Origin of the sequence: Blautia sp. LMAG:89 (genome assembly GCF_008679485.1) — a bacterium.
Lineage (GTDB): Bacteria > Bacillota > Clostridia > Lachnospirales > Lachnospiraceae > Blautia_A > Blautia_A fusiformis.
On the sequence record NZ_NANC01000012.1, the window covers coordinates 57,672 to 115,342 of the forward strand.

Below are 57,671 nucleotides of genomic sequence, written 5' to 3' on the forward strand. Positions count from 1 at the left end.
TTGTACTGGAGACAGAACCATTTTATGTGGCTGCTGTGAGGGATGCTTATGGTCGTGACCTGGATGAGATCATTACCGATGTGCCGGAAATCAGAGAAATGATCCTGGGATATCTGGAAGAGATCAGCCCGGAGCTTAAAGAAAAGTTTCGTTTTTATCAGGACAAACTTCTTCCGCTTTATAAGCTGTATCGCGTGGAAACCGCACTGGATGCGATCCAGAAAGAAAAAGTATGGCTGAACAGCGGCGGATTTCTGGTGATCCAGCAGACGGAGGCCTTTGTATCCATTGATGTAAACAGTGGAAAATATACCGGAAAGAAGAAAATGGAAGAAACCTTCCGTAAGATCAATCTGGAAGCGGCTGCGGAGATCGGCCGGCAGTTACGGCTGCGTAATCTTTCAGGTATTATCCTGATCGATTTTATCAACATGGAAAATCCGGATCACAGAGATGAACTCTTTCATGTTTTACAGAAGCTCCTCAGAAAAGATCCGATAAAGAGCAGGGCCATTGATATCACACCATTGCATATCCTGGAAATGACCAGAAAGAAAGTAAGACGTCCGGTGATCGAGGACATTCGGGAGCTTACAAAAAAATAATAAAAATATCAAAAAAACTATTGACATAACAGTATGTCACTGTTATGATAATCGAGTATGCCGCACAAAGAGGTTAAAGAGCTTCAGTTTCAGAACAGGAGCCACCGAATTTGGCGAGTAAATAATTAGGAGGTGCCACAGATGTACGCAATTATTGCAACAGGTGGTAAACAGTACAAGGTTGCCGAGGGTGACGTAATTAAAGTTGAAAAGCTCGGTGTAGAAGCTGGTGAAACCGTAACATTTGACAACGTAATCGCAGTCAGCAATGACGGATTAAAGGTTGGCGAGGATGTAAAAGATGCCAGTGTTACCGCTTCTGTAGTTGAAAACGGTAAGAATCGCAAGGTCATCGTTTACAAATACAAACGCAAAACTGGATATCACAAGAAAAACGGACACAGACAGCAGTACACCAAGGTTAAGATCGAAAAGATTAACGGTTAATCTGGTGTCATCATGATTACAATTAAAGTCAGAAAGAAAAACGGATCTTACGAAGAATTTATTTCGAAGGGACATGCCGGTTATGCAGAAGCCGGACAGGATATTGTCTGTGCTGCGGTATCTGCACTGATCATTACCACGGTGAATTCTCTTGAGAAATTCACAGATGATAAATTTGATGTGCAGGAAAAGGATGGATTTGTTTCCATTCATTTCAGAAATGATCTTTCTGAACGGGGGATGCTCCTTATGGATTCCTTACTTCTCGGTCTGACGGAAATTGCTGGTAGTTATAACAATCGATATTTGACAGTAAAAGTCAAGGAGGTGTAACAACAATGATGAAGATGAACCTTCAGTTATTCGCACATAAAAAGGGAGTTGGTTCTACAAAGAACGGTCGTGATTCCGAGTCTAAGAGATTAGGTGCGAAAAGAGCAGACGGACAGTTTGTAAAAGCCGGAAACATTCTTTACAGACAGCGCGGAACCAAGATTCACCCAGGTGAAAACGTAGGCTGCGGTAAAGACTATACTTTATTTGCACTTACAGACGGAGTCGTAAGATTCACAAGAAAAGGTCGCGATAAGAAACAGGTTTCTATCGTTCCTGTAGACGCAGAGTAATGAAATAGGTAAAAGGCTTCAAATCGATCCGGTTTGGAGCCTTTTTTTGGAATAGAGGTGTAATATGTTTGCAGATAGAGCAAGGATCATTATCCGCTCCGGTAAAGGCGGCGACGGACATGTAAGCTTCCGACGTGAGCTGTATGTACCCAATGGCGGGCCGGATGGCGGCGATGGTGGCCGTGGTGGTGATGTGATTTTTGAGATTGACGAGGGCCAGAATACTCTCGGAGACTACAGACACAGAAGAAAATATAAAGCTGAGGATGGCCAGGAAGGCGGTAAAAAACGCTGCCATGGTGCAGACGGTAAGGATGTGGTCCTGAAGGTTCCGGAAGGTACGGTGATCATGGATGCGGAATCCGGCAAGGTCATCGCGGATATGTCCGGTGAGAATCGCAGACAGATCGTATTAAAAGGCGGTCGTGGTGGAAAAGGCAATCAGCACTATGCAACAGCTACCATGCAGGTACCGAAATATGCCCAGCCTGGACAGCCGGCTCAGGAACTTGAGGTTCTCCTTGAGCTTAAAGTGATCGCAGATGTTGGTCTGGTAGGCTTTCCGAATGTAGGTAAATCTACCTTCCTTTCCCGTGTGACAAATGCACAGCCGAAGATCGCCAACTATCATTTCACAACGTTGAGCCCTAATCTTGGAGTTGTAGATACTGATAACGGTGGTTTTGTTATCGCTGATATCCCGGGACTGATCGAGGGTGCATCAGAAGGTGTGGGACTTGGACATGAATTCCTCCGTCATATTGAGCGTACACGAGTTATCATCCACATTGTAGATGCCGCTTCCGTAGAAGGTCGTGATCCAGTGGAGGATATCCACAAGATCAATAAAGAACTGGAGGCCTACAATCCGGAAATTGCAGCAAGACCGCAGGTGATCGCAGCTAACAAGATTGACTGTATTTTTGATGATGGCGAAGAAAGCCCTATTGATCAACTGAAAGCAGAATTTGAGCCACAGGGTATTTCGGTTTATCCAATCTCAGCCGTTACCGGGCAGGGTGTTAGAGAACTCCTTTTCCATGTGAAAGAGCTTCTGGATAAGAGCCCGATGAAACCGGTAGTGTTTGAACAGGAATTCTTCCCGGAAGATGTTCTTGTAAATGAAAATCTTCCGTTTACTGTGGAGCGCAGCGAGGAAGATCCGGAAGTATTCCTTGTGGAAGGTCCTAAGATTGAAAAAATGCTTGGCTATACAAATCTGGATTCTGAAAAGGGATTTGCCTTCTTCCAGAAATTCCTGAAAGAGGGCGGTATCCTGGAGGAACTGGAAAAAGCCGGTATCCAGGAAGGCGACACGGTTCGTATGTATGGCTTTGATTTTGATTATTATAAATAAGAGGTATGACAATGACAAGTAAGCAGAGAGCATATTTAAAAGGCCTTGCCATGACAATGGATCCGATCCTTCAGCTTGGCAAGGGTGGTCTTACTCCTGAAAATACCGCTGCTGTTGAGGAAGCTCTTGCAGCAAGAGAGCTGATCAAGATCAGCGTTCTTCAGAACTGTCTGGAGGATCCACGTGAAATGGCACAGGTTCTTGCAGAGAGAACAAGATCTCAGGTAGTACAGGTGATCGGTAAAAAGATCGTTCTCTACAGAGAAGGTAAAAAGGACAAGAAAAAAATTATTCTTCCGTAATCTCGGGAGGTTATAAATGAGCAAAGCAACAAAAAAAATAGGAATCATGGGTGGTACTTTTGATCCCATTCATATGGGGCATTTGATCCTGGGAGAAAAAGCCTATGAACAGCTTGAGCTTAATAAAGTTTTGTTCATGCCCTGCGGAAATCCACCTCATAAACGGAACCGTAAGGGCAGAGCGACTGATGAACAGCGTGCGGAAATGGTCCGTCTTGCCATAGAGGATAATCCTCACTTTGAGCTGTCTCTGATCGAGATGCATGAGGAAGGCTATACGTATACTTACCGGACTCTGGAACAGCTGAATAAAGCGAATCCGGACACAGAGTATTATTTTATCATCGGTGCAGATTCGCTTTTTAATTTTGATACCTGGATGGAACCGGAACGCATTTGTCAGGAAGCAGTACTGGTAGTGGCAACCAGAGATCATACTCCATTGAAGGAACTTGATCAGCAGATGCAACTTCTGTCACAGAAGTATAACGGGAATTTTATTCGACTGGATACCATGAATATTGATGTTTCCAGTGAGCTGCTCCGTTCCTGGCATGAAAGCGGGCAGAGTCTCCGCTATTATGTTCCCCAGCCTGTGATTTCCTATATTGAGAAAAACGATATCTATAAAGGAAATGATTCAGATGGGGAAATATGATTTTATCAAGATAAAAAAGAAACTTTCCAAATATCTGGATGAGGCCAGATTTGAGCATACAATGGGGGTTATGTACACTTGTGCTGCGCTTGCCATGGTTTATGATTATGATCTGGAGGATGCACAGGCTGCAGGACTTCTTCATGACAGTGCAAAGTGTATTCCTAATAAAAAGAAACTGAAGCTGTGCAGCCAGCATGATATTCCGGTATCAGATTTTGAAAAGGATCATCCGTTTCTTCTTCATGCCAAACTGGGGGCTTATGTGGCCAGCAGTAAATATGATATTAAAGACGAAGAGATCCTGACAGCGATCACTTATCATACAACAGGAAGACCGGGAATGAGCCTTCTTGAGAAGATCGTATATATTTCAGACTATATTGAACCAATGCGTGACAAAGCTCCGAATCTTGCGAAGGTGCGAAAGATTGCTTTTGAAGATCTGGATGAGTGTATGTATGAGATTTTAAAGGATACACTGGAATATCTGGAGGAAAATCCCAAGGAAATCGACAGTACGACCAGGGATGCTTATGTTTATTATAAAGAACTCCATGACAGAAAAATGCAGGATGCAGCCAACAGACAGGAGGATTAAAATTCTATGAGTATCGAAAAAGAGATGGTCCGGATCGCCTGCAAGGCACTGGATGATAAAAAAGCAAAGGATATCAAGATCATTGATATCCATGAGGTTTCCGTGATCGCAGATTATTTTGTGATCGCAAGTGCTTCCAACCAGAATCAGGTACAGGCAATGGTTGACAATGCAGATGAAATGCTTGGCCGTGCCGGATATGAAGCAAAACAGATCGAGGGAACCAGAAACTCCAGCTGGGTCCTCATGGATTACGGTGACATGATCATCCATATCTTTGATGAGGAAAACAGACTTTTCTACGATCTTGAGAGGATCTGGAGAGACGGCAAGATTCTTGATGCGGAAGAATTTCTTGGTGAGAATGAGTAAAATTTGTTATATTAGTTTACTGTAAAAATATTATGTTAACTAAATAAGAGGGAATCAAAAAGCAGAAGTTTTCTGCTGAAAAAGAAAAGAGAGATATCTTTGTGGGGCTGTACAGCTACCTTAAAGATATCTCTCTTTTTAGATTACATTACATTGGGATCTGTTGTTTATATTTTCATGAAAAGAAACGAAATACACCAAATACTTTGCCGAGGATCTGCAGATTACCGGTGATGATGATCGGTTCCATATTGTCGTTCTCCGGCTGAAGTCGATAATAACCATTTTCTTTGTAGAAAGTCTTAACTGTTGCAGAATCATCGATCAGAGCAACTACCATGTCGCCGTTTTCTGCTGTTGCCTGCTGCTTTACAAGGACCTGATCTCCATCAAAAATACCTGCATTGATCATACTGTCGCCTTTGACAGTCAGCATGAAACTTTGTTCATTGGGCATATATTCAGCCGGGATCGGAAAGTAAGCATCGATATTTTCCACTGCCAGGATCGGCTGTCCGGCAGCAACAGTGCCTACAAGAGGAACATTGACAACCTCGCGGCGAACCAGATTGAAATTATCATCAATGATCTCGATCGCACGGGGTTTGGTGGCATCTCTGCGGATATATCCGTTTTTTTCCAGAGCTTCCAGATGGGAGTGAACGGAAGATGTGGATTTCAGGTTTACTGCTTCACAGATTTCACGGACGGAGGGCGGAAAACCTCTGTTAAGGATTTCATTTTTCATATAATCCAGTATTTCCTGCTGCTTTTTACTGATTCTGCCATATGTCATGTGTACTTACCTCCCTGGGTTGATTTTATCTGCTGTCGACCATAATATGACAGCATCACGAAATTATATTTTGAATAGTATAACATACTTTTGAAAAAATGGCAAACGGATATTCGGAAAGTATGTTCGCACGTTTTAAAGCTTGTATTCATTTAAATAAAATGTTACAATAAAACGAACTTTAAGAGATGAACGATGTAAAGGAGGCATTCATTTGCCGGATAATAAAGTACATTCCGGAAAAACTCCGGGATTCTTAGCAAAGCTTCGTAAAATTTTTGGTCTGAACATTGGAACTGTAATGTTCGGAGCAATTTTTATCTATATGATCTTTAGTGTGATTCTTTATCTTACAGCTTCTCATATGGAATCTTATCAGGTTCCCTCCGGTCCGTTATCCATGAATGAGACATACACAGGGCTGGCGATCATGACAGAGAACGTAGTGCAGGCAGATGCGGGCGGTTACGTTACATATTACGCAAGGGAAGGTACCAAGATTAATGCCAACGGTGCTGTCTACAGCCTGAACAGTTCAAGATCTGCAGACAATGTAACCTCTCTGAGCAGAGAGGAGCTGGCGGATATACGCAGTAATATGCAAAGCTTTTCCAAAGGATTTGATCCCAGCAAATTCAACAGTGCCTATAGTTTTAAATATCAGCTCAATGGAAGCATCCTTCAGTATGCTTCAGACAGTTCGGGAGCTTCTTCTGCAAGCACGACGTCTGAAGATGGAGAGGAAGCCACAGTTACAACTATAGTTTCCAGTGATCCGAATATCCGCCGTGCGCAGACAGATGGGATCATCCTGTATTCTACAGATGGCTACGAAACCAAAACCGTTGATAATGTCACAGCTGCTGATTTTGATCAGAATTCCTATCAGGAAACGGATCTGAAAACAGATGGACAGATAAAGGCCGGAGATGATATTTATACGATCATTACAGATGAACGCTGGAGTCTTTTGATCCCTTTAAGTGAGAAGCAGGCTGCTAATCTGAAGGAGCGTACATCGATCCGCGTCAAGTTCCTGAAAGATGATCTGACGCAGACAGGAGACTTTTCGATCATGGAAATCGATGGGGCTAAATACGGTAAGATTGATTTTAATAAGGGACTGATCCGATATGCGTCAGACCGGTTTCTGGAAATAGAACTTGTCACGAACAATGTGACAGGTTTAAAGATCCCGTTATCTTCTATTGTAACGAAGGAGTTTTATGCAATACCTTCCAAATATCTTACGACGGATGATGAAACACAGCAGTCCGGATTTATGCTTTCCGGCAGAAATAAAAAGGGCGACAGTACGACAACCTTTGTCAGTGCCGGTATCTATGGCCGTGATGAGATCACAGACAAAGAAACACAGGAAACAAGCTATATTTATTACGTAGACAAGAATAAATTTAAAGAAGGCGATGCTCTTGTTGATCCGGATAGTGGAGAGAAGTTTATCATCGGAGATACAGAAGTTCTGGAGGGAGTTTTCTGTGTCAATCAGGGATATGCGGTATTCCGCCGGATCGAGATCCTGGATGAAAATGAGGAATATGCGGTTGTATCAAAGGAAACCTATAATGGGCTTGTCCGATATGACCGTATTGTGAAAAATGCAGATAAAGTAAGTGAACAGGATATACTTTACTGATTAAAGGAGGATTTATATCATGGTAGCGGAAAATTTGGCACAGGTGCAGAAAAATATTAATGAATCCTGCAATAAAATTAACAGAGATCCGAATGAAGTCACACTGATCGCAGTAAGCAAAACCAAACCGGTGGAGATGCTGAAGGAGGCTTATGATGCCGGAGCACGTGTCTTTGGAGAGAACAAAGTGCAGGAGATCGTGGATAAATATGATCAGATGCCTTCAGATGTCAAATGGCATATGATCGGACATCTTCAGCGTAATAAAGTAAAATATATTGTGGATAAAGTTGCAATGATCCATTCTGTAGATTCGCTTCGCCTGGCCGAGACGATTGAAAAAGAAGCAGCGAAAAAAGCGGTTATTGTTCCGATCCTTATAGAAGTAAATGTAGCGCAGGAAGAAAGTAAATTTGGTCTGAAACCGGAAGAAGTTTTACCGCTTATAGAACAGATCGCAGATTTTTCACACATTCGGATAAAGGGGCTCATGACAATTGCTCCCTATGTTGATAATGCAGAGGAAAATCGCGAAATTTTCCGTGAACTTAAGAAATTAAGTGTTGACATTGCTGCTAAAAACATTAATAATGTTACTATGAGTGTTCTGAGTATGGGAATGACCGGAGATTACATGGTTGCCGTACAGGAGGGCGCTACGATGGTGCGTGTAGGCACTGGTATTTTTGGTGCAAGAAATTACGCATTATAAGACTAATAAGATTGGAGATTTAAAATGGGCGTTTTAGACAAGTTTTTAGATGCCATCAAACTGAACGACGATTATGACGATGACGAATTGTTAGATGATAGCCTTCTTGAGGATGAGGACGATTATGATGACGATTTCCTCGATGAAGATGATGATATGGAAGAGAAACCAAAGAAGAAATTTTTTGAGAAATTTTCCAAGAAAAAAAATGACGAGGAAGAGGATTTTCTGGATGATGAGCCGGAAGATGAAACGGTTAAGGCACCTGTTGCCAAGTCATCTGCAAAGACAGCTGCAGCCAAGGCCCCGACAAGGCAGGAACGTATTTCCAGACCGGCACCTTCTTCCAAGATTACCCCAATGCGTACAAGCAAGCGTTCTTCCCAGGCTGCAAATATGGAAGTTTGTGTGATCAAGCCTACAACCATGGAGGAAGCAAGAGAAATTGCGGATACACTGGTCGATAATTCTACCGTGATCCTGAATCTTGAAGGAATCGATGTGGAGCTTGCACAGAGGATCATCGATTTTACTTCCGGTGCATGTTATTCACTTGGAGGAAGCCTTCAGCAGGTATCCAGCTATATTTTTGTACTTGGACCATATAATGTAGATATTACAGGTGATCTTCAGAATATCCTTGGCGGTTCTGTGCCGTCTGTTAGAGTGGGTTATTAACCTCATGGATAAAGAAGAACTTTTTGTTAAGAGAATCCGTGAACTGGCAAATCTGGCCTATCAGAGAGATATTACCACATTTACGGATTTTCTTAATTTAAATGAACGAAATATTTTAAACAGTCAGAATTTTCATAAGCTGGGTGTTACAGCGGAAGGTTTTGGCGGATATGAGAATGCAGAGCGTCAGATGGTAGCCTTTCACCCTGATGCTCTTGCTTTTACATGGGATTATCCCATTGATTGTATCCGGCTTGAGCCAAAAGCAGTGAAATTTTCAGAAGATCTGACACATCGGGATTATTTGGGAGCGATCCTGAATCTTGGGGTTGACAGGAGTGTTGTTGGGGATATTCTTATAGAAGATCATACTGCGAGCTTTTTCTGTCTGCGTCAGATGACAGATTTTTTTCTGGAGAATCTGTGTCGTGTAAGACATACCACAGTTGTGGCGTCGAAGATAGAAGATCCGGGTGATCTTCCGAGGCCGGAACTGAAACCAGTTAGTGGAACCTGTGCGTCCGTACGCCTGGATTCTCTGATTGCACTGGCTTTTGGGACTTCCAGAAGCAGTATTGTGCATTGTATTGAAGAAGGGCTTGTTTTTGTAAATGGAAAACTGATCACATCCAATGGTTATGAGCCCAAAGAGGGAGACATCATATCCGTTCGGAAAAAGGGACGTTTTATTTATGATGGAGTATCCCGTCAGACAAAAAAAGGACGTCTTGGGGTACGGATTCTGCTTTATATCTGAACAGCTAGGAGGAAAACGCAATGACAGCATCAAAATTACTTGTAAAACGAGAAGGTGATTTCCATTATCCCATCTGTTTTGAAGAAGATTTTTCTAATCTGGCACAGGTTATGAAGGAAGAAGGACTTGTTGACAGAAAAATCTGCATTGTAACAGATTCTAATGTGGGACCACTGTATGAAGAATCTGTAAAGCAGGTTTTAAGTGAGGTAAGTTCCGATATTTCTGTGTTCACCTTTGAGGCAGGAGAAAAAAACAAAAACCTTAATACCGTTTCGGCATTGTATCAGGCCCTGATCCAAAATGGTCTTGACCGAAAAAGTCTGCTTGTTGCATTAGGCGGTGGTGTGGTAGGGGACCTTACCGGATTTGGCGCGGCAACTTATCTCAGGGGGATTGACTTCATTCAGGTACCGACAACACTGCTTGCACAGGTAGACAGCAGCGTTGGCGGAAAAACTGGCGTAGATTTTCAGCAGTACAAAAACATGGTAGGAGCTTTTCACCAGCCACGTCTTGTATATATGAATCTAAGCACTCTTTCTTCGCTTCCGGCAGAACAGTTTGCCTGCGGAATGGGTGAGATTTTAAAAACAGGATTGATCTGTGATGGAGATTTTTTCCGCTATGTATGCTGTGAGCAGAAAGGGATCAAAAAGCTGGATATGGAACAGATTGCCAGAATGGTACGCAGATGCTGTGAGATCAAAGCAGGCGTTGTGGAGCGTGATCCTAAGGAACAGGGAGAGCGTGCGCTTCTTAACCTGGGACATACTGTGGGGCATGCAGTAGAAAAACTTAAGAATTTCACCCTGCTCCACGGACAGTGTGTGGGAGTCGGACTGGTGGCAGCGGCATATCTTTCCATGAAACGAGGACTTCTGACCAAAGAGGAATATCAGGAAATCTGCCAGGGATGTTCGGATTACGATCTTCCGGTGCATGTAGATGGTCTTATCCCGGAAGAAGTTCTTTCCGCAACAAAGAAAGACAAAAAAATGGAACAGGGACATATCAGGTTTATCCTGATGGATGGTATCGGAAAAAGCTTTATCGACAAAACAGTTACCGATGAAGAAATGCTTTCCTGTATTCAGGAGATAACTCTATGATCAGTCGTGTTAACCATCATCAGAAAATGTCTTTTAGTAAGTGTATGTCGGGGGACATTTTTTTGCTGATCTTACTCGTGGCTGCGGATCAGGGAGCAAAATGGCTGTCATATCTGTATCTGAAAGGACAACCATCGGTTTCGCTGATTCCTGGCGTACTTGAACTTCATTATCTCTATCCGGAAAACAGGGGAATTGCGTTTGGAATGTTTCAGGGAAGTGTACTCTTTTTTGCCATTGTGAGTGTACTGTTTCTGGGAGTGATCCTCTATGCATGGATCCGTATTCCGAAAGAGCGGTTTTATCTGCCGTTGCTCACCATTGCTACAGTACTTGCAGCTGGTGCACTGGGAAATTTTATCGATCGTTTTTTCAGAGGGTATGTGATCGATTTTATCTATTTCTCCCTGATCGATTTTCCGGTATTTAATCTTGCGGATGTTTATGTGGTTGTAAGTGGAATTTTTCTGATCCTGTTTGTATGCACGAAATACAGAGATGATGATTTTGCGTTTCTGAATATCAAACAGTGATCCGGGCAGAGATATAATGCATTTATCTGTTCTTGTAGGAGATATAAATGGAAATATATGATTATACAGTAGAAAAAGAAGAATCAGGTATACGAATCGACCGCTATCTTGCTGAGAAAGACAGCGGTCTTTCCAGGTCTTTCCTTCAGAAACTTCTGAAAGAAGGACAGATTACCGTGGGAGAGAAGGCTGCCAAATCTAATTATAAGGTCCGTGAAAATGACAGGATCCATCTGGAGATCCCGGATTCCAGTGAGCCGGATATCGTTCCGGAGGATATTCCGTTGGATATTCTTTACGAGGATGAAGATGTACTGATCGTTAATAAGCCCAAAGGGATGGTTGTACATCCTGCAGCCGGGCATTATCAGGGAACACTGGTCAATGCTGTTATGGCACATTGTGGTGACAGCCTTTCCGGTATTAACGGAGTGATGCGGCCTGGAATTGTCCACAGAATTGATAAGGATACCACCGGGGCACTGTTGGTATGCAAAAATGATATTGCTCACCGGGATCTGGCAGAACAGCTGAAATGTCACAGTATCCGCAGACGCTACCGGGCAGTTGTGCAGGGAAATCTGAAAGAGGATGAGGGAACCATAGAGGGACCTATTGGACGGCATCCGACAGATCGTAAAAAAATGGCCATCAATCATAAAAATGGTAAAGATGCAATAACACATTACAAAGTGCTGGAACGTTTTGGCGAGGCCACGTATGTGGAATGTCGTCTTGAAACAGGTCGTACCCACCAGATCCGTGTGCACATGGCCAGTATCGGACATCCGCTTCTTGGGGACACGGTGTATGGTTCATCCAGAAATCCCTATCATCTGGAGGGACAGGCACTTCATGCAATGATCCTTGGATTTGTTCATCCACGTACCGGGGAATATATGGAATTTACAGCCCCACTTCCGGAATATTTTGTTAAATTGCTGACAAAATTGCGAAAATAGCTGGAAAACTTGTGGAATATAGTGTATAATAACTATATTAAAGAGGAAGCGGAGTTAATATTTGCAAATTCGCTGAATCTGAGCAGAAAGGATGTGGCTGTTATGAGTAACAATACAACAAGTTCTATTATTACTATCGGTCGTAAATATGGCAGCGCCGGAAGACAGATCGGCCAGGAAGTTGCTAAATATTTTGGAATCAAATGCTATGATAAAGAGCTGCTGGAGCACGCAGCCAATGACAGTGGGATCTGCAAGGAGCTGTTTGAGCATCATGATGAGAAGCCAACAAACAGTTTTCTTTATTCTCTTGTAATGGATACTTATTCATTTGGGTATTCCTCAGCCGGATTTACAGACATGCCTATGAACCATAAGATTTTTCTTGCACAGTTTGAGGCAATCAAGAAGCTGGCTTCAGAAGGTCCCTGTGTAATGGTCGGCAGATGTGCGGATTATGCACTTGCAGATAATCCGGATTGTTTCAGTGTATTTGTTCATGCAAACCTTGACTGGCGTATCAACCGTATTGCTCAGAAATACAATAAAAATGCCAAAGAGGCCAAGGACATGATCAACAAAACAGACAAAAGCCGTTCCAGCTACTATAATTATTATACCAACAAGAAATGGGGATCTGCGGACAGCTATAATCTTTGTCTGGATAGCAGCAAGCTTGGCATTGATGGAACTGCGAAGGCAATTATCGAAGCCATTCACATTTATGACAGCCTGAAAAAATAAACATCAGATTTTTAGGCACCCTGCCATTTTATGGCGGGGTGTTTTCTGTATCAGCGCGATACCCTGAAGTCGGAATTTATCTTTGCAGGTTATTGGAAAATAATGTTTATGTTTTTTTTAGACACAAACCAGAGATGCTATGTTATAATCACTTGGTGGAGGAAATTACTATGAAAATTCGTTGGAACCATCGCTATGTGCAGTTAGGTGTGACTGCATTTCTGGTTATTGCTGCCAGTATTTTATTTTATTACGGGATTTTCCATATGAAATCTCTGATCACCGGAATTAAAACATTTTTCGGTATTATGGCGCCGATCATTTACGGAGCTGCCATAGCATATCTGCTAACCCCCATTGTTAATTTTTTGGAGCGGAAGATCATTTTTCCGATTTTTGAAAAAAGGAATAAAACACTTCAGAAAAAGGGGAGGAAAGTAGTACGCTGGATCTGTGTGATCCTTTCTGTATTTCTTATGTTTCTGGTCATTTATGCCCTTGTCATGATGATCCTTCCTCAATTGATTCGAAGCATCATGAATATTATCTACAGTTTTCCTCATTATGTAAGTGTAGTGGAAAACTGGTTAAATTCCGTCGTGGAAAAGGGATGGAAATTGAATCCGGATATGATCAGCCAGATCAATCAGTATTCCAGCAGATTACAGGAGTATCTGACAAATACGATCCTTCCCCAGATGCAGTTTATGATGAAAAATATATCCGCAAGCTTTCTGGATCTTCTTGTTTTTTTGAAGAATTTCCTTATTGGAGCGATCGTATCTCTTTATATACTGGCGGATAAAGAGGGATTTGTTGCCAAGGCAAAAATGGCTGTTTATGCAGTTCTTCCAACCAAATGGGCAACCTTTCTTGTTCATTCCATGCGTTTTACGCATAAAACCTTTGGTGGATTTATCAGCGGAAAGATCCTGGATTCCGCAATTATCGGTGTATTGTGTTATGTTGGAACATCGATCATCGGAACCCCATATGCGATTCTGGTCAGTGTGATCGTTGGAGTTACAAATGTTATTCCGTTTTTCGGGCCATATTTGGGAGCAGTTCCGTGTTTTCTTCTTATTTTGCTGGTAGATCCCATTCAGAGCTTGTATTTCCTGATCTTTATTTTGATCCTTCAGCAGTTTGACGGAAATATTCTTGGACCAAAGATCCTGGGTGAGTCGACCGGACTGTCCAGCTTTATGGTTATTGTTGCAATCATGGTCGGTGGTGGTTTATTTGGAGTTCCGGGAATGATCGTTGGAGTTCCGGTATTTGCTGTGCTGAATGCTGCTGTATGGAAGCTGATCGGACGTAGTCTTGATGAAAAAGATATGTCTGCAGATGCTGAGTTTTATAGAGATATTGATTGTGTAGACCCCGTTTCCGGAAAGGTCCTGCCAATGCCGGTGAAAAAATCCGTATCAAAAGCACAGGAAGTTACAGTAAAAGCGGAAAAAAACAGAATCTGGTCCGGGGCTTGGGATGAAATTAAACGAATGTTTACATTTTTAGTTAAATTTATTCAGGCGAAATATATAGGCTTTCGATTGAAGCAGAAAAACAGACGGAGACGGAGGAAGAACAGGTTATGAAATTTGTAATTCAGCGTGTAAATCATGCAGAAGTCAAAGTAGACGGAGAAATTGTCGGAAAAATCGGAAAAGGGTTTCTTGTTCTGATCGGCGTTGGCCGTGAGGACACCAAAGAGGATGCAGACTGGTATCTGAAAAAGCTTCTGGGACTTCGTATTTTTGAGGATGAAAATGGAAAGACCAATTTGTCCCTGGCGGATGTAAACGGGGAATTGCTTTTGGTTTCACAGTTTACCTTATATGCAAACTGCCGTAAGGGAAACCGTCCAAGCTTTATAGAAGCCGGTGCACCGGATGAAGCAAATAAATTATATGAATATATTATTTCGGAAGCCAGTAAACAGGTTCCGGTTGTGGAACACGGAATTTTTGGTGCAGATATGAAAGTATCTTTGGAAAATGACGGGCCGTTTACCGTTATTTTTGATGAAAACCTCAGAGGGTAACGACAAATAATAATAAAAAGTGCTTCCATAAGGAGGCACTTTATTTACTTGAAAATTTATCAAAAACAGGCAATTTTGCAGGAAGTAGCTGTTTATGCTACCCATCTATTTGAAAAACTCGGGTTTGTCGTATAGATATAGATGAGTGTAAAACCACTTCTTTTAACAGGTGTTTCAGGTATTTCCTGCAAATTATGTAAAATTTATATATTAAGGAGTTTTTATGGATAACAAAATTACTTACCACGAACAAAATGACATTGACAATACTTTAAAACTCCGTGAGGTTTTAAAAACGCTTCCGCCATTTTGCAGGGATTATTTCCGGGCTATCGATGCAACGACTACAACCAAGACTAGAATTTCCTATGCATATGATATTCGTATATTTTTTCAGTTTCTGTTAGATCAGAATCCAATGTTTAAAGACAAAACTATGTCGGATTTTACAATTGATGTTCTGGATCAGATCAAAGCTGTTGATCTTGAGGAATATGAAGAATTTCTCAAAGTTTATAAATCCGCTGACTCTTCCAAAACGGAAACAAATGGTGAACGTGGCGTCAAACGTAAAATTTCTGCTTTAAGAAGTTTTTATGCTTACTATTATAAACATGAAATGATCACCACCAACCCGTCTGTTCTGATCGATGTGCCCAAGATCCATGATAAGAATATTATCCGTCTGGATACAGATGAGGTTGCCATGCTGTTGGATTATATTGAGAACTGCGGAGATACGCTGACCGGGCAGAAACGGATGTACCATGAAAAAACGAAGGACAGAGATCTTGCTATTGTTACTCTCCTTCTTGGTACCGGGATCCGAGTATCGGAATGTGTCGGACTGGATGTTGAGGATGTAGACTTCAAAAACAATGGAATCAAAGTTACCCGGAAAGGCGGAAATGAAATGGTTGTATACTTTGGTCCTGAAGTAGAAAAAGCGTTGAAGAAATATCTGGAAATCAGGGAGAATATTACGCCTCTGGCAGGCCATGAGCACGCTCTCTTCTATTCTACCCAACGCCGCCGGATCGGTGTTCAGGCTATCGAGAATCTGGTCAAAAAATATGCCAGGGAGATCACAACTACAAAAAAGATCACCCCGCATAAGCTTCGCAGCACCTATGGTACTGCCCTGTACCAGGAAACCGGTGATATTTACCTTGTAGCAGATGTTTTAGGACATAAGGATGTCAATACTACCAAGAAGCATTATGCTGCTCTGGATGATGCCAGACGGCGTCAGGCGGCCAAGGCAGTACGTCTCCGCGAGGACTGATGAATAATGGGACTGCGGAGCAACTGATTCGTTTGACATGTATTGTATATAAATATAGAGACAGTTAGTTCACATAATATAAATTATGTAAATCAACTGCCTCTACATATTTAATCAGATCAAGAAAATCTCAAATTCCCTGTAGGGTTCAAAAAAACTTTAAGCAGTGGTTGTGGACATCTGTGTTATATCCATGACCCAAAATCAAAATCCGTACTTAACTTATTTGTCAAAATCTGTCTCGAATACACCCTCCGGAGTACGCATGGTAAGAACACCCAGATTAAATTCACTGTCCATAATTGAGATATGATATTCAAAGATCACATCATCATCAAATTTGGAAAGCAGCACATAGCTTCCATTCTCTTTCCCATCAATCTGATCGCAGATGTCGTCGTAAACTTCCTCTCCGGAAATCTTTCGCGGGTATCCGCTTGCCTTGATCTTCTCTTCGATCGCTTTATATAATTCTTCCATACCTTATCCATATCCTTTCTGATATTAATTTGCTGATAAACCAGATATGTTTTTATCATACCAGATTTATCGGCAAAAATCAGCAAATATTTGGTTGTTTCTGATAAAGTTTCAGATAGGAGTACAGTTATATAATATAAAACTGTGTAGCCGAAGAATTTATTTTTTCTCGTAGAGGAATTCTTCCGGCAGAGTTACTTTGAAATCTTTTGCAAGAGCACGGAAGTCATTTGGTGTGATGGTCTGCAGTTTCTGCGGAGCCATGGATAAGATCTTAACCAGGATCTCTGCAGATTTTTCAACGGTATGAAGAAGTCCGAAGGTCAGGTCAAAATCCTCGCCTGAGCAGAACATACCATGATGCGCCCAGATAACAACATCATATTTTTTCATCAGTTCAGCGGTTTTGATCGCGATTTCTCTTCCACCTGGAACCATCCATCCGATGACACCTACACCATCCGGGAATACTACCGGACACTCAGTTGCGGATTCCCAGAGTTCACGGGTAAATACCTTGTCATCCAGGGGAAGAACAAAGGTAAGTGCAATGGTATTGGTGGTATGTGCATGGTAAATAACACGATGTTTACCGTTGGTAAGTTTTTTCTTTACTTCATGGTTCATCAGATGAGTTGGAAGCTCACTGGTCGGACGACCGCCTTCCACAAGACCCCAGCGGATACGGTAGTTGGTTCCTGTTTCGTCAAGCTCAATGATCGCAAGACATACTTCCGGATCAACGATGATATTACGGAAATATTTACCGCTTCCTGTTACCAGAAAAAATTCGCCTGCCAGTCCCGGAACCTCAACACCGATAGGGGTCCATTCTCCAGGTGCGTTCAGTCGTGGACGGATCATCTCTACTTCTTCTGCTTTCAGACGATAGCTTAAGTTTCCGCCGTTTCTTTCATGCCATCCCTGCTGATATCCATCATCTGCCATTTTGATAAAGCCCTGTACGAATTTAGATTCAAGAATTTTCATAATATATTCCCTCCGTGTTTAAATGTGGTTTATTGTTGGGTTTGCGATTGCTTCAATATGTTTTCTTGTTGTTTGTGACTTTATTATATGCCCGATTGTGTGGATTTGTAAAGGGCTTTTTTGAAAAAATATCAATAAATCCACATATAAAATGCAAAAAAATCTTGTAAACATTCAATAAACCACATAAAAATAAACATAAAGCAACAAAAAGCACGAGTGGTCAATAGTAATGACATGTACATTGAATGTGGTTTGATGTTGCTTTGTGATGTGGGATTTATAGTATGGTAGATAAACTTGGAATGCCGAAGAATTGTAAGAAAAGAAAAAACAGGAACATTTCCGTATTCTGTACCTTAGATACTCACACGAAAATATTCCTGCTGGTTTAAAAAAGATTTTTATTTAATTTTTTCGGAAGCATACTGAGATAAGAAGTCTGTACAGTGTCCGACATGTGATATCCCAATATGGCAAGCAGATCTTCCATTTTGGATAAAATTTCTTTCCGCTCACTTTCCTGCTCTGCGATCACCTCAAGCTCCAGAAAGTCTCCAAGTCCCTCTACCTGATCCAGACAGGCGGTAAATCTGCCACATTTCATATACTTTCGCGTTTTCATGACAGACGCTACCGGAGAAAAATCCAAATGGATGAGAATATTTTTAAGCACTTCTGCATCGGATACTTCTGTTTCCAGTTCCATTCGGGACATGGAGATTTTATCTAGTTTGGGTCCCTTAAAATTAATCTGAGTCTTAGAAATACCGGATCTGCAGTCTGTGCTTGTTCGGATACGCAGTGCTTCATCACGTTTTTTTACATCATGATAGACACTGTTAAAATAGGTATCTTTTTCCTGGATTTGTGCTGTCTCCTGAAATCCCTGATCTGTCAGAAATTTCAGGGTTTCCTTAAGATTCTTTAATGGAAGCTTGATCTCAATTTCAAACTGGGCCATGTGATTACTTCAGAATTTCTGCTTTTTTGTTCAGAAGTGCTTCGCAGGCTGCACATGCTGGGCAGTCACAGTATTTTGCACCGGAAGCTTTGATCTCCTCAGCGTGAGCCAGGATCTTTTTTGCGTCATCTGCGCCAAATACCTGTGCGCCCATGTCAGAACCTGCAAAAGAGATCAGTCCGTCGATGGGCATGATATCTGCTTCCAGCTCTTTTACGTAAGCAGTTGCCGCATCTGCTTCTTTCTCAGTTCCTGCCGCATCCAGATAATTCTGTGCCGCTTCTTTTACTTTTTTGCATGCAGATGGTGCCTGAAGAAGATCCTGTGTTAATTCTTTAATTGTTTTTGCCATGATAATTTCTCCCTTCTGATCATAGCACTCCCAGAAATTACTGCATCAAGTTCAGCTGTGCAGAACATGAATGGTTGGAAGTGCTATAATAACAGATAAAATCTGCCTGTTATGTATTGATAACAATATCATACCACAACCCTGGATTATTTGCAGAAAATATTGAGACGTTTTTTATAAAGGCATGCAGGAACATCCGATTCCCAGTCCGTCCGGGCCAATATGGCAGGAAAGTCCAAGGGAAAGATCATCACACATCACATCCATTCCCGGAAAACTTTCCCGGATCTGTGAGATCCAGTCTGCGGTAACTTCCGCAGTGCTGCTGGAGGCAGCCATAAGATATACTTTTCCGGCATCATATTCTTTTTTGAAAGTTGTTTCTAATTCTCTGTGCATAGCATCGATCATGGCTTTTCTTGATTTTTTCATGCCTCTGCATTTCTGGAAAACATCCAGTTTACCGGTTCCAAATTTCATAACCGGTTTGATATTGAGAAGATTTGCGGCCAGTGCTGTGGTGGTATTGATACGGCCTCCCTTTTTCAGATATTCCAGTGTGCTTAATCCGACATAGATCACGGTTTTTTCACGGGAAGCTTCCAGAATATCCTTGATCTGCGGTGCTGTATATCCATCTTCCACCAGGTCTATCGCATCCAGAATGGAACGGTGAAGGGGTGTGGAAACACGCCCGTTATCTACCACAAACACTTTGTTTTCGTATTTTGGTTCCTGAGACAAGGCGGCAGCAGTCATGCAGGAACCGCTTAAACTACTGCTCAACGGAATGTAGAGGATCTGATCATAAGATAAAAGCATTTCGTCCCACATTTCCATAACTTCCTGTGGGGAAGGCTGTGAAGTTGAAACATCTGCTCCTTCACGCAGCTTCTCATAAAATCCTGTTCTGGAAAAATCCAGGTCTTCATGAAACAGTTCTCCATTCAGATAAAAAGGCATGGGAAGGACATGAATATCCAGTTCCTCTGCTTCTTGTTTTAAAATGCCACTGTGGCTGTCAGCCATGATTCCAATTTTTTTCATTTTCCATTTATCTCCTGCGTAATTTATGAATGTGTTTCGCAATGCGGTTCTTTTTTATAAAGAGCTACACTTTCCCGGAAGCGTTTTTTGTTCAGCTCCCGCATCTGGGAAACCTCGTTTTTCTTTACGAAACCATGACTTTCCATAAAGGTTCTTTGATCCAGCTGGTCCATATATATGGAATAATCCGTATCCTTCTCTGTTGAAATCTGTTTGAGAAGCCCGGTACCGATTCCGTTTCTGCGGTAATCTTTGCTTACATAAAGAAAGAGGATATTTCCGGGAGTCGGTTTCTCCGGGGAAACAGTCAATTGTTTTTTCATATCCTGAAGTTTGTTAAAATGCTCCAGATTCTTCCGGCCTTCCTTAGTAAACTTCAGGCGCAGGAAATGATAGCCTTTTTTCAAACGGAAAATCGGGGCAAAATGGCCATGAGATTCTTTACCGGTAATGAGCACCCCAACTACCTGATCACGGTAGGTTGCCACGGTAACGCTATCTCTGTATATCATATAGGTGTAAAAGAAAAGTCTGGTCAGACGTTTTTCGGTATGTGTTTCCTCAAACTCCCAGCGGTCTTTATAATTTCTTCGGATAAATTCCCGGATCATTGAAAAATCTTCCTTTTCTGCTTTCCGGTAGGCAGGTGCTTTTTTTAATAACATATTCCATATCTCCTGTATTTTTTCATAAATAACTATCCTATACTTTAAAAGATGATCTGCAACTTAACATCAACTGTTTCTCAACAATTGTTGAAGTTTATGAAAAAGTTTATATAAAATAAAAAACAACGGAAGAACCTCATGAAAAATAAGGTGTCCGCTGTTTTTTGGTTTTATGGATATGTGTAAAATATTTGTTTTACAGTATAACAGTAAAACGACAGCCGCTTCCGGGAATATTTTCCACGGAAACGGTTCCCATACACAGGTTCAGGATCTGTTTTACAAGGGCAAGTCCAAGACCGTTTCCCTCCTGTTTATGGGAACTGTCGCCCTGGTAAAATTTGTCAAAGATATGTTTCATGGAGTATTCACTGATCTGGGGACCTTCGTTTTCTATAGAAAAACGGATCTTTTCTCCTTCCGGCATCATCCGGATATAGATCGTACCACCACAGGGACTGAATTTGATAGCATTGGAAAGCAGATTGTCCCATACATGACAGATGAGATTTTCGTTTCCAAGATACTCCACATCCATCATGTCCACATCAAATTCAATTTCTTTTTCTGACCATTTCGGTTCCATCATAACAATGGATTGTCGGATCTGCTCATCCAGACGGTACCAGTTCTGACGGGTCTGGATCGACTGGTGTTCGATCTTGGACAGCAGCAGGATATTTCCTGCCAGGTGGGAAAGCCTTCTGGTGTTAAAAAGGATTTTGCTGATGTACTGCTCCTGCTCTTCTGATATAGGCATGTCATCATCCTGCAGCAGAGTTGCATAACCCTCAATAGCACTGATGGGAGTTTTGAATTCGTGGGAAACATTGGAAACAAAGTCTGTCTGCAGAATCTCCGTTGCTTCCAGTTCCTGGACCATCAGGTTGAAATTAGAATAAATATCCCGGATTTCCTTCATTTGCTTTTCCGTTTCCAGTCGGACGGAAAAATCGCCTTCAGCAACCTGTTGCATGGCTTTTTTCAGCTTTAGTACAGGACCGAAATACCGGATACTGAGAAAGTTGTTAAGGACACCCCCTGCGGTCACGCTGGCCAGGATGATCCATACAATGTTCGGAACAGCTGAAATATGCAGTACATCCATAACAAGCCAGGATATCAGAGATACACAGACAAGCTCCAACATGATCATAAAGATAAAACGTAAACGAATGCTTAAATTTATGAAGAGTTTCTTTTTCATGCCTTTACCACCTTATATCCAACTCCACGGATCGTCACGATCTTAAAATCCGGATTATCGCGAAAGCGTTCCCGAAGCCTTCCAATGTGGACATCTACTGTGTGGGCATCGCTTGCGGAATCATATCCCCAGATATCATCCATAAGCTGTTGCCGGGTAAAGATTTTTCCCGGAAAAGAAACCATCTTATATAAGAGCATGAATTCTTTCTGAGGAAGTACCATACTTTCCGAGGAGGTGGAGACCGTCAGGGAATCGCACTCCAAAATGGTATCTCCGATTCGCTGTTTCCGCTCATTGATCATCTGTGCTCTGCGGAGAAGTGCACCTACCCGCAAAACCAGTTCATTGATATTGACCGGTTTCACCATATAATCATCGGTACCGGACAGAAATCCCATACGCATATCATCAAAAGCATCTTTGGCAGTGACCATAAGTACAGGAATGGAATCTCCGGCATCTCTGAGTGAGCGGACCAGTTCATAGCCATCCATGTTGGGCATCATTATGTCCGAAATGATCAGATCGTAATAATCTTTTTCCAGGGCATCCAGCGCTTCCTGCCCGTCAGAGACCCCTTTTACTGTATAACCGTTTTTTAAGAGGACATGCCGGAAAAGCTGGCGGAGTTCCAGGTCATCTTCCGCAATGAGAATTTTAAACATTTTTACATCCCTATTCCTTGATCTTTTCAATGTCCATGTTTTCAGGCAGGATACAGCTTAAAACAATGGATATGATAAATACAACAGCAACTATATTTTGCGCAAAAACGGACTGTATGATCGACGGGAAAATATCCCAGATCCCGCTCTCACTTGCTGTGGTGAATCCGATTCCGACAGCAAGTGAAAGAGATAGGCGGCAGCAGTCCGATGTGAAACAAACTACTATTATAAGAAAAATTACGGAATAATCATAACATAGATTCGTTGTGGAAACCAGACGGATTTTGATGAATAAATGTAATAATAGATGAATTAGGTCATATTATGAATATTTATACACGAAAAAAAGAAATACCCTCTTGCATTTTCGAAACTTTTACTGTAGAATTATTAACCAGGTAAACACAAATGTATGCCATACCCGAACACTGATTACAAAGATGTAACCAATCTTAACTGTATCAGTGTTTTTTAATATACAATGGGGAAACGAGGAAAAAATTATGGAAAAAAAGCATGAAATGATGAGTCTGGAGGACTCCGAACAGCTGAAAGGCAGAATGAAATTCTTTGAAAAGGAACTGGTAGAGAATCATCACATCGATCCCAACCTTTATGTGGAATACGATGTAAAAAGAGGACTTCGTGATTCCGCAGGTAAAGGTGTTCTCACAGGGCTTACTGAGATTTCCGATGTTACCGGCTATAAGCTGGTCAATGGCAGACGTATTCCTGCAGACGGTGCATTGTATTACCGGGGAATCGATGTGCAGGATATCGTAAACGGACTGAAGGACAGACGTTTTGGTTTTGAGGAGACGATCTATCTTCTGATTTTCGGTAAGCTTCCCAGCAAGGAAGAGCTTTCCAGATTTCTTGAGCTTCTTTCTGACATGGAGGATCTGGGAGGACGTTTTGTCCGTGACGTTGTCATGAAGGGAACCAATGCCAATATTATGAATGCTATGGAGCGCTGCGTACTTGCTCTCTATACATATGATGATAACCCGGAAGATATTTCTGTGGAGAATGTACTCCGCCAGTCTCTGGAACTGATCGCTAAGCTTCCTGAAATCGCGGTTTACTCCTATCACGCATACCGTCATTTCCGTAAAGACGAGACACTTTTTATCCGCAATCCGCAGAAGGGGCTTTCACTTGCCGAGAATATCCTTCTGATGCTTCGTCCGGACGGCAATTATACAGAGCTTGAGGCCAAGGTCCTTGATATCGCACTTGTACTTCATGCAGAGCACGGCGGTGGTAATAACTCTACTTTTACCACACATGTAGTAACATCTTCCGGAACAGACAGCTACTCTTCTACCTCTGCATCCATCGGTTCACTGAAGGGACCGCGTCATGGTGGTGCCAACCTGAAGGTCCAGAACATGTTTACAGATCTGAAGGCCAATGTAAAGGACTGGGAAAGTGATGAGGAGATCACAGCATATCTGCAGAAAATACTGAATAAAGAAGCATTTGATCATGCAGGTCTGATCTATGGTATGGGACATGCAGTTTATACACTCTCCGATCCGCGAGAAGTGATCCTGAAACGTTTTGCACAGGCTCTTGCAGAGGAAAAAGGAATGATGGATGAATTTAAGCTCTATGATAAGGTTGAGGGTATTGCCGGAAAACTGGTCATGGAACACAGAAAGCTGTTCAAAAATGTTTGCGCAAATGTTGACTTCTACAGTGGCTTCGTTTACTCAATGCTTGGTATTCCGGAAGAACTTTTTACTCCGATCTTTGCCATCGCACGTATGCCTGGCTGGAGTGCACATCGTCTGGAAGAGCTGATCAGTGCCAATAAGATCATCCGTCCTGCTTATAAGTATGTGGGGCATCATGCAGATTTTGTACCTTTTGATGAGAGATAATAAACAGAATGATAAAAGCAGTGGGGATTTCTGATCTATTTAAGTTGGAAATCTCTGCTGTTTTTTTATTCTCTTAATTTATTCTCTTAAATTACAGAATAACAGGATCATAACGTTACATAATATATATTATGTGAAGTCAATATCTTTTTTTACAAAAAAACAAGGCTTACCGCATAAGATATGATCGGATTGCCTTGTTTTTTATGGAATCTTACTTTATTATTTTTTTCCTATCGGAAACTCTTCAGCCAGTTTACAAGAGAATCATGCCAGATGTTGTCGTATACGGTTTTTTTCATCTGATCGTCTACAGGGCCGTTTCCTGCCATTTTTGCAAGGATAGCAGCCTGAAGTTCGCCTACTGTCATTTCTTCCGGTGTTTTGTGCGGATTTGGCGCAGTGACTGTTTCCTGTGGATTGGAGGATTCTGCTTCAGGAGTTGACGGAATATCCTCTGAGTTTGCTGTATTGTCAGAAGCTTTATCTGTATTTTCAGCGTTTGAAACTTCTTTTTCCGGGGCAGCTTCTGTTACAGTGCTGTTTTCAGCCGCCTGCTCCTCTTCTGCCTCAGATGCAGCGTTTTCGTTCTCTTTTGTTGCGGCAGTTTCCGGAACATTAGTCTGAACCGGCTTATATTCCGGCATATCTCCTGCAGGAAGCCAGATCTCACCGCTGTTTGCTGCAACACGGACACGGATCCGTCCGCCCTGTGCGGAAACCTTCTGACCTGTGAGGGCACCTACGTATTCCGGAGCACTTCCTGTTGGAAGGTTCATCTCTGAATCACTGTCATCATTATTCACAGTAACGATCACTCGTATGCCTTCCAGATCTCTTGCAAAGGCAAACTGACGGTTTGTAAGAGCCAGTTCTGCATAGGAACCGTAGCTTAATGCAGGAGTTCCCTGGCGGACCTTTCCGAGGGCTGTGATCAGTGCAGTACATGGGTTCTTTGTTGCAGCATCCGCATAATCGTTAAGATCAAGTGCCGGACGTAAGCTGGCATCGGAAAATTTTTCTTTTTTTCCGTCAATACCAAATTCTGAGCCGTAATAAATGCTTGGAACGCCAGGTAAAGTATAAAGAAGTACATGTACAGGAGCAAAATGTGCTTTGTTCTGCAATTTGGTATGAATTCGCTCTACGTCATGGTTGTCCACGAAATTGTAGAGGTCCAGATCTCCCATATTCTGAAGATATTTTACTGTATGAGCGATTTCAAAATAGTTGTGGTCATTATGTCCGCTGTAAAGTGCCTTGTGAAGGGCATAGTTAGTTACACTGTGAAGAGTCTGTCCGTTTACCCAGCGGCTGTAATCTCCGTGAATGACCTCTCCCATAAGCCAGAAGTCTTTCTTAACCTCATCTGCGGTATGACGTAGAATACGCATGAAATCAAAATCCAGAACATCAGCGGCATCCAGGCGGATTCCATCAATATCAAATTCGGAAACCCAGAAACGGATCACATCACAGATATAGTTCTGTACTTCCGGATTGCGCTGGTTCAGCTTTACAAGAAGATTGTATCCACCCCAGTTTTCATAGGAAAAACCGTCATTATATTCGGTATTTCCGCCGAAATTTACATTACAGTACCAGTTAACGTAAGGGGAATGCTCACGGTTTTTCTGGATATCCTTAAAAGCGAAGAAATCACGGCCTGTATGGTTGAATACACCATCAAAGATCACGCGGATGCCTTTTTCATGGCAGGCTTTTACAAAATTGGTGAGATCTTTATTGGTTCCAAGACGGGAATCCAGTTTTTTGTAATCGGTTGTCTCATAGCCATGTCCGACACTTTCAAAAAGCGGCCCTATATATAAGGCAGTACATCCGATCTCTTTGATGTGGTCGATCCACGGCAGCAGTGTGTTCAGTCGATGTACAGGAGTTCCGTAATCATTTTCTTTTGGAGCGCCTGTAAGTCCAAGTGGATAAATATGGTAGAAGATTGCTTCGTTGTACCAGCTCATAATATTACACCTCTGTTCTAAAAATTTGCAATTTCCTGATAATTAGAGAAATTACACAAATATCTTCTCTATAATACCAGATTCCTATAATATAATCCAGAATAAATCAGCCAGTTTTTCAGCGAAAAATCCGGCATATTGCTAATTGCCGGATCTTACCTGATGGACATATGTTTATTCGTCAAATTCTGCAGTAACTATAAAGCCGCGTGGCGTATGCTCAATGCTTTTGATGATGCCCTCTTTGGATCTGATGCGGTCTGCATTTCTGTAACAGCCAGACATGGCTACTGCAGGCTCAATGATATAGCTGTAGTTCGTGGCAGAGAGAAATTCGGAGATCTTTACTTTATCTCCCACCTGTATCAGCCCCTGTCTTTCCATTTTAAATTTTTCTTCTCGCATAAACATGCCTTCTTTCTGTATAAATACGCAATGTGAATATATCTGTAAATACAATTAATTACATGTTTAAGATCTTTAAGAACCGGATGGGATCCGTACCAGAAGCTTCTGTCCGTCTTTTTCTACTGCTGTAAGAACGGGAATATGTTTTTTTCGCAGAGCATGAACGATGGGATACAGGGAAAACATGGCATTATCTGCAAAAACTGCTTCCGGTTTGCAGCGGAGGATTTCTTTAATCCTGTCTTTTATAAAGCTTTTCCATTCTGTCTTTTCCATGGAGAGTTCTCCGTAGATTCCGTTCAGAGTCAGCTCCGGTAATTGGGGAACCGGCAGATGTACGATCCTGGCAGAAGAAAGATCCGGAAGCTTTTGAAGCAGCATGTCTGTTTCTTTATTTCCGCCAAGGCTTACGATCACAGCTTCTTCATGGAAGGCGGCAAGACTGCTCCTGCAGGCAAGAACAGAATCCTCAAGGGTTCCGCAGGTCATGAGAAATCCTCCTTTATGACAAAAGGCTGCACTTTTAAGACCGGTTACCAAAGATAACTCCTCGCCTTCCAGGCCAAGCCAGGAAGAAGGAAAACTGCATTTGTAATTCATGGAATATTCTTTTTTCTGTGGCTGGATACAGTAACCGCCCCGGTTGGACGGAAAGATCACAAAAGCAATGTTGGTTTCCGAAAGGCGTTTTTGGCAGGGAATAAATTCCGGAAGTATAAGGATATTGGTATTTTCTGCCGGGGTATCGCCCGAAGCGAGGGAAGCAGCATGTTCTGTAAGAACTTCTTCCACCCGTCTGTCTGCACGTTCATTTCCAAGGTAACGCTCGAATTTATTTTCCAGGATCATGCCTGCCACACTGACTGCCTGGAAAAAGGCTTCGTCATTACTGCTTTTGGAATCCCATCCCGGATTAAAATTGCCGATCAGTGTGGCAAGTTCATTTTTTTCACCGGTATTATCATTGATATCCAGAGGCTGGACAAAGGATTCATCGAATTTTAGTGCCAGTTCCTCACCTAGGATTTCCGGTCCAAGCTTCTCCCAGAGAAGGCCGAAGGCCGCATATGGAACGCCATTATCGCGGATACGGCTGTCTTTCTGATGATGATCATACTGTCCTCTGCCAATATCAAAAACAAGACCTTCATAGTTTTCAGGAACCTGGTTTCCACGTGTGATGGTGATCTCGGGATTCAGATATAAAAGCAGAGCGGCAGAAAAAACATCGTCTGCGTGAAATTTCCCGCTGTGGGTGAATGCGGATGCATTTTTTTGTTTGATTTTTTCCAGTAAATGATTCATATGAAACGCTCCTGTGTGTTTATTCTGCTCTTCAGTATACCACAGAAATGAAGAATAAACAAAATTTCCTACAGTTAAAAAGGAATCCGTCCTGAAGACAGATTCCTTTAAAAATTTACGTTCTTTTATGCTTTATGTACAAAATAGGACGTTCATATTCAATTTTATTATAATGCGCAGATAATTTTATCCTGATATGCTTCCGGAACTTCTTCTTTATCCAGAGACATACTGATAATAAAGGAAACTTTGAAGGTTTCACCGATGGCACTTAACTGATCCAGTGTTTCGGTTGCATCCTTTCCTTCAAGCTTGGCTGTTGTAAGGAAGCTGTCCAGATATACCTGCTCCAGATCATGATCCTGAGAGAGGATACCACAGATAAATCCTACAAATTCGTCCGCATTTTTAACCGGAAATCCGGAAACATCGATAAGGCGGACCTTGTTGTTCAGCTCATACATGTGCTTGGTGCTCTTGTCTAAGTAAACAATACTGCCGTTGGCGTCCTTAACAGCTCCGTTTACTTTGTCTAACAGTACTTTTGTTTTTCCTTTGCCTTTCTTTCCTACGATCAGTTCAACCATCCTGTTTTCCTCCTTAGACACATATAATAATTTTGAATAAAATTGCTATTGATATGCTTCAAATTATAGTGCATTGTGAATAAAATTGCAAGGGCTTTTTGAAAAAAACTGGTAATTTTAATCAGGCTTTACTGCTCTCTTTCATTTTCCATTTGTGCTTTTGCTTTCCTTCCGATCCGGGCAGTGCTGTTCATGATACTGGCCCGGGTAACCTTGTCGTTTCCGTACTTCAGACGGATGGAATCCAGTGCTGCATCCAGTTTCTGCTGGCGTTCCTTCTTGTGAGTATCCTCAAAAAAGGACAGCTGTTCAAAGGAATCATCCGTAAGACCGGTCAGTGATACTCCCAGGAGCCGGAGTGGCTGTCTCATCCAGGACTCCTGAAAGAGGTTTTGGGCATTTCTGTAAATCTCTTCTGTGATATCGGTGGCATTTGGCAGTTTAGTCTGATGAGATTTGTTTCGAAAATCCAGGGTACGGAAGGTTACAGAAATGCAGGTGCATTTTTTCTTTTTGCGGCGCATGCGGGCGGCCAGAATATCGCATTGTTCCAGCAGGATCGGAAGTGCCTGCTCCAGTGAGACCAGATCATCGTTAAATGTAGTTTCCAGACTGAATCCTTTTGCTTCATCAGGTTTTGCTTTCACAGGGGAGTCATCAAGGCCACGGGCATACTGATATAACTGCTGTCCTGCTTTTTCACCGAGAAGTGCCTGTATCTTTGCTTTTTTTTCATGAGCCAGATCGCCTATGGTTCTGATCCCTGCGTCCTGCAGCTTTTTTTCAGAGGATCTGCCAAGAAAAAGAAGCTCTCTCACTGGAAGAGGCCACATTTTTACAGGGATTTCTTCCGGAAATAAAGTATGCACCTTATCTGGCTTTTCGAAATCAGAGGCCATTTTTGCAAGAAGTTTATTGGTGGAAATGCCGATATTTACGGTAAAGCCGAGTTCTGTACGGATCTTATCCTTCAGCTCATGGGCAGTTGCCACCGAATCCGGGTAAATATAGGAGGTTCCGGTCATATCCAGAAAAACCTCATCAATGGAAAAGGATTCCATTACCGGTGCATAGGATCCACAGATTTTTTTGAAGGCTCTGGAACATTTATCGTATAATTCAAAGTCAGATGGAACGGCCACAAGATTCGGACATTTGCGAAAAGCCATAGCCATAGGCTCTCCTGTCTGGATTCCGTATTTTTTTGCAGGAATGGACTTGGCGACAACGATGCCGGTACGTTTACTGGGGTCTCCGCCAATACAGGAAGGGATGTCTCTCAGATCCGGAAGTCCCATCTTTACTCTTTTTGCTGCTTCCCAGGAAAGAAAAGCACTGTTTACATCAACATGAAAAATCAATCGTTCCATATAGGGTTCTTCTTTCAATTGTATAAAGTGTGTCTGTTATATCTATTTACAGATTTTTGCAGACAGCTGATCAAAAAGGTTCCGATATTCCTCTTCTACCTGTGAAAAAGGGTATTGCCGGTATTGGATCGGAACATGGACAACCGGTTTTGGAGTGTCCGGTGTTTCATTCAGAAGATATTTCAGGTCATACCAGAGCAGGTCATTGTCGATCTCCTTCAGCTTCTGCTCTTCTATGGCAGAAAGTCCGGATCCCAGATATTTCTGATAGATAATGTTTAAAAGAGCTTCCTCCTGTTTCCGATACGCAGGAAGACTTTTCTTAAATGGTCTTGGAACATCGGACATATAACATTCGCTGGCATCGTGAAGAAGGGACGCCAGTATAAGACGGCCGGAATAGCCACGTGCTTCGGCTTCTTTGGCACAGAGGATGCAGTGCTGCCCTACAGAGAAAAAAGTCCTTACATGACCATTTCCGCGGCATAGAAGAGAAAGTGCGTGTGCAATGTCCTCAATGCAGATCAGCTCTTCGTCCGGATGTGTCGGATCAAAATGTTTTCCAGTGTATGTGGTAATGCAGTCGCCCATAAAATGTTACGCCTTTCTTTAAGCTTATGAATAAATATGATTATTTATTATAAACACCCAGAGGAAGTGTGTCTATATGATCGCGAAATAAATTTCGGGAACTGTTACAGAAAAACAAAAGAAATACATGGCTGTTTTACAAAAATGAGTGATTCTGTGCTATAATACAAAAAAACGACAGGGAGATCATCAGCGATGAAACATATGGAAGAAATGAAGATTGCCGGATTAGCCATGGCATTATGTATCGTGATGCTGGGAATCTATATCGTCGTCCCAAAGGATGGAACGGTTTCTCATCTTACTGCTATTCCGGATAATAATGCGGCGGAGCCTGTTACAGATTCTACATCAGAGGGAACTGCTGATGCGGATTTTCCAATCTATACAGAGGACAGCTACAGCAGTGAGCCCGAGAGTTCTGACGATACTGGGGACGGAGATTCCTACACGGAAGAGCCGACTTATGATCCAGGTGATAATTCTTACGACGGCAATACGGATAGTGAAGCCAATGGAGCAGATACTTCAGATACATCTTCAGATGGAACCGGTGAAGACGCAGGCAATTATGAAGATCCGGACAGTGGCTCCGGTGAAGTGGTCGATGACAATGATTCCAGTGGTACTTCGGATACGGATCTTGATAGCAGTGAGACCGATGATACCGGCAGTGATGGCACCGATGATACAGTAGAAATTAACTGAATGTAAAAAAAAGAATAAAAAAGCAGATCTGCGAAATAAAATTTCAAACAGATCTGCTTTTTTGTATGGAATCCTGTCAGTTGATGTTCTGGAGCAAGGATGTCATTTCCTGATAAAGAACATCCTTTGAGGACGCACCCATGACGATGGAAATAAATGGCTTCCCATAAGCATTCTGGCTTAAAAGTGCCAGACAGTTACCGGCTTTATCGGTTGTTCCTGTTTTTCCTCCAAGGATAGTGACATCCTTAGGAGTTGCTGCCTCTCCGGTAAGATAATGATCTGTAGCGGGTAAGGTAGCACTTGCATCGGAGCCATCGGAATGCTTATAGCTAACTGTATAAGATGCCATTTGTGTGATGTCTGTAAACTCCGGATAATTCAAGGCTTCTTTCAGCATCAGATAAATGTCATAAGGCGTTGTATAATGATTTTCGTCCTGAAGACCATGGGGATTGGTAAAGTGAGTTCCTGTACAGCCAAGTTCTGCAGCAAAGCTGTTCATCATCTCTACAAATTTATCTGTTGATCCACCTATATGTTCCGCAATGGCAGATGCTGCATCATTGGCAGAATAAACAAGAAGACAATGAAGAAGCTGATCCATGGTAACCTGATCTCCCGCCTGGAAACCAGCTACCTGAGAACCGGATTCCAGGGTAACATTCTCCTGTGAGATCGTTACTGTATCGTCCATGTTTCCATATTTCAGTGCAAGCATAGCTGTCATGATCTTTGTGATGCTGGCAGGATAAACCTTGTTGTAGGCACCTTTTGCATAGAGTACCTTTTTATCACTGAGATTCAGAAGCACACCGGACTGGCTGTCATCCAGACTGACAGAATCCAGAGCAACATCTTTTGTAACAACACAGAGATCATGGGCGAAACCTGCCGCGCGCTGCTCTTCTTTGGAAGTCAGAGTATTATCAAACTCGGAGAATGCATTGAAAGAATTTGCAGGAGTGGAAAAATCTCCGCCCTTCAGCATGTAAACACCCAAACCGCCAGCTGTGCATAGTACGATCAGCAGAAGAAGGAGAAAAATGGTGTTGCGGATCCTTTTGCGACGCATCCGTTTCATCCGGGTATTTTGAGCTTTACGTCTGGCAGAAACAGTTCCGTCAGACGGCGTGGAAGTTCTTTTTGTCCCCTTGGAAGCTGTATGTGCAGCCCGGGAAGCCTGACCTCTGGAAGGATTGCCAGAACGTACATGATTTTTTACAGGTTCTTTACGTGTCATAAGTATTCCTCTTTCCGAAAGTAGGTATCCGATTTCTGACCTTTTTTCTGTAATTCTTTATTATATGCACTGCTCTGCAGTCCTACATTGAGAACAAGTCCCATACCCATAAACAGACTGATCAGAGAAGTAAGACCATAGCTTACAAAAGGAAGCGGAGTACCTGTGTTTGGTGCAAGGCCGGTAGCAACACAGATGTTGATGAAGCTCTGTATGGAAACAATGCTTCCAACACCGCAGCATATGATCTTACCGGCAAGATCCTTGGCCCGCAGGCTCATACGGATACATTCAAAGGTGATCAGAAACAGCAGCAGTACGATCAGAGTACAGCCGATAAATCCGTACTGCTCTCCAGCCACCGCAAAAATAAAGTCGGTCTGATTCTCAGAAACAAAGTTTCCATCATTTACGGATGTAACACTGGTGTCATTACTGAAAGCACGTCCCACAAGCTCTCCGGAGGCGATGGCTGTTTTTGAGTTGTTCTGCTGTTCAATATCATCTGCGTATTCTTCGTTCTCCGGATACAGGAATGACATGATACGGTTTCTCTGGTAATCCTGTATCAGTTTCTGATCCGGCTGCACGATAATGGACAGAAAGATGATGGCCAGAGGAATCGCGATCAAGGCTACACCTCCGATGATCTTATAACTAAGTCCTGCGATGTAGATCAGAATACAGAACAGGACTGTTACGGTGATGGTGTTTTTCATATCCGGCTGTACATAGATCAGCATCAGTGGGATGACCAGAAGGACAGCTGATTGTATCAGAGTCTTTAAGGTATTCAGATCTTCCTCATGATCCATAAAAAATTTGGCAAAAAACAGGATAATGATGATCTTTGAAAGCTCGGTAGGCTGGAAACGGATAAAACCTAAATCTACCCATCTGGCAGCACCATTGGCGCTGGATCCGAAGAACCGGACAGCCAGAAGCATAACGATATTAAATCCATACATGATCCATTGAAAATTCAGCAGCCAGGAATAATCCATCAGTGAAAGGATCAGCATAAAGACCACACCGATGATCACACCCAGAAGCTGACGTGTGCGAAGGTAGTCGGCAGCTGTTCCTACAAGCTGAATTCCAATAAAGCTGATCGCCAGGAGAAAGATCACCAGTCGAAAATTGTAAAACCGCAGCTTATACTGTTTAATCATAAATTATGCATCTCTTTTCTTAAGTACGGGTATGACTGCATGCAGAACAGGTGGTTCCTGTGTGATCTGTATGGTCACCCCTGGTTCATCAATTACAACGTATTTTTTTACGGCATGTATCAGATCGTTCCGTAAAAGCTTCATCATCTGTGGAGAACAGTCTATGCGTTCCGATACAAGAAGAAGCTTCATCCTGTCGCGTGCATAGCCTGCAGAGTGGTTTTTCCCGGAGAAAAATCCCATAATCATTCCTCCTGTGATGAAAAATGTCAGACAGCAAAGCGTCTGTTATTTTCGAAAAATGCTGCCAAGACGGTGGAATACACCATTTTTTCGACGCACAGTAACATAAGGGACCTCTTCGCCCATAAGCCTCCGGCAGATATTGCGATACTCTTCTTCTGCCTGGGAATTTTTTCCGGATAAAGGTTCTCCCTGATTTGTGGAGATCACGATCTGTTCATCATCCAGGATCGCACCGATCAGATCTACAGCCAGGATTTCCAACACATCTTCTACGGACATCATATCACCTCTGGCGATCATTTCCGGTCGAAGCCGGTTGATGATCAGCCGGATATCCCGGAGCCCTCCGGACTCCAGCAACCCGATGATACGGTCTGCATCCCGGATCGCGGAAACTTCCGGTGTGGTCACGACCAGTGCACGGTCCGCTCCAGCTACTGCATTTTTGAATCCCTGTTCAATTCCTGCCGGACAATCCAGAAGGACATAATCGAATTCTTCCCGGAGATCATCGGTAAGCTTGATCATCTGTTCCGGAGATACGGCAGTTTTGTCCTTGGTCTGGGCAGACGGAAGAAGATACAGTTCTGAATGCCGACGATCCCGGATCAGTGCCTGTTTCAGGCGGCAGCTCCCATTGATCACATCAACCAGATTATAAACAATACGGTTCTCCAGTCCCATGACAACATCCAGATTTCGGAGTCCGATATCGGTATCTACAACAGCAACCCTTTTTCCCATGGCAGCCAGTCCGGTCCCGATATTTGCCACGGTGGTGGTTTTTCCAACACCGCCTTTTCCAGATGTAATGACAATGACTTCACTCATGTTTTCTGATTCCTCCTATAAAATGTTCCACACTTCTGGTATCCTCATAAAGTTTGTTTAGTCATTCGATACATTACTGGTATCGCTTGCTGCATAGCCAGTGAGAATGGTGCTTTCATCTGCAAGTCCGAAAATGTATTTAAAGATATCATTAGCGGCAAGGCAGGCATTACCGGATGCATATCCGTTTGCGATTCGTACAGATATTGCGTACTTGGGATCAGAAACAGGCGCATATCCGATAAAAAGTGCATTGTTCGGATGATAATAATCAATCTCGGCAGTACCGGTTTTTCCTGCTACTTCAACTCCAAGTCCGTTAAACTGATCATGAGTCTGCACTACACGATACATACCGTCATGGATGGCATCCCAGATATTGCTGGAAAGATCCAACTGTCCAGCTGTTTTGGAAGGATATTCCTTTATAAGTTTTCCTTTGGAATCCGTCACACGGTCCAGAAGGGAAAGCTTGTAGATCGTACCGGAAGTGGCGATCGTTGACGCATAGCGTGCAAGCTGGCTGGTCGTAAACGTATTGGTACCCTGTCCAATATAGGAAGGAACCGCGTTTTTGTCAGAAACCTGCGGAGAAGCCTCGGAAATTTCAATGCCGGTTTTCTGATCCAATCCCATGAGGGAAGCATATTTCTGAAGCATTCCAAGACTTCTGGCTTCAGAAAAATTACCTTCGGAATCTTTACCAAGTTCGAAACCGATCGTAGTGAAAAATACGTTACAGGACTGCTCAATGGCCTCACGGATATCAAGAGAACCGTGGCCCTGTTTATTCCAGCAGTTGATCGGAGGTGTTACAAGGTCAAAGCTTCCTGTACATTCAATATATGTGCCATCATCTATTACGCCCTCGGACATGCCGGCAACAGTAGATAAGATCTTTAAGGTAGATCCTGGAGCCGTCTTCTGCTGTGTTGCCTTGTTGAAGAACGGGCTGGAAAGATCTGTGGAAAGCTTTGCATAATAATCGGTGTCCATATTGTTGGTCAGACGATTATTATCATATCCCGGATAGGAAACACATGCGAGAACATTTCCGGTTGTAGTATCTGTGATCACCGCAGATGCAGAGCACGGAGCCAACGCAAGCTGGGCCGGTGTGATCTCAAGATTTGCGATCTTGCGATACATGAAGGTGTAGGCATCAAGACCACCGGAGGCCATTGTCTGATACAGTTCGTCTTCTTTTGAAAGAACGCCCTGTTCATAGAGAACAAGACACAGATCTTCTCCACTGATGGTGTCTTCCTGAAGCATATATTTATACAGAAGCTTTGAAAAGCCTGTATCTGTCTTCAGGTAATCAATGATATAGGCGGTAAGAGCCTGATAGATCTCTTCAGAATCCAGATATTCTCCGGAGGTTGAGATCTGGGAAATATCGATCCAGTTCTGACTGGCAGCATAGTTCAGATAATCCTTCAGACTGATACTCTGGTCATTTTTCCAGGCTTTGTATGTTTCATCTGAGGTATCAATGGAATCACTTTTCAGTACCTTCAGGGTATTGGTAAGAAGATCATCACAGATATAGGTAAGATATTCCTGCATCTGCGTATCTTCATCCTTATAGGCTGGAGGATTGTCACCTGTCAGCCTGTTACTTATTGTATCAAAAACCTGTTGCTGTTTTTGCTGAAATTTGGCGTATAAATTTTTTTCTGTATCGGAAGCATCTGCATCGCTGAATTTATTGATATCGATCACACTGTTTGCGATCAGTGCATTGTATACATCATAGATTGGGATGGTGATCTTACTTGCATCTTTCTCTGCTTCATAATCAAAGCTTTTATTTGGTGTCAGTTTAGAGAGGACAATACCGGCAACACGCTGTTCCAGGATCTGGTAAATACTCTTCTGCCAGTCGGAATCAATAGTCAGATAAACATCGTTTCCGGCCACAGGATCAACAGTTTTGGAATTGTCGATATCAAGGACTTTACCAAGATTATCAACTGTGACCGTTTCTTCTCCATCTTTTCCCTGAAGTTCAAGCTCCATATACTGTTCGATCCCGGCTTTTCCAACAACCGCATCATTGGAATAATCAGGATTATCCTTACGAAGGGTTTCCAGTTCTTCAGAAGAGGCCTGGCCTGTGTAACCGAGGATCGGCGCCATACTCTCATCGTCCACATATTTTCTGGTGGAATCTTCTACAATGTCAATACCCTGGAGAGCGGCCTGATTTTCTTTTATGGCTGCCACAGATTTTTCACTGACATTTGTTGCAATGGTCACCGGCATATATTTCTTGAAACTGTTGGTGTTCAGCTGATAGCGCATGATCGCAATTTCGAGGATTTCCTGTTTGGTAAGCTCTTCCGGAAGAGAATGTGCGGCAAGTTCTTCCGGGGTGTAGGCATCTTTTCCGTAAAGAACGATAGAAAATCCGCTGCTTCCGGTAAGATGATCCATGATCTGGGCTGCGGTTGCGTTTTTCTGCTCATCACTGAGATCATCAATCTGTGCTTCTCCGTAAATATCCGCACGGAAACGGTTAAGAGTAAATCCTTCATCTACATCAAAAGCATAATCTCCATGATCATTGACGGTAATATGAAAATTATCAGATAAGCTGTCCCCGTTTTTGGAAAGAATCTGTAATACCTGATAGGCGATACCGTTCAGAGTCAGATTCTTTTCTCTGGTGCTGTTGTATGTACCGCTATCTTCGAATGTGACAGAATATGCAAGTACATTGGAGGCGACAACTGTGCCGTTACGGTCATAAATATTACCACGGGTGCTTTTGATCACGCGTGTTTTGGTGGTACGAGTCTGAAATTTACTGATGTAATCCTCTCCCTGTATGATCTGCAGACTGAAAAGCTGCCGGACCAGAACAGATGACAGAAAAATAAATACGATCACAAGAACTGTAGTACGTTTCAGACGGATTTTTTTGATGATTTTTTTTATTTTAATTCCCAAATAGACTCACTTTCTTTCCTTACAGTATCCATTAAGTGGTAGTTGATCCAGTAAAATACCCGGTATACGATGATGGTAAGAAAAACCGTATATACAATCTCGGGGATAATGATCCTGTATATGTAGGTCCAGAATCCAAGACGGCCTCTGAGCAGAAACTGGAGGCCATACACAGCCAGATTATAAAGAAGATCTGTTCCTGCTACAAGAAAAAGCGGAACTTTCAGATCATCATCATAAAAACTGCGGAATGCATAGCCGCTGATAAAACCTATATACATATAGATCAGTGCATAAAATCCAAACAATGATCCATAAAAGAGATCGACAAAAAGCCCGGAAAAAAATCCAGTCCACAGACCAACTTTTCTTCCACGCATAAGTCCCATGGATACACACAGGATCAAAAGCAGATTTGGAGTGATGGATCCAATGGAAATACGGTCCATTACTGTGCACTGAAGGAGAAAACAGACAATGATAGTGATAAATAATATAATCCTATTTTTCATTGGACGCATCCTCCGATTTGTCTATCGCGTCCTGTTTATTGGTGGTGATCACAAATACATCTTTCAGATGACCGAAATCAACCGGTGTAACGATCGTACCTGTTTTTGTCAGGTTATTGGGATCCTGTTGGATCTCACTGACATAACCAATAAACAGTCCTTCCACATATTTTTCACTGATATTTGATGTGACAATACGTTCTCCGACTGTTACCTTGTTATCCTGATCGTAAAGCTGCTCAAAGCTTAATTTACCTTCATCGATCAGTTTCAGATCTCCGGTGACAACGCAGTTGTCAGAGGTACTGACTGCCATAGCACTGACATTGCTGCTGTCATCGATGATGGAACGGACAGTAGCCCAGGAGGGCCCCACTTCTGTGACGATACCCACAAGACCCTTTCCGGCGATCACGTTGTTATCAACCCGGATCCCGTTATTACTGCCTTTGTTGATCATAAAGGTATCATACCAGTTTCCGGGATCTTTGGAGATTATCCTTGCGGCAACCTTGGGATAGTCGGTATATTCCTGATCAAGATCGTAAAGTTCCTTCAGGCGTGTGAGCTCTGTCTGGTCCTGGATCAGGATGTTATTTTGCTCCGTAAGACTGTTGATCTGACTTTTCAGCTCTTCGTTTTCCTGAAGCACGTCCTGTTTGTCACGAAGATTGTTTTTTACATTTCCAAATATATCGCTGACACCGGCGATCCCCTTTTCAAAGGGAACGATAAGAAAACCGGCGGCCTCCTGAAGTGGTGCGGAAGAGGTTCCGGAGGCTGCTGTGGCTACAATGCAGCTTCCACAGAAAAGTGTCATGATTACCAGAAGATGTTTACTTTTTAAATTAAAATGAAAACGCACTTTTTTTCGGATGTTTTTCATTATATATGCCCCTTTACAGTTTTTTCTGCTTTACCGGCTGGGCCCATTTGCGCAGGTTTCTGTCGCGGATGATTTTTTCCAGGCCGTATGCTGCAGAAGTTTCATACAGATCAGAAAGATTAAAGGCAAATCCTGTATAGCTAGCCAGATAGTTATCTATATAAGGCAGCCGTGTACTGCCGCCGGTCAGATAAATGCCCTCTTTTGCAATATGATAAGCGATCTGTGGCGGGGTACGTTCCAGAAAAGATTTCATCTCTGCTGCGATCTGGTTCACACAGTTGGCGATCCCCTCATTAACAACGTAGGCAGAAATAACTTCTTCTCGTGGAAGTCCGGAAATACTGTCGATCCCGACTACTTTTCGGGCTTCTTTTTTCTGATCGTTCAGTCTTCCCATAACTACTTTCAGACGTTTTGCAGTTCGTGTTCCAATCTGAAGATTATAATGTTTTCGGATCTCGCTGCAGATAGATTCGTTCATCTGTCTGCCTCCGATGGGGATCTTACGGCTAATGATGATCTTGCCGTCGGTTATGATGGAAAGCGCTGTACTCTGTGCACCGATGTTTACGATCATGCTTCCCTGATTTTTTTCAGGGTCGATTCCCATGGCAATGGCATCTGCAATAGGGGACTCCACCATAAAAACACGGTTTTTTCGCAGCCAGTGGCCATTGACCAGATAATAATATGCCCTCTTTTCGATAGCCGTCATATCAAGTGGCACGGAAAAATACATGTCTGCTCCGAGACCGGATGTATGATCGATCTTTTTTATCATGCTGTAAAGGACGATCTCCTGCAATTCCAGATTTGCCAGCATACCGAAAGCCATGGGAGAATTTACGGAAATATCCGCAGGTGATTTTTCAAACATTTCATAAGCTTCGTTCCCTATGGCAAGGATCCGGCGTCCTCTGTAGGCTACCATGTTCTTTTCTATGTAACTTTTGTTTCTGAAAAATGAATAGACTTTTACAGAGCTGCTTCCAAGGTCTACTCCGTAATTATTTCTAAAAAGCATAAATCCGTCCCTTCACTTAAGTATATTCATCAAAAATCCCTTTTTCGCGGAAACTGACATACCTGTGATCACCGATGATGATATGATCCAGAAGATGGATGCCGAGGAGTTCACCGCAATGATAAATCCGTTCCGTAACATCCAGATCAGCCTGACTGGGGGATGGATCACCACCTGGATGATTGTGGACCAGGATCAGGTTCACCGCACGATATTTTAAAGCTTCTACAAAGACTTCTCTTGGTGTGATCAGTGTGGCATTGACTGTACCGCGGCTTAAAAGCTGTTCACCCGACAAATGGTTATGTCCGTCCAGCATCATGCAGTAAAGCAATTCCTGTTCTTCATGCCTGAGCTGCTCCATATAATATTTCGCAATGGTTACCGGATGGTGAAAAGACAATTCCGGTTTTGCGGCTGCGGTTGCCATACGCTTGGAAAGTTCCCCGATACATTTCAGCTGTACGGCTTTTACCTTACCGATCCCATGGATCTTCATCAGTTCCTGCATGGAAATATGAAACAGTCCAAGCAGGCCACTGTATCCGGTCTGTTTCGATAAATTCAGGATTTTATCTGCCAGAGTCAGGGAACTGGATCCCTGTACGCCACAGCGCAGAATCACGGCAAGAAGCTCTCGATCGCTTAAGGACTGTTCTCCTTCCCGCAGACATTTTTCATACGGGCGCTGATAATCTGGCATTTCCATTATAGTATCTTTCATATGATTTCCCTTTTCGCTCTCGAAGAAGGGGATGCAAAATTGCAGAAGTTATTTTAGCATAAAAAGGCAGGGATGTACACTCTATCCCGGAAATTTCCACTTTTTTCATATTTTGTTTACAGGCAGGGCATAAACGGAAGCGACTGCTTCTGCCACCTTGATCCCGTCCATCGCTGCGGATGTAATGCCTCCGGCGTAACCGGCGCCCTCTCCGCAGGGGTAGATCCCTTCTATATTGGAAGTGAGCTTTTTCGGTTCCCGAACGATCCGTACAGGAGAAGAAGTACGACTTTCTACTCCTTCCAGCAATGCATCCGGCCGGTCAAAACCGGAAAGCTTTTTTCCAAACGCATGGATTCCTGCTTCAATGGAATCGCCGATCTCTTTCGGGAAAATACTGCGGACATCGGTAAGTGTATAAGCTCCTTTGATACAGGGGATCACATCTCCAAGCCTGGTACTTTTCTGATGGGTACAGTAATCTTTGAAAAGCTGTACCGGGATTTTTCCGTTTCCGGCTTCCCAGGCAGCGCGCTCCAGTTTTCTCTGCAGAGCGATTCCGCCGAGAACTCCCTCTTCAGGAAAATCAGAAGGGTTTACCGTAACGATGATAGCACTGTTGGCATTATGGCTGTCACGTGCCTGATAGCTCATACCATTCACTGCAAGCATATCTTCTTCAGAAGATGCATTTACAACATATCCGCCGGGACACATACAGAAAGAATAAACGCCACGTCCGTTTTCCAGTGTATGGGTAACCTTGTAGCTGGCTGCACCCAGACGGTCGTTTTCCGGTTCTCCGTAAAGATCCCGGTTGATCATGGTCTGAGGATGCTCCACGCGTACCCCCACCGCAAAAGATTTCGGCTCCATATTTATATTGTGTTTATCCAGCATGGCAAATGTATCTCTGGCGCTGTGGCCGGGAGCAAGAATACAGATTTCTGCCGGTATTTCCTCTTTTGCATTGACAATGACTGCATTAAGCTTCCGGTCACGGATTATCAGATCAGTTACTGTGGAACGAAAACGGAATTCCCCGCCCATTTCTTCAATCTGATGACGCATAAACTGAACGATACCTACAAGCTGATCTGTGCCAAGATGAGGCTTTTGCTGGTAAAGGATCTCGGAAGGAGCTCCTGCCTCCACAAATCGGGAAAGAACCTCCCTTCCTCTTCCAAAAGTATCTTTTACCAGAGTGTTCAGCTTTCCATCGGAAAAAGTCCCTGCACCGCCCTCTCCGAACTGTACATTGGAATCCGGATCCAGGATGCCGTTTTTCCAGAAATTTTCCACGGTTTCCTGTCGTTTGTCTGCTTCTTCTCCCCGTTCCAGTACCAGTGGACAGTACCCGGCTTTGGCCAGGTACCAGGCACAGAATAATCCTGCAGGTCCGCTTCCGATCACTACAGGACGATGGGACAGAGTTTCAGAGCCAGATGAGGGAAAATGATATTTCTTCTCAGAAGTTAACATAATATTTTTATCGTGAACCTTTTTGAGAACACGGGATTCGTTATCCAGTTTAATATCTACAGTGTAGACAAATTTTTTGTCCTCTTTGTGCCGGGCATCCAGAGATTGTTTTCGGATCTCATAGGTGAACGGCTGATTTCCAAGACGAAGCATTTTTGCTATTTTTCGGTGAAGCTGCTCTTCTGTATGGGTGATGGGAAGCTTCAGCTGTGTGATCCGGATCATTTTTCTTCCTCCTTTGCTGCCCAGATACCGGCGGCAGCTCCGCTTGACCATGCCCACTGCAGGTTATAACCTCCGCAGGTACCGTCAATGTCAAGGAGCTCTCCGGCAAAATAAAGACCTTTATGAAGTCTGGACTCCATGGTTTTGCTGTGAACTTCAGACGTATCCACTCCACCGGAACAAACCTGTGCCTGTTCAAAGGAAAGGCCGTTTTTTACCGGGAGACGAAAATCGGTGATCCCGCGGATAAGATCCTTCTGTGCACATAAAACACGGATCAGTTTTTCAGGAAAAAGTCCGATGAGAAGTTCTTTTTCTGTTTTGTAAGGGCAGGCTGCTTTTCTGTGCTCCAGGTATTCTTCCAGCTCTTTCCGGCTCAGTTCCGGAAAAAAATTTATGGAAAGCTCCACATTTTTGTTTTCATGGACGGCACGGATAGCATAGCGGGAAATCTGGAATACCGGGATCCCGGATACACCGTAATCGGTAAGCTGCAGCTCTCCCTGCTGGGAGACTGTCGGTGTGCCGTCTATATAAAGTGTTATCGTCCCTTCTGTTCGTACACCACTCCAGCCGGAAAAAGAATTTCCCTTACATTTCAGAGCTGTCAGAGCTGGAAGGGGTTCGATCAGGTGATGTCCAAGACTTTTTGCAATTTCGTATCCGCTTTCGCAGGAACCTGCAACGGAAGAAGCACGGGAACCATTTGCAAGGATCACGGCATCACCACTGTAGGTCCATCCGTCAGTATGAATCTTCCACTGTCCGTCTGCAAAAGACACGCCGGTAACAGTCTGATTGGTTTTCAGCTTTACCTTCAGGCTGCGTGCCTTCATGACAAGAACATCTACTACACTCTGTGCCTGGTTGCTTCGGGGATAGATCCATCCGCTGCGGTCTGTGGTACAGATTCCCAATTCCTGAAAGAATTTCAGAGTTTTTTCCACAGGAAACTGTGCCAGAGCATCTTTGGCAAATTCAGGATGAGATCCCCGGTAAGCGTTTTCATCCTGATTCAGGTTCGTCATATTACAACGGCCATTTCCCGTAGCACAGATTTTTCTGCCGGGACGGTCATTTTGTTCCAGAACCGTAACTGCAGCTCCGTTTACAGTAGCCTGAATAGCTGCCATAAGACCGGAAGCACCGGCTCCTACGACAAAGATCTGTTTTTTTAAGTCCGGTCCTTCGGATTTTTTCATAATTTCACAAGTTCCTTATCAACCATATACTGAAGAGATTTCAGGATTCCCAGCTTTGCATGCTCCCAGGTAAGACCACCCTGGAAATAAACTGCATAAGGAGGTTTCATGGGGCCATCGGCAGAAAGCTCAATGGAAGAACCCTGGATGAAAGCACCTGCTGCCATGATCACCTGACTGTCATATCCCGGCATATCCCACGGCTCCGGTGTCACAAAGCTGTCTACCGGTGCAGCAGCCTGGATACCCTGGCAGAATGCTACAAGACCCTCCGGTGTTCCGAGAGTGACCGCCTGGATGATATCTTGACGTGGCTCTGTGCTGTTGGGAACTACCGGGAAACCAAGCTTTTCATAAATGTTCGCTGCAAAAACAGCGCCCTTTAAAGCTCCTTTAGTGATCATCGGTGCAAGGAAAAATCCCTGATACAGAGAACGGTTTACACCAAGAGTTGCACCGACTTCCATGCCCAGTCCCGGGCAGGTCATACGGTAGGAGGCATTTTCCACACAGTCTTTTCTTCCTGCGATATAACCACCGATAGGAGCAAGGCCGCCACCTGGATTTTTGATCAGGGAGCCGACCATAATATCCGCACCTACATCACTTGGCTCGATGGTATCTACGAATTCTCCGTAGCAGTTATCTACCATGCAGATCACATCCGGCTTGATCTTTTTTACAAAAGAGATCAGCTCACCGATCTGTTTTACGGAGAAAGAAGGACGGGTCTGATAGCCTTTGGAACGCTGGATGGTTACCAGCTTTGTTTTTTCATTGACTGCTTTTCTGATATTTTCATAATCAAAGGTGCCATCCTCGAGAAGATCTACCTGACGGTATTTTACGCCATATTCCGCAAGAGAACCATTGGACGGACGGATTCCGATGACTTCTTCCAGGGTATCATATGGTTTTCCTACAGGGGAAAGAAGCTCATCGCCCGGGCGTAAGTTTCCAAACAGTGCAATGGCAAGTGCGTGGGTTCCACAGGTGATCTGCGGGCGGACCAGGCAGGCTTCTGTGTGGAACGTATCCGCATAGACCTGCTCCAGAGTTTCGCGGCCAAGGTCGTTGTAGCCATAACCGGAGGAAGCTCCGAAACAAGCCTCACTGACACGGTTCTTCTGCATGGCGCGGATAACCTTCATCTGGTTGTATTCTGCAGTCTTATCAAATTTCTCAAAACGTTCTTTCAGGGAATCTTCCACGGATTTACCGAAATCGTAAACTGAGGAAGAGATTCCAAGCTGTGCATATAATTCTTTCATGATCATTTTTCCTTTTTTATTTTATTTGGCATGGAGGATTCCCTTTTCCCTGCATACAGAAAGCATGTAGGAAAGGATCCTGCTGTCATCGTAATCAAAGTTATTTTTATCTACCCAGGTTACCTCGCCTTCTCTGCGGAACCAGGTAAGCTGACGTTTGGCAAAGTGTCTGGTGTCACGTTTCAGGACCCGTACGGCTTCCTCATAAGAATATTTTCCGTCCATCCAGTCCAGGATTTCCTTATAGCCAAGCCCTTGCATGGAAACCATTCCCCTGTGGCAGCCAAGCTCCCGAAGTTTTTTAACTTCTTCTGTCAGACCGTTTTTCAGCATTTCGTCCACTCTTGTGTCAATGCGTTCATAGAGAAGGGGGCGTGGTGCATTCAGGACGAAATAAGCCAGTGCATAGGGACTGGTATGCTCCTTCTGTTCTTCATTATGCTCGGAGATTCTGGTACCGTTCTGTTTATAAAATTCCAGGGCACGTATCACACGCTTGACATTGTTCTCATGGATATCTTTGGCTGACTTGGGATCGACCTTGGCAAGCATGTCATGGAGAAATGCAGACCCCTTCTGCTCTGCCAGTTCTTCCAGCTCACTGCGGTAATGTTCATCCTGGTCGGAGCTGGTAAAATCAATATCTCTGGTCACAGACTGAATATAAAATCCTGTGCCGCCTACCAGGATCGGAATCCGGCCTTTGTTATAAATTTTGTCCATGGCATCTTTTGCCATCTGCTGAAAAAGAACAATGTTAAAATCTTCTGTTGGCTCCAGTACATCCACCAGATGATGTGGGACGCCATCCATTTCTTCCGGCGTGATCTTGGCGGAACCGATATCCATGTGGCGGTAAACCTGCATGGAATCCGCGGAAATGATCTCTCCGTTTACTGCTTTTGCAAGGGCAATGGAAAGCTTTGTTTTTCCCACGGCAGTAGGCCCGGTAAGCACGATAAGAGGTTTTTTCATATATTTCCTCCGTTTATGTTAAGTATCTTACACAATACGTTTGAATTTTTTTTCGATTTCTGTCTTACTCATGGCAATGATCGTTGGTCTTCCATGAGGACAGTTATAAGGATTTTTCAGTGTCAATAATTCATCGATCAGCTTGTCAGCTTCCTGAGGCGACATAGAATGATTGCCTTTTACAGCAGCCTTACAGGCCATGGTCGCAAGCCTTGAGGCAAAAATTTCAAAGGCATCCCTGGAACCGTCTGCAGTGAGGTGGTCCAGCATTTCCAGAAACAGCTCTTCTTCTGTCATTCCCAGAAGGCTGGAGGGAACCGCACTGATACTGTACTCCCTTCCGCCAAAGGGTTCGATCTCAAAGCCGAAATCCCGGAAATACTTTTCGTTTGCCTTCAGCAGATTCTCCTCCTCAAGGCTGAGTGAAACGATCAGTGGCGGACTTACATACTGGGACTGGATGTTCTGGGACTGAAACAGCTTTACGAATCGCTCATAATATACTTTTTCATGAGCAGCATGCTGGTCAATGATATAAAAATTATCCTCGAACTGTACCAGCCAGTAGGTGTCAAACAGCTGTCCGATCAGCCTGTGGCGGCTTCTGGATTCAGGAGCAAGAAGCCGTTCTTCAAACAGTTCCAGCTGTTTTGGCGGTTCCTGTTCCTGAGATTTGATCGGTTCGTTGTCTACCTCAGGAGGTGCCGATTCAGCAGGCTTTTCGGAAATCACTTCATAATCTGCTGTTTCTGCAGCGAAATTTTCATTTCTTCCGTCTTTTAATGTTCCGGAAAACATTTCCTCTTCTTCTTTTGTGAAAGGCTGCGATCCATATACGGGATTTTCCCGCAGAGAATCCACATGCTTGTATTTATCTGCAGAAGAAGCTGAAGAACTGTGAGCTGTTTCAGCTGAGCCATAGGAGGCGGTACCATTTGTCGACTTATCATAAGGCATCGATGGAACCGGCGTTGTACGTACTTCAGAAGCTGCCGGTGTAGTATGGGAAGCTATATTTGCCGTCCGGTTCGGGTGACCGTACATCTCCTGCCGCCGTTTTACTTCAAAAGGCTCCGGAATATTTCCTGGCTTTATCTGTTCTGTGCGGGATGTCGGTTCGTCTTTTCCAACAGATACCTGCGGGATCAGTTCTCTGTGGGTCAATACCTTGCGGACAGTTTCATAAATGGCCGTATAAACTTCGGTTTCTCTGGCAAAACGCACTTCTCGCTTTGCGGGATGCACATTAACATCCAGGTCATTGCCGTCCATTTCAATCCGAAGTGAGACAAACGGAAATTTATGCTGCATGACAAGTCCTTTATATCCGTCCTCAATGGCCTTGGTAATGATCTTGTTTTTTACATACCGGCCATTGATATAATAATTCTCAAAAGTACGGTTTCCTCTGGAAATCTCCGGTTTCCCCACAAAGCCCTCGATCTTCATGAAATCATTTTCGTAGGAAACATCCAGAAGCGCCTTGGCAATCTCCCGGCCGTAGACACTGTAGATCACATCTTTTACGCTGTAGTTTCCGGAACTGGAAAGCTTCACCTGACGGTTCTGGATATATTTAAAGGAGATTTCCGGATGGGAAAGCGCCAGCTGCTCCATCAGAGTATTGATGTAACCGGCTTCTGTCATATCGGATTTTAGGAATTTGCTCCTTGCAGGTGTATTGTAAAAGAGGTTTCGGATCAGAAATGTTGTTCCCTCCGGTGCCCCCATTTCCTCCAGAGACTGTTCTTTTCCGCCTTCGATCACATAACGGGTACCACTGATCCCGGAAGGAGTCTTTGTGATCAGCTCCACCTGGGAGACGGCGGCAATACTGGAAAGTGCTTCACCACGGAAGCCAAGAGAGGCAATGTGGGTCAGGTCTTCTACTTTTTCAATTTTACTTGTGGCATGGCGGAGAAAAGCAAGCGGAACCTGCTCTGCATCCATTCCGGAGCCATTGTCCGTGATACGGATCAGCTTTTTTCCGCCGTCTGTGATCTCTACAGTAATAGCGGTAGCACCTGCGTCAATGGCATTTTCCACAAGCTCTTTTACAACAGAGGAGGGGCGCTCTACGACCTCTCCTGCTGCGATCTTATCAATGGTATTCTGGTCTAAAACTGCAATTTTTTTCAAGGGTATCACCACCGGTTCTTAATTTTGTTCTGCAGGTTATAGAGAATATTCAAAGCTTCCATTGGTGTCAGATTCCCGATCTCCAGGTTTTTGATCTCTTCAATGATATCATTGTCCTGTACCGTGTCAAACAGTGACATCTGTGCCATATCTAACTGATCATAGGTGATCTTCTGTTTTTTCTTTGGAGCAGTCAGATCTTTTACAGCTGCAGTGATATCTGCATCACTGAGCTCCTCTACCAGCTCCTTGGCACGCTGGATCACGGAATCCGGAACACCGGCAAGCTTGGCTACCTGGATACCATAGCTTTTATCTGCTCCGCCTTTTACGATCTTACGCAGGAATACGATATCGTCGCCTTTTTCCTTGACAGCGATACAGTAGTTGTTGACACCGGAAAGCTTGCCTTCCAGTTCGGTAAGCTCATGATAATGGGTCGCAAATAAGGTCTTGGCGCCGCAGAGTTTGGTGTTGCTGATGTGTTCGATCACTGCCCAGGCAATGGAAAGGCCGTCAAAGGTACTGGTTCCACGTCCGATCTCATCCAGGATCAGAAGACTTCGGGAAGTGGCATTACGAAGAATGTTGGCAACCTCTGTCATCTCCACCATAAAGGTACTCTGTCCGCTTGCAAGGTCATCGGATGCTCCCACACGGGTGAAGATCCGGTCAACCACACCGATATTCGCACTGTCCGCAGGAACAAAGCTTCCGATCTGTGCCATCAGTACGATCAGCGCTGTCTGGCGCATGTATGTGGATTTTCCGGCCATGTTCGGTCCTGTGATAATGGAGATACGTTTTTTGTGGTTGTCAAGATATGTATCATTTGGAATGAACATATCGTTTTCGATCATTTGTTCCACAACCGGGTGGCGGCCATTTCGGATATCAATGAGGCCGGTTTCATTGATCTTGGGCCGGACAAAGTTATTCCTCTGTGCAACCAGTGCAAGGGAAGCAAAAACATCCAGAGCAGCTACAGCCTTTGCAGTACGCTGGATACGGACAACCTCAGCTCCAACCTGATCACGGATATCTGAAAACAGTTCAAATTCTAATGCATAAAGCTTATCTTCCGCTCCAAGGATCAGATCCTCCAGATCCTTCAGCTCCTGGGTGATGTAACGCTCTGCGTTGGTAAGGGTCTGTTTGCGGATATAGTCCTCCGGCACGAGCTCCTTGAAGGTGTTGGTAACTTCCAGGGAATAGCCGAATACACGGTTATATTTGATCTTCAGGCTCTTAATACCGGTGCGTTCTCGCTCTCTTGCTTCCAATTCAGATAACCACTTCTTTCCATCTGTCCGGGAGCGGCGGAATTTATCCACATCTTCATTATAACCTTCCCGAATGATACCGCCGTCCTTCTGGGCAAGGGGTGGATCATCAGCAATGGAATTACGGATCAGAGCGGTAATGTCTGACAGTGGATCCATGTCTTCATTGATCTGCGTAAGCAGCGGAGAGTTAAATTCTGCAAGGATCTGCTTTATATAAGGTAGCATTTCCAGGGAAGAGGCAAAGGAAACCAGATCTCTTGGGTTGGCAGATTTGTAGCTGATACGGCTTATCAGACGTTCCAGATCGTAGATCGGATTTAAGTACTCCCGGATCTCATCACGATCCATAGGTTTTGCGTTCAGTTCTTCCAGGGCACCAAGTCTCTTTTCGATTTCCTCTGCATCGATCAGAGGCTGCTCCACATAAGAACGAAGGGTTCTTGCACCCATGGCAGTTTTGGTTTTATCCAGAACCCAGAGAAGAGAACCTCGTTTCTGCTTTTCGCGCATGGTTTCCACAAGCTCCAGGTTACGACGGCTGGAGCTGTCGATGAGCATATATTTTTCAGCAGAGTAAGGGCGGATGCTTGCCATATGGGAAAGTGCTGTTTTTTGTGTTTCCTTCAGATACAGGAACAATGCACCGGAAGCAATGATCCCGCTGTCATAATCTCCGATCCCGAGACCTTCCAGATTTCCGACGTGAAAATGCTCTTTCAGGGTTTTCTGGCACAGCTGGTCGTCAAAGTACCAGGGATCCAGAGCAAATACACAGATCCCAAGACGCCCCTTCAGATCCGCTACATCCACACCGCTTAAAAGAAAGGCGTCGTTGCAGATGATCTCGGCAGGTGTGAATTTATTGATCTCATCCAGAAGCTTCTGTGGTTTATCCAGCTCTGTGAGAAAGCAGTCACCGGTTGTGATATCTGCAATTGCACAGCCAAAATGCTCTCCAATGGAGACAATGGACATCAGATAATTGTTTTTTGACTCGTCCAGTGACATGGTATCCAGAGTAGTTCCCGGTGTGACAATGCGGACAACCTCTCGTTTAACAAGACCCTTGGCTTTTTTCGGATCTTCTACCTGTTCGCAGATGGCAACCTTATAGCCCTTTTCGATCAGCCGGTTGATATAAGTTTCCGCAGCATGAAAAGGAACGCCACACATGGGCGCTCTCTCTTCCAGTCCGCAGTCTTTTCCTGTAAGTGTAATTTCCAGTTCCCTGGATGCAGTCAGTGCATCCTCAAAGAACATTTCATAAAAATCGCCCAGACGGTAAAAAAGGATACAGTCGCTGTACTCTTCTTTGGTCTTTACGTATTCTTTCATCATCGGTGATAATGTACTGGTATCAGCCGGAACCCCAGTGTTTATGCGGGTTTCAGATGCCTCATATTCTTTTTTGACCCACTTTTGCCCCATTTTTTTTTCTTCTTCAGTGTTTCTTGCTTTTTCCAAATATTTAAACCTCTTCCTAAATTGTCATTTTATCAGTAAAACCAGATTTCTTTTCCATACTTTTCTTCAAAATTTCTTATCGTGGTTGCTTTAAGATTCCGAACCTTATAAAGTTCCATCCATTTCTCATACCATTTTGAAACGGACATACTCGAATCAAAGCCTGGAATACCTGGGAGAACTTCCGCCAAATACATGTTTCTTTGCTTTTTCACCTGCTGAAGATTTGTTCCATAGATAGAAAAAGGCGGTTGCCAGATCCCTTAATTGTGATTCTGGCTTCTTACCGCCCATCTTTTCTTTGTCGGATTCCCTTACCTATTTCTTTTCCTCTTAGATTTTTTCCATAACATTACCATCCTTTTTCTAATAACAATAGATGATCATGCATGGCACTGGACTTAATTTTAACACAACCCCAAAAACCTTTCAAGACTGCCGATCTATCCATTTCTGAAATTTTTTCTTATCAATCAGGGTTCTTCGCCCAATTCGTACCATGAAGGTATTATTCTTCATAAGAGTTCTCATGGTTTTCTCTGAAAGACCTGTGCGTTCACAGGCTTCCTTGACTGATATAAGAATCTTATCGTTATCTGCTGCTTGTATTTTTTATGTATCATATATATTACAGCCAATATCTGAAGGCAGATGATATTGGCTGTTCCTCTCTTCGATAAAATTATTCTTTTGTCATCTGATTTTAATTTCTATTTTTCCTTCCACTTGGCTATATAAATCCAGAGGATCTTCATCACTTTCATAAACACGTCCTTCGCCTTCTCCGTAAGTATCTTCTATTCCAGTTTCATATTTTTTATATGTTGTGCTGCTTTTTTCTTCTTTATTTACATATAATTTTAATGTCACCGTTTTAGCATCTGGCGAAATTCCTTTGTATTTTGTATTATTTCTGCTTTCTTCAAACACAGTCTCTGTGTCCCCATAATTTGTCATTCTATAAAGCCCCTGATTTCCTTTATCGTCGGTTCCTATTAAATAATAATCTTCATATTCTTTATTATCCAAATTTCCATAAATTGTACTTGCCAAATCGTTTAAGCTCATTTTTGAAATCGTCAGATTTTGATTTGGAGATATCTTTATTTTTTTATTCACATTTACATTTATGGTATTCTTCTCCAGTTCTTCCCAATTTGATGAAAATTCAAAAATATAGTCATCCGTATCTTCTGTATCTGCAGTATCCATTTCTGTTGGATCAAATAACCATACTTTCATTTTTATATCTGCTGTATTGTCTTTAATAGTTGTATCTTCCAGCCTATAATGACAAACCTGACCATCTGTTCCGTTCTCCTTTTTCTCCAGAGCATATGTTCCATCTAACTGTGCCGCTTTTCCATTTATCTCCACTTCTGTTAGTAGAATAGTATCCTTTTCTTTTGAATCATTTATATTATCAGATATTGCCACCCATAAATTCTCCTTATCAGCAGCAATTTCATCTAACGTAATAAAAATTTCATTTTTAGTAATCGTTTTTCCAACACTATCTATATATGATTCTACATTTTCATTAATCCCCAATGCAGTTTGAATCCACGAAGTAATCTGTTCCCAGGCCGCCTTTATCTCATGCGGATGTCCAAAGCCTCCTATCAATAATGCTATTACAACTCCTGCTGCTGCAATCTTTGCTAATTTTAATTTCAAATTAACATTTCGCTTTTCCCATGGCAAGGAAGCTTCATAAACAAATTTTTCATCTATTTCTCCCATCAGATCCAAAAAATTGTTTTCTTTTTTCATATGATTTCTTTCACCTCTTCCCATAATTTGTTTCTGCTTCGAAAAAGACTGGATTTAATTTTAGTCTCAGAGCATCCATGTCTTTTTGCAATGTCTTTAATATTATCCATATACCAATATCTCCTGACAAAAATATCCCTGTCCCCTGCTTTTAAATCACTTAAAAATTTTTCTAAAATATTCAAAATTTCCTTTTTCTTTATATCCTCTTCCACATAATCCTTTATTATATTTTCCAGTTTTTCCACTTCACCACAAATATCCATCATATGTGTATCTGCTCTTTTTGAAGCATTTTTCTTTCTGAAATTGTCCAATGCCAAATTTCTGGTTATTTTTCCAAGAAATGCAGATAATTTTGTTGGCGTTTTGGGCGGAATCTTATTCCACGTTATCAGCCACGTATCATTTACGCATTCTTCTGAATCTTCTGTGTTATATAAAATATTCCATGCAATCTTAAAGCAAAATTTTTCGTACTTTACTTCTACCTGGCGAATTGCATCTTCTGATCTTTCTAAAAATAAATTTATAATATGTATATCTTCCATATCACATTTCTCCCCTGTATATTAGTGTTTTTATGCAGATAGGTTATTTACAGTGTGCCATATTAATGTTTTCTATTATATAGAACGTATTTTTTTCTGTTTGGTTGCACTTTTTTTCTATTTTTATAATTTTTTTTGTTACCATGCTTCCATTATCACTATAACATATTATCTAAACATTCTTCTCTCTTGGTCAACTATTAATATCGTAATCTACTTCTGCAAATAAAGCTACATGCAAAAAATGAAAAAAGGAGCTGCCATTCCATGTGTATTCATGAAAGGCAGCTCCTGCTTGAATCATTTTTATTTAACAACTACTTTTACTTTTTTACGGATCTTTCCAGATTTCACTGTGATATAGGCTGTTCCCTTTTTCTTTCCGGTGATCACGCCCTTGGAATTTAGCGTCACGCTCTTCTTATTTGAAGAACTGTAGGTAACTTTCTCCTGGGAAGTGATCGGGCTGATGACTGGTTTCAGCGTAAGTTTTTTTATTCCTTGCAACAGTCACGCTTGATTTCAGTCCGGTGATCTTTGTTGTTCTTACCGTTGTTTTCTGCACAGTAATGGAAATGACCTGTTTCTTGCCGCTGGCCAGTGTAATGGTCACTTTGATTATTATTTGAATTCCAGCCCTCAGCCTTTTCATTGACAGAGGGCTAATTTTGGCTTAACAATTATTGAGCATCCCTTAACTGATCTACAATGCTGCATTTTGCTGCGTTATCATACATCATGCAAGGAATCAGCCACCCAAGCAGAAGAAATACCGGAATTGTCAGCAGGACAGGCAGAATGGTGAATCGATACTCAAAGAACCAGAACATACTGCCCAGCATTTTTCCTGCAAGAGGTCCCACCGCCAGCGACAGAATAAAGGCCGCCGATACGGAGGACATTGCGTAAAACAATCCATCGTAGATCAGCATGGTTTTGAGCTGCCGGTTCGTCATTCCTACAGCCTGAAGCACAGCAAATTCACGGCGGCGGGAAAGAATACTGGTCATCATGGCGTTGAAGAAATTTAAGAGTCCCACCAGCCCAATGATAGCACAGAGGATACCACCTATCAGAAGGAACATCTGCCGGAACTGAGCAAATTCAGAGCGAGCCGTGGCCTTGCTTTCATACATCAAGGGCGAAAACTCACCGGCAGTGAGCTTCGATAGATATTGCTCTGCTTCGGCCTCGTCCGCTTCGTCCGCTGTGTCGAACAGGTAGAGCAGCGGAATGGCCGCACCACCGCTGTCCCGCTGTGCGGTATCCACAGACAAAACTGTCTCATATCCAATACCACCATAACGATAACTCATGGAATACGGAAGCTCTACCAAGGCGCAGACCGTGTACGCTACATCTCTGGCTCCATACAGTTTTTCCTGAAGGTACTCCTCCGGTGTATCTTCGGTGCAGAGTTCCCCGGTGCGGCTGTCGATATATTTCACATCGTCCGCATAGGTAGCGGTGATCGTGTCTCCTACCTTGGGGTAGTATTCAAGATTGGGCAGATTACCGTAGTCATCTAAGGAAACCGCAATGGCAATGGCGTTATTGTCCGGCTCCAACATGGGAGAAATATCTCCGTCGAACACTTGCAGCTTGTCAAACAGACTGTTATCCAGAGCCTCAATTCTGGTCTTTCCCATCACCATATTGCCCCGGTGCTCCAGACGGCTCATATGGCTGTCCAACTGCTCGGCGCTTTCGAACCATGCATAGTCCTGCCGCAGAGCATCCTCCGTCATCCACAGATATGCGGGTTTTCGCACAGCATATCCCGTGCCGGAAAGACTGGCCTTTGTGTTTGCTGCGATCTCTCCGATCTGTTCTGGCGTGATGAATTCATCTGCTGAGTTGTAACGGAAATAGTCGGGCGTGCTGACGATAAAATCGGCGCAGGTCTTGGCGGATACATACTTCTCCATGCTGAAGCCGCCCACAAAGGTACACAGTGCATTGAACAGTGTCACCGACAGTGCCAGAGACACCACCACCAGTACCGTCTTTTTCTTGTTTCGTCCCAAATTGGCAAAGGCCATCTGATGGAGCTTCGCTCCCCGGGTGCTGCGCTGTTTTTTCTTGGTCTGCATTGCATCCGTATATTTGGTAGCCTCCACCGGAGAGACCTTAGCTGCCATTTTTCCGGGCTTGGAACAGGACAAAAGCACCGTCAACAAGGCGAACAGCATAGAACCAAGGAAGATCACAGGCGATGTGCTGATGGTGGTGATGCCTGCATCCAACTGGGTGGAGCGCAAGACAACAGGCACCAGAACAGCGCCGATGCCGTAGCCCAGCAGCAGCCCTGCCGGAATGCCGATCAGACAAAGCAGAAGTGCCTGCTGGCGAATGATACGTTTGAGCTGCCGGGGCGTTGTGCCAATGGTTTTCAGAAGTCCGTAAAACCGGATATCCCCTACAACAGAGATCTGAAAAATGTTATAGATGATAAGATACCCCGTGAAAATCACCAGCAGCAAAAAAGCTGCTATGGCGATCACAAGTTCCGGATCAAGCTTCGACTCCAGCTGGGATGAGGTATATCCCCAGTTGACGCCGATCCGGACGCTGTTGGGATCGGTATAGCTGTCCCATGTGTAGCCAAGATCGGTATCCACCTGCTCCATCTGCCCTTGAATGTTTGTGCCGGAGGCCAGCATGACATTCAAATCGGTGCGGAAAGGCTGTAAACCTGTTTTCACTGCCTGCGCTTCGATGTCATCTGCGTAATCACGGCTGATGTTGATGTAATGAACAGGCATTAGTTCATCATAGTCCCAATAGCCCACCAGCGTAAAGGTATCTGTTACAGTAAAGGCGGTTTGATCCTTGTCCGTAATGGAATAGGAAACCGTGACCTCGGCGCCCAGCTCCGGCGTTACGCCAAGCAGCTGCAACGCTGCCGTATCCATGGCTACCTCTTTGCCGCTTTCGGGCATCCGTCCGGTAGTAGGGGTGGCATAGCTCCATTTAGTGCAGTTGGCATCCATGTAGCTGATCTCTGCCGGTATTTTGGCAAAGACCCCCTCCGCAGTGATACCGATTACCTTCCGTACCCCCGCAGCCTTCACCTTTGGGTGGGCAGCGATGCGTTCCGCCTGCTCGGGGGAAACATCCTTAAAGGTGCCATGCGCATAGCCGCCTACCTGCCGAAACTGGTAGGTTTCATAGCTGGCGTTCAACGACAAGGCAATGGTGAACATGGACGTAAATAGCAGCGTTGTCAGCGCAATGGCAAAAATAGCGATCAGATTGCGGCGACGGTTCGCATAAAGAGATTTTAAGCTGAGCTTTCGAATACATTTTCTGTTTTTGACATTCATCGTAGCCACCTCCCGTTAGTTCTGGGAGACGATCCGACCATCTTCGATACGGATAATGCGGTCTGCCATCTGCGCAATTTCTTCGTTGTGAGTGATCATTACGATTGTCTGGGCGAACTTTTGACTGGTGACTTTCAAAAGGCTCAATACATCCTGGCTGGTTTTGGAATCCAGATTGCCGGTGGGTTCATCTGCCAGAATGATAGCGGGTGCTGCCGCCAGCGCACGGGCAATGGCTACTCGCTGCTGTTGACCGCCTGAGAGCTGATTGGGCAGGGCATCCAGACGGTCGCTCAGTCCAAGCGTCTGCACGATCTGCTGCACAAAAGCCTTGTTTACCTTTCCGCCATCCAGTTCAGTGGGTAGAATGATATTTTCATATACATTCAGCACCGGAACAAGATTGTAGCTCTGAAATACAAAGCCGATTTTCCTGCGGCGAAAGATGGTCAGCGCTTCCTCCTTCAGGGAGAAAATATCCTGTCCGTCCACTATGACCGTGCCGCTTGTAGGGCGATCCAGCCCGCCCAGCATATGCAACAGCGTGGATTTTCCGGATCCGGATGTGCCGACAATTGCAACAAACTCTCCCTTCTTCACACTTAAATCAACTCCATCCAACGCATGAACTGCGTTATTACCGGAGCCATAAATCTTTTTCAGGTCTTTTGCCTGTAAAACCTCCATAAACGAGTACCTCCATGAAAAAATCTGTATGTATGAAAGGAAATGATCCTTTAATACATACAGATTATCGCATAGGATTCTTTCCACATTCTTTCCGGCAGAAAATGAAATCTAACAGTTTTGATAGAATTGTTGTTATTTCGGCAGAAATATGGAAAACGTACTTCCTTTTCCCGGAACGGAAGCAATCTTGATATAACCTCCCTCACCGGATATGATCTGTCGGGCAA

59 protein-coding genes and 1 pseudogene (2 of these 60 cut by a window edge) are annotated in these 57,671 nt (G+C 43.5%); 22 read left to right on the forward strand and 38 right to left on the reverse strand.

Annotated elements, in window-relative coordinates; translation table 11 throughout:
- The 9 genes from CCC70_RS13365 to rsfS all read left to right on the forward strand — a co-directional run.
- A protein-coding gene (locus CCC70_RS13365) for a ribonuclease E/G (protein WP_334296286.1) crosses the window boundary here: on the forward strand, positions 1–605 show its 3' portion. It extends 619 nt beyond the left edge of the window; 605 of the gene's 1,224 nt are visible here — the last part of the coding sequence; its start codon lies off the left edge, out of view; the stop codon is at positions 603–605.
- Positions 606–746: 141 nt separating this feature from the next.
- Positions 747–1,052: a 50S ribosomal protein L21 gene (gene rplU / locus CCC70_RS13370; RefSeq protein WP_015525170.1), complete on the forward strand. Its 306-nt coding sequence runs from the start codon at positions 747–749 to the stop codon at positions 1,050–1,052.
- 12 nt (positions 1,053–1,064) lie between these two features.
- Positions 1,065–1,385, forward strand: coding sequence for a ribosomal-processing cysteine protease Prp (locus CCC70_RS13375; protein ID WP_015525169.1), 321 nt, complete (start codon positions 1,065–1,067; stop codon positions 1,383–1,385).
- A 5-nt stretch (positions 1,386–1,390) separates the two neighbouring features.
- Entirely contained in the window at positions 1,391–1,678 is a 288-nt protein-coding gene (gene rpmA, locus CCC70_RS13380; protein ID WP_015525168.1) for a 50S ribosomal protein L27, read from the forward strand.
- A gap of 64 nt (positions 1,679–1,742) precedes the next feature.
- On the forward strand, positions 1,743–3,035 hold the full coding sequence (gene obgE / locus CCC70_RS13385) for a GTPase ObgE (protein ID WP_114001606.1): 1,293 nt from the start codon (positions 1,743–1,745) through the stop codon (positions 3,033–3,035).
- Between the two features lie 11 nt (positions 3,036–3,046).
- A complete protein-coding gene (gene yhbY, locus CCC70_RS13390; RefSeq protein ID WP_021978046.1) occupies positions 3,047–3,337 on the forward strand; it encodes a ribosome assembly RNA-binding protein YhbY in 291 nt (96 codons plus the stop codon).
- A gap of 16 nt (positions 3,338–3,353) precedes the next feature.
- Positions 3,354–3,995 (forward strand): nicotinate-nucleotide adenylyltransferase, encoded by a 642-nt coding sequence (gene nadD, locus CCC70_RS13395; RefSeq protein ID WP_287085047.1) that lies wholly within the window; start codon positions 3,354–3,356, stop codon positions 3,993–3,995.
- Positions 3,982–4,596, forward strand: a complete 615-nt coding sequence (yqeK, locus tag CCC70_RS13400; RefSeq protein ID WP_015525164.1) for a bis(5'-nucleosyl)-tetraphosphatase (symmetrical) YqeK — start codon at positions 3,982–3,984, stop codon at positions 4,594–4,596. The genes nadD and yqeK overlap by 14 nt, the downstream gene beginning before the upstream one ends.
- Before the next feature lie 6 nt (positions 4,597–4,602).
- Entirely contained in the window at positions 4,603–4,968 is a 366-nt protein-coding gene (gene rsfS, locus CCC70_RS13405) for a ribosome silencing factor (RefSeq protein WP_015525163.1), read from the forward strand.
- Between the two features lie 175 nt (positions 4,969–5,143).
- Here the strand turns inward: rsfS and lexA are convergent, their stop codons facing one another.
- Positions 5,144–5,764: a transcriptional repressor LexA gene (gene lexA, locus CCC70_RS13410; protein WP_015525162.1), complete on the reverse strand. Its 621-nt coding sequence runs from the start codon at positions 5,762–5,764 to the stop codon at positions 5,144–5,146.
- 214 nt (positions 5,765–5,978) lie between these two features.
- Between lexA and CCC70_RS13415 the strand changes: the two genes are divergently transcribed.
- The 11 genes from CCC70_RS13415 to CCC70_RS13465 all read left to right on the forward strand — a co-directional run bounded on the left by CCC70_RS13415 (position 5,979) and on the right by CCC70_RS13465 (position 16,248).
- The gene (locus tag CCC70_RS13415) at positions 5,979–7,421 is read left to right on the forward strand and encodes an HlyD family efflux transporter periplasmic adaptor subunit (RefSeq protein ID WP_270389436.1); all 1,443 of its coding nucleotides are present in this window, start codon (positions 5,979–5,981) and stop codon (positions 7,419–7,421) included.
- A gap of 19 nt (positions 7,422–7,440) precedes the next feature.
- A complete protein-coding gene (locus CCC70_RS13420; RefSeq protein ID WP_015525161.1) occupies positions 7,441–8,133 on the forward strand; it encodes a YggS family pyridoxal phosphate-dependent enzyme in 693 nt (230 codons plus the stop codon).
- Positions 8,134–8,157: 24 nt separating this feature from the next.
- On the forward strand, positions 8,158–8,811 hold the full coding sequence (locus CCC70_RS13425) for a cell division protein SepF (protein WP_287085048.1): 654 nt from the start codon (positions 8,158–8,160) through the stop codon (positions 8,809–8,811).
- Between the two features lie 4 nt (positions 8,812–8,815).
- The gene (locus CCC70_RS13430) at positions 8,816–9,568 is read left to right on the forward strand and encodes a YlmH family RNA-binding protein (protein WP_021652062.1); all 753 of its coding nucleotides are present in this window, start codon (positions 8,816–8,818) and stop codon (positions 9,566–9,568) included.
- Between the two features lie 20 nt (positions 9,569–9,588).
- Positions 9,589–10,680: a 3-dehydroquinate synthase gene (gene aroB, locus CCC70_RS13435; protein WP_092069990.1), complete on the forward strand. Its 1,092-nt coding sequence runs from the start codon at positions 9,589–9,591 to the stop codon at positions 10,678–10,680.
- 62 nt (positions 10,681–10,742) lie between these two features.
- Positions 10,743–11,213, forward strand: a complete 471-nt coding sequence (gene lspA / locus CCC70_RS13440) for a signal peptidase II (RefSeq protein WP_242872557.1) — start codon at positions 10,743–10,745, stop codon at positions 11,211–11,213.
- Positions 11,214–11,260: 47 nt separating this feature from the next.
- A complete protein-coding gene (locus CCC70_RS13445) occupies positions 11,261–12,175 on the forward strand; it encodes an RluA family pseudouridine synthase (RefSeq protein WP_015525156.1) in 915 nt (304 codons plus the stop codon).
- Between the two features lie 102 nt (positions 12,176–12,277).
- Positions 12,278–12,919, forward strand: a complete 642-nt coding sequence (locus CCC70_RS13450) for a cytidylate kinase-like family protein (RefSeq protein WP_022427272.1) — start codon at positions 12,278–12,280, stop codon at positions 12,917–12,919.
- A gap of 170 nt (positions 12,920–13,089) precedes the next feature.
- A complete protein-coding gene (locus CCC70_RS13455; RefSeq protein ID WP_092069996.1) occupies positions 13,090–14,517 on the forward strand; it encodes an AI-2E family transporter in 1,428 nt (475 codons plus the stop codon).
- Positions 14,514–14,963, forward strand: coding sequence for a D-aminoacyl-tRNA deacylase (gene dtd / locus CCC70_RS13460; protein ID WP_015525153.1), 450 nt, complete (start codon positions 14,514–14,516; stop codon positions 14,961–14,963). The genes CCC70_RS13455 and dtd overlap by 4 nt, the downstream gene beginning before the upstream one ends.
- Positions 14,964–15,186: 223 nt before the next feature.
- The gene (locus CCC70_RS13465) at positions 15,187–16,248 is read left to right on the forward strand and encodes a tyrosine-type recombinase/integrase (protein ID WP_287085049.1); all 1,062 of its coding nucleotides are present in this window, start codon (positions 15,187–15,189) and stop codon (positions 16,246–16,248) included.
- 222 nt (positions 16,249–16,470) lie between these two features.
- Here the strand turns inward: CCC70_RS13465 and CCC70_RS13470 are convergent, their stop codons facing one another.
- From CCC70_RS13470 to CCC70_RS16595, 9 genes and pseudogenes are all read right to left on the reverse strand, one after another.
- Positions 16,471–16,728 (reverse strand): hypothetical protein, encoded by a 258-nt coding sequence (locus CCC70_RS13470; protein ID WP_092070005.1) that lies wholly within the window; start codon positions 16,726–16,728, stop codon positions 16,471–16,473.
- Positions 16,729–16,887: 159 nt separating this feature from the next.
- Positions 16,888–17,718, reverse strand: a complete 831-nt coding sequence (gene rhaD, locus CCC70_RS13475; protein ID WP_287085050.1) for a rhamnulose-1-phosphate aldolase — start codon at positions 17,716–17,718, stop codon at positions 16,888–16,890.
- Positions 17,719–18,109: 391 nt separating this feature from the next.
- Entirely contained in the window at positions 18,110–18,682 is a 573-nt protein-coding gene (gene cyaB, locus CCC70_RS13480; protein ID WP_173732724.1) for a class IV adenylate cyclase, read from the reverse strand.
- Between the two features lie 4 nt (positions 18,683–18,686).
- Entirely contained in the window at positions 18,687–19,034 is a 348-nt protein-coding gene (locus tag CCC70_RS13485; protein WP_287085051.1) for a molecular chaperone Hsp90, read from the reverse strand.
- A gap of 174 nt (positions 19,035–19,208) precedes the next feature.
- Positions 19,209–20,081 carry a DegV family protein gene (locus CCC70_RS13490; protein WP_092070011.1) on the reverse strand — a complete coding sequence of 291 codons (873 nt, stop codon included), beginning with the start codon at positions 20,079–20,081 and terminating at the stop codon, positions 19,209–19,211.
- Positions 20,082–20,104: 23 nt separating this feature from the next.
- Positions 20,105–20,746, reverse strand: coding sequence for a GNAT family N-acetyltransferase (locus tag CCC70_RS13495; protein WP_186582308.1), 642 nt, complete (start codon positions 20,744–20,746; stop codon positions 20,105–20,107).
- A 199-nt stretch (positions 20,747–20,945) separates the two neighbouring features.
- Positions 20,946–21,956, reverse strand: a complete 1,011-nt coding sequence (locus tag CCC70_RS13500; RefSeq protein WP_287085052.1) for a HAMP domain-containing sensor histidine kinase — start codon at positions 21,954–21,956, stop codon at positions 20,946–20,948.
- A complete protein-coding gene (locus CCC70_RS13505) occupies positions 21,953–22,624 on the reverse strand; it encodes a response regulator transcription factor (protein WP_059085856.1) in 672 nt (223 codons plus the stop codon). Before CCC70_RS13505 ends, CCC70_RS13500 begins: the two co-directional genes overlap by 4 nt.
- A gap of 10 nt (positions 22,625–22,634) precedes the next feature.
- A pseudogene (locus tag CCC70_RS16595) lies at positions 22,635–22,820 on the reverse strand (purine permease); the annotation flags it as partial.
- 310 nt (positions 22,821–23,130) lie between these two features.
- Between CCC70_RS16595 and CCC70_RS13515 the strand changes: the two are divergent.
- A complete protein-coding gene (locus tag CCC70_RS13515) occupies positions 23,131–24,513 on the forward strand; it encodes a citrate/2-methylcitrate synthase (RefSeq protein WP_287082792.1) in 1,383 nt (460 codons plus the stop codon).
- A gap of 233 nt (positions 24,514–24,746) precedes the next feature.
- On the opposite strand, the gene CCC70_RS13520 is transcribed toward CCC70_RS13515, so the two are convergent.
- The 6 genes from CCC70_RS13520 to CCC70_RS13545 all read right to left on the reverse strand — a co-directional run bounded on the left by CCC70_RS13520 (position 24,747) and on the right by CCC70_RS13545 (position 30,756).
- The gene (locus tag CCC70_RS13520; protein ID WP_287085053.1) at positions 24,747–26,495 is read right to left on the reverse strand and encodes an alpha-amylase family glycosyl hydrolase; all 1,749 of its coding nucleotides are present in this window, start codon (positions 26,493–26,495) and stop codon (positions 24,747–24,749) included.
- 174 nt (positions 26,496–26,669) lie between these two features.
- On the reverse strand, positions 26,670–26,900 hold the full coding sequence (locus CCC70_RS13525) for a hypothetical protein (protein WP_015525138.1): 231 nt from the start codon (positions 26,898–26,900) through the stop codon (positions 26,670–26,672).
- A gap of 75 nt (positions 26,901–26,975) precedes the next feature.
- Positions 26,976–28,208, reverse strand: a complete 1,233-nt coding sequence (locus CCC70_RS13530) for an MYG1 family protein (RefSeq protein WP_287085054.1) — start codon at positions 28,206–28,208, stop codon at positions 26,976–26,978.
- A gap of 167 nt (positions 28,209–28,375) precedes the next feature.
- Positions 28,376–28,795, reverse strand: a complete 420-nt coding sequence (locus tag CCC70_RS13535) for a hypothetical protein (protein WP_021652042.1) — start codon at positions 28,793–28,795, stop codon at positions 28,376–28,378.
- Between the two features lie 128 nt (positions 28,796–28,923).
- A complete protein-coding gene (locus CCC70_RS13540) occupies positions 28,924–30,165 on the reverse strand; it encodes a DNA polymerase Y family protein (protein WP_287085055.1) in 1,242 nt (413 codons plus the stop codon).
- A gap of 42 nt (positions 30,166–30,207) precedes the next feature.
- The gene (locus tag CCC70_RS13545) at positions 30,208–30,756 is read right to left on the reverse strand and encodes a hypothetical protein (protein WP_021652040.1); all 549 of its coding nucleotides are present in this window, start codon (positions 30,754–30,756) and stop codon (positions 30,208–30,210) included.
- A 195-nt stretch (positions 30,757–30,951) separates the two neighbouring features.
- Between CCC70_RS13545 and CCC70_RS13550 the strand changes: the two genes are divergently transcribed.
- Entirely contained in the window at positions 30,952–31,464 is a 513-nt protein-coding gene (locus CCC70_RS13550) for a hypothetical protein (protein ID WP_021652038.1), read from the forward strand.
- A 76-nt stretch (positions 31,465–31,540) separates the two neighbouring features.
- Here CCC70_RS13550 and CCC70_RS13555 read toward each other — a convergent pair whose 3' ends face one another.
- The 22 genes from CCC70_RS13555 to CCC70_RS13655 all read right to left on the reverse strand — a co-directional run.
- On the reverse strand, positions 31,541–32,707 hold the full coding sequence (locus tag CCC70_RS13555; protein ID WP_287082797.1) for a D-alanyl-D-alanine carboxypeptidase family protein: 1,167 nt from the start codon (positions 32,705–32,707) through the stop codon (positions 31,541–31,543).
- Positions 32,704–33,879, reverse strand: a complete 1,176-nt coding sequence (locus CCC70_RS13560; protein ID WP_015525128.1) for an FtsW/RodA/SpoVE family cell cycle protein — start codon at positions 33,877–33,879, stop codon at positions 32,704–32,706. Before CCC70_RS13560 ends, CCC70_RS13555 begins: the two co-directional genes overlap by 4 nt.
- A 3-nt stretch (positions 33,880–33,882) precedes the next feature.
- On the reverse strand, positions 33,883–34,122 hold the full coding sequence (minE, locus tag CCC70_RS13565) for a cell division topological specificity factor MinE (RefSeq protein ID WP_015525127.1): 240 nt from the start codon (positions 34,120–34,122) through the stop codon (positions 33,883–33,885).
- Positions 34,123–34,167: 45 nt separating this feature from the next.
- The gene (minD, locus tag CCC70_RS13570; protein ID WP_015525126.1) at positions 34,168–34,956 is read right to left on the reverse strand and encodes a septum site-determining protein MinD; all 789 of its coding nucleotides are present in this window, start codon (positions 34,954–34,956) and stop codon (positions 34,168–34,170) included.
- 57 nt (positions 34,957–35,013) lie between these two features.
- Positions 35,014–37,911: a penicillin-binding transpeptidase domain-containing protein gene (locus CCC70_RS13575; protein ID WP_287085056.1), complete on the reverse strand. Its 2,898-nt coding sequence runs from the start codon at positions 37,909–37,911 to the stop codon at positions 35,014–35,016.
- The gene (gene mreD / locus CCC70_RS13580) at positions 37,896–38,423 is read right to left on the reverse strand and encodes a rod shape-determining protein MreD (RefSeq protein ID WP_021652034.1); all 528 of its coding nucleotides are present in this window, start codon (positions 38,421–38,423) and stop codon (positions 37,896–37,898) included. The genes CCC70_RS13575 and mreD overlap by 16 nt, the downstream gene beginning before the upstream one ends.
- Positions 38,413–39,309: a rod shape-determining protein MreC gene (gene mreC, locus CCC70_RS13585; RefSeq protein ID WP_015525123.1), complete on the reverse strand. Its 897-nt coding sequence runs from the start codon at positions 39,307–39,309 to the stop codon at positions 38,413–38,415. The genes mreD and mreC overlap by 11 nt, the downstream gene beginning before the upstream one ends.
- Positions 39,310–39,322: 13 nt before the next feature.
- Positions 39,323–40,336, reverse strand: a complete 1,014-nt coding sequence (locus tag CCC70_RS13590) for a rod shape-determining protein (RefSeq protein WP_118515483.1) — start codon at positions 40,334–40,336, stop codon at positions 39,323–39,325.
- A 16-nt stretch (positions 40,337–40,352) separates the two neighbouring features.
- Positions 40,353–41,060 (reverse strand): RadC family protein, encoded by a 708-nt coding sequence (gene radC / locus CCC70_RS13595; RefSeq protein ID WP_118624666.1) that lies wholly within the window; start codon positions 41,058–41,060, stop codon positions 40,353–40,355.
- A 105-nt stretch (positions 41,061–41,165) separates the two neighbouring features.
- On the reverse strand, positions 41,166–42,767 hold the full coding sequence (locus CCC70_RS13600; RefSeq protein WP_287085057.1) for an NAD(P)/FAD-dependent oxidoreductase: 1,602 nt from the start codon (positions 42,765–42,767) through the stop codon (positions 41,166–41,168).
- On the reverse strand, positions 42,764–43,969 hold the full coding sequence (locus CCC70_RS13605; protein ID WP_287085058.1) for an NAD(P)/FAD-dependent oxidoreductase: 1,206 nt from the start codon (positions 43,967–43,969) through the stop codon (positions 42,764–42,766). The genes CCC70_RS13600 and CCC70_RS13605 overlap by 4 nt, the downstream gene beginning before the upstream one ends.
- Entirely contained in the window at positions 43,966–45,240 is a 1,275-nt protein-coding gene (locus tag CCC70_RS13610; protein WP_244790400.1) for a methionine gamma-lyase family protein, read from the reverse strand. Before CCC70_RS13610 ends, CCC70_RS13605 begins: the two co-directional genes overlap by 4 nt.
- A 21-nt stretch (positions 45,241–45,261) precedes the next feature.
- Positions 45,262–46,215, reverse strand: a complete 954-nt coding sequence (gene miaA / locus CCC70_RS13615; RefSeq protein WP_287085059.1) for a tRNA (adenosine(37)-N6)-dimethylallyltransferase MiaA — start codon at positions 46,213–46,215, stop codon at positions 45,262–45,264.
- A 27-nt stretch (positions 46,216–46,242) separates the two neighbouring features.
- Positions 46,243–48,354 (reverse strand): DNA mismatch repair endonuclease MutL, encoded by a 2,112-nt coding sequence (gene mutL, locus CCC70_RS13620; RefSeq protein ID WP_287085060.1) that lies wholly within the window; start codon positions 48,352–48,354, stop codon positions 46,243–46,245.
- Between the two features lie 5 nt (positions 48,355–48,359).
- Positions 48,360–50,978: a DNA mismatch repair protein MutS gene (mutS, locus tag CCC70_RS13625; RefSeq protein ID WP_287085248.1), complete on the reverse strand. Its 2,619-nt coding sequence runs from the start codon at positions 50,976–50,978 to the stop codon at positions 48,360–48,362.
- Positions 50,979–51,533: 555 nt separating this feature from the next.
- On the reverse strand, positions 51,534–51,713 hold the full coding sequence (locus CCC70_RS16760) for a helix-turn-helix transcriptional regulator (protein ID WP_084449169.1): 180 nt from the start codon (positions 51,711–51,713) through the stop codon (positions 51,534–51,536).
- An 84-nt stretch (positions 51,714–51,797) separates the two neighbouring features.
- Positions 51,798–52,901, reverse strand: a complete 1,104-nt coding sequence (locus CCC70_RS13630) for a DUF4179 domain-containing protein (protein ID WP_287085062.1) — start codon at positions 52,899–52,901, stop codon at positions 51,798–51,800.
- Positions 52,874–53,428 carry an RNA polymerase sigma factor gene (locus tag CCC70_RS13635; protein ID WP_173753657.1) on the reverse strand — a complete coding sequence of 185 codons (555 nt, stop codon included), beginning with the start codon at positions 53,426–53,428 and terminating at the stop codon, positions 52,874–52,876. The genes CCC70_RS13630 and CCC70_RS13635 overlap by 28 nt, the downstream gene beginning before the upstream one ends.
- 306 nt (positions 53,429–53,734) lie before the next feature.
- Positions 53,735–53,935, reverse strand: a complete 201-nt coding sequence (locus CCC70_RS13640; protein WP_243119161.1) for an Ig-like domain-containing protein — start codon at positions 53,933–53,935, stop codon at positions 53,735–53,737.
- A 173-nt stretch (positions 53,936–54,108) separates the two neighbouring features.
- Complete coding sequence (locus tag CCC70_RS13645; protein WP_287085066.1) at positions 54,109–56,754, reverse strand: ABC transporter permease; 2,646 nt, start codon at positions 56,752–56,754, stop codon at positions 54,109–54,111.
- Between the two features lie 15 nt (positions 56,755–56,769).
- Positions 56,770–57,441, reverse strand: a complete 672-nt coding sequence (locus tag CCC70_RS13650) for an ABC transporter ATP-binding protein (RefSeq protein WP_055053974.1) — start codon at positions 57,439–57,441, stop codon at positions 56,770–56,772.
- A 135-nt stretch (positions 57,442–57,576) separates the two neighbouring features.
- Positions 57,577–57,671, reverse strand: partial view of a sensor histidine kinase gene (locus CCC70_RS13655; RefSeq protein ID WP_287085069.1) — the 3' portion only. It continues 805 nt past the right edge of the window; only the last 95 of its 900 coding nucleotides appear in the window; the start codon falls outside the window, past its right edge; the stop codon is at positions 57,577–57,579.

What these genes read in the sequence shown, in the direction of transcription:
- rplU (WP_015525170.1), top strand. Translation starts at nt 747, where the DNA reads ATGTACGCAATTATTGCAACAGGTGGTAAACAGTACAAGGTTGCCGAG.
- CCC70_RS13375 (WP_015525169.1), top strand. Translation starts at nt 1,065, where the DNA reads ATGATTACAATTAAAGTCAGAAAGAAAAACGGATCTTACGAAGAATTT.
- rpmA (WP_015525168.1), top strand. Translation starts at nt 1,391, where the DNA reads ATGATGAAGATGAACCTTCAGTTATTCGCACATAAAAAGGGAGTTGGT.
- obgE (WP_114001606.1), top strand. Translation starts at nt 1,743, where the DNA reads ATGTTTGCAGATAGAGCAAGGATCATTATCCGCTCCGGTAAAGGCGGC.
- yhbY (WP_021978046.1), top strand. Translation starts at nt 3,047, where the DNA reads ATGACAAGTAAGCAGAGAGCATATTTAAAAGGCCTTGCCATGACAATG.
- nadD (WP_287085047.1), top strand. Translation starts at nt 3,354, where the DNA reads ATGAGCAAAGCAACAAAAAAAATAGGAATCATGGGTGGTACTTTTGAT.
- yqeK (WP_015525164.1), top strand. Translation starts at nt 3,982, where the DNA reads ATGGGGAAATATGATTTTATCAAGATAAAAAAGAAACTTTCCAAATAT.
- rsfS (WP_015525163.1), top strand. Translation starts at nt 4,603, where the DNA reads ATGAGTATCGAAAAAGAGATGGTCCGGATCGCCTGCAAGGCACTGGAT.
- lexA (WP_015525162.1), bottom strand. Translation starts at nt 5,764, where the DNA reads ATGACATATGGCAGAATCAGTAAAAAGCAGCAGGAAATACTGGATTAT.
- CCC70_RS13420 (WP_015525161.1), top strand. Translation starts at nt 7,441, where the DNA reads ATGGTAGCGGAAAATTTGGCACAGGTGCAGAAAAATATTAATGAATCC.
- CCC70_RS13425 (WP_287085048.1), top strand. Translation starts at nt 8,158, where the DNA reads ATGGGCGTTTTAGACAAGTTTTTAGATGCCATCAAACTGAACGACGAT.
- CCC70_RS13430 (WP_021652062.1), top strand. Translation starts at nt 8,816, where the DNA reads ATGGATAAAGAAGAACTTTTTGTTAAGAGAATCCGTGAACTGGCAAAT.
- aroB (WP_092069990.1), top strand. Translation starts at nt 9,589, where the DNA reads ATGACAGCATCAAAATTACTTGTAAAACGAGAAGGTGATTTCCATTAT.
- CCC70_RS13445 (WP_015525156.1), top strand. Translation starts at nt 11,261, where the DNA reads ATGGAAATATATGATTATACAGTAGAAAAAGAAGAATCAGGTATACGA.
- CCC70_RS13450 (WP_022427272.1), top strand. Translation starts at nt 12,278, where the DNA reads ATGAGTAACAATACAACAAGTTCTATTATTACTATCGGTCGTAAATAT.
- CCC70_RS13455 (WP_092069996.1), top strand. Translation starts at nt 13,090, where the DNA reads ATGAAAATTCGTTGGAACCATCGCTATGTGCAGTTAGGTGTGACTGCA.
- dtd (WP_015525153.1), top strand. Translation starts at nt 14,514, where the DNA reads ATGAAATTTGTAATTCAGCGTGTAAATCATGCAGAAGTCAAAGTAGAC.
- CCC70_RS13465 (WP_287085049.1), top strand. Translation starts at nt 15,187, where the DNA reads ATGGATAACAAAATTACTTACCACGAACAAAATGACATTGACAATACT.
- CCC70_RS13470 (WP_092070005.1), bottom strand. Translation starts at nt 16,728, where the DNA reads ATGGAAGAATTATATAAAGCGATCGAAGAGAAGATCAAGGCAAGCGGA.
- rhaD (WP_287085050.1), bottom strand. Translation starts at nt 17,718, where the DNA reads ATGAAAATTCTTGAATCTAAATTCGTACAGGGCTTTATCAAAATGGCA.
- cyaB (WP_173732724.1), bottom strand. Translation starts at nt 18,682, where the DNA reads ATGGCCCAGTTTGAAATTGAGATCAAGCTTCCATTAAAGAATCTTAAG.
- CCC70_RS13485 (WP_287085051.1), bottom strand. Translation starts at nt 19,034, where the DNA reads ATGGCAAAAACAATTAAAGAATTAACACAGGATCTTCTTCAGGCACCA.
- CCC70_RS13490 (WP_092070011.1), bottom strand. Translation starts at nt 20,081, where the DNA reads ATGAAAAAAATTGGAATCATGGCTGACAGCCACAGTGGCATTTTAAAA.
- CCC70_RS13495 (WP_186582308.1), bottom strand. Translation starts at nt 20,746, where the DNA reads ATGTTATTAAAAAAAGCACCTGCCTACCGGAAAGCAGAAAAGGAAGAT.
- CCC70_RS13500 (WP_287085052.1), bottom strand. Translation starts at nt 21,956, where the DNA reads ATGAAAAAGAAACTCTTCATAAATTTAAGCATTCGTTTACGTTTTATC.
- CCC70_RS13505 (WP_059085856.1), bottom strand. Translation starts at nt 22,624, where the DNA reads ATGTTTAAAATTCTCATTGCGGAAGATGACCTGGAACTCCGCCAGCTT.
- CCC70_RS13515 (WP_287082792.1), top strand. Translation starts at nt 23,131, where the DNA reads ATGGAAAAAAAGCATGAAATGATGAGTCTGGAGGACTCCGAACAGCTG.
- CCC70_RS13520 (WP_287085053.1), bottom strand. Translation starts at nt 26,495, where the DNA reads ATGAGCTGGTACAACGAAGCAATCTTCTACCATATTTATCCACTTGGA.
- CCC70_RS13525 (WP_015525138.1), bottom strand. Translation starts at nt 26,900, where the DNA reads ATGCGAGAAGAAAAATTTAAAATGGAAAGACAGGGGCTGATACAGGTG.
- CCC70_RS13530 (WP_287085054.1), bottom strand. Translation starts at nt 28,208, where the DNA reads ATGAATCATTTACTGGAAAAAATCAAACAAAAAAATGCATCCGCATTC.
- CCC70_RS13535 (WP_021652042.1), bottom strand. Translation starts at nt 28,795, where the DNA reads ATGGTTGAACTGATCGTAGGAAAGAAAGGCAAAGGAAAAACAAAAGTA.
- CCC70_RS13540 (WP_287085055.1), bottom strand. Translation starts at nt 30,165, where the DNA reads ATGGAACGATTGATTTTTCATGTTGATGTAAACAGTGCTTTTCTTTCC.
- CCC70_RS13545 (WP_021652040.1), bottom strand. Translation starts at nt 30,756, where the DNA reads ATGGGCGACTGCATTACCACATACACTGGAAAACATTTTGATCCGACA.
- CCC70_RS13550 (WP_021652038.1), top strand. Translation starts at nt 30,952, where the DNA reads ATGAAACATATGGAAGAAATGAAGATTGCCGGATTAGCCATGGCATTA.
- CCC70_RS13555 (WP_287082797.1), bottom strand. Translation starts at nt 32,707, where the DNA reads ATGACACGTAAAGAACCTGTAAAAAATCATGTACGTTCTGGCAATCCT.
- CCC70_RS13560 (WP_015525128.1), bottom strand. Translation starts at nt 33,879, where the DNA reads ATGATTAAACAGTATAAGCTGCGGTTTTACAATTTTCGACTGGTGATC.
- minE (WP_015525127.1), bottom strand. Translation starts at nt 34,122, where the DNA reads ATGGGATTTTTCTCCGGGAAAAACCACTCTGCAGGCTATGCACGCGAC.
- minD (WP_015525126.1), bottom strand. Translation starts at nt 34,956, where the DNA reads ATGAGTGAAGTCATTGTCATTACATCTGGAAAAGGCGGTGTTGGAAAA.
- mreD (WP_021652034.1), bottom strand. Translation starts at nt 38,423, where the DNA reads ATGAAAAATAGGATTATATTATTTATCACTATCATTGTCTGTTTTCTC.
- mreC (WP_015525123.1), bottom strand. Translation starts at nt 39,309, where the DNA reads ATGAAAAACATCCGAAAAAAAGTGCGTTTTCATTTTAATTTAAAAAGT.
- CCC70_RS13590 (WP_118515483.1), bottom strand. Translation starts at nt 40,336, where the DNA reads ATGCTTTTTAGAAATAATTACGGAGTAGACCTTGGAAGCAGCTCTGTA.
- radC (WP_118624666.1), bottom strand. Translation starts at nt 41,060, where the DNA reads ATGAAAGATACTATAATGGAAATGCCAGATTATCAGCGCCCGTATGAA.
- CCC70_RS13600 (WP_287085057.1), bottom strand. Translation starts at nt 42,767, where the DNA reads ATGATCCGGATCACACAGCTGAAGCTTCCCATCACCCATACAGAAGAG.
- CCC70_RS13605 (WP_287085058.1), bottom strand. Translation starts at nt 43,969, where the DNA reads ATGAAAAAATCCGAAGGACCGGACTTAAAAAAACAGATCTTTGTCGTA.
- CCC70_RS13610 (WP_244790400.1), bottom strand. Translation starts at nt 45,240, where the DNA reads ATGAAAGAATTATATGCACAGCTTGGAATCTCTTCCTCAGTTTACGAT.
- miaA (WP_287085059.1), bottom strand. Translation starts at nt 46,215, where the DNA reads ATGAAAAAACCTCTTATCGTGCTTACCGGGCCTACTGCCGTGGGAAAA.
- mutS (WP_287085248.1), bottom strand. Translation starts at nt 50,978, where the DNA reads ATGATGAAAGAATACGTAAAGACCAAAGAAGAGTACAGCGACTGTATC.
- CCC70_RS13630 (WP_287085062.1), bottom strand. Translation starts at nt 52,901, where the DNA reads ATGGGAAGAGGTGAAAGAAATCATATGAAAAAAGAAAACAATTTTTTG.
- CCC70_RS13635 (WP_173753657.1), bottom strand. Translation starts at nt 53,428, where the DNA reads ATGGAAGATATACATATTATAAATTTATTTTTAGAAAGATCAGAAGAT.
- CCC70_RS13645 (WP_287085066.1), bottom strand. Translation starts at nt 56,754, where the DNA reads ATGAATGTCAAAAACAGAAAATGTATTCGAAAGCTCAGCTTAAAATCT.
- CCC70_RS13650 (WP_055053974.1), bottom strand. Translation starts at nt 57,441, where the DNA reads ATGGAGGTTTTACAGGCAAAAGACCTGAAAAAGATTTATGGCTCCGGT.